This window comes from Microlunatus sp. GCM10028923, from assembly GCF_042666975.1.
Classification (GTDB): Bacteria; Actinomycetota; Actinomycetes; order Propionibacteriales; family Propionibacteriaceae; genus Microlunatus.
Window position 1 is genome coordinate 55374 of record NZ_JBHTFF010000022.1, and the last position, 53439, is coordinate 108812.

63 protein-coding genes, 2 tRNA genes and 1 other RNA gene (2 of these 66 running past the window's edge) are annotated in these 53439 nt (G+C 69.8%); 38 read left to right on the forward strand and 28 right to left on the reverse strand.

Features of this window, described 5'->3' with window-relative positions:
• Window positions 1-169: the end of a DUF402 domain-containing protein gene (locus ACFQU4_RS35375; RefSeq protein WP_377501387.1), read on the forward strand. 530 nt of this gene lie to the left of the window's left edge; only the last 169 of its 699 coding nucleotides appear in the window; its start codon lies beyond the left edge, outside the window; the stop codon is at window positions 167-169.
• A 25-nt stretch (window positions 170-194) separates the two neighbouring features.
• Here ACFQU4_RS35375 and ACFQU4_RS35380 read toward each other — a convergent pair whose 3' ends face one another.
• The 5 genes from ACFQU4_RS35380 to ACFQU4_RS35400 all read right to left on the reverse strand — a co-directional run bounded on the left by ACFQU4_RS35380 (window position 195) and on the right by ACFQU4_RS35400 (window position 2781).
• Complete coding sequence (locus tag ACFQU4_RS35380) at window positions 195-755, reverse strand: YbjQ family protein (RefSeq protein WP_377501389.1); 561 nt, start codon at window positions 753-755, stop codon at window positions 195-197.
• A gap of 18 nt (window positions 756-773) precedes the next feature.
• Complete coding sequence (locus ACFQU4_RS35385; protein ID WP_377501391.1) at window positions 774-1238, reverse strand: hypothetical protein; 465 nt, start codon at window positions 1236-1238, stop codon at window positions 774-776.
• A 78-nt stretch (window positions 1239-1316) separates the two neighbouring features.
• Window positions 1317-1604 (reverse strand): DUF1905 domain-containing protein, encoded by a 288-nt coding sequence (locus ACFQU4_RS35390; protein ID WP_377501393.1) that lies wholly within the window; start codon window positions 1602-1604, stop codon window positions 1317-1319.
• A gap of 74 nt (window positions 1605-1678) precedes the next feature.
• Entirely contained in the window at window positions 1679-2323 is a 645-nt protein-coding gene (locus tag ACFQU4_RS35395; protein ID WP_377501395.1) for a hypothetical protein, read from the reverse strand.
• Between the two features lie 20 nt (window positions 2324-2343).
• Complete coding sequence (locus ACFQU4_RS35400) at window positions 2344-2781, reverse strand: NUDIX hydrolase (protein ID WP_377501397.1); 438 nt, start codon at window positions 2779-2781, stop codon at window positions 2344-2346.
• A gap of 26 nt (window positions 2782-2807) precedes the next feature.
• Here ACFQU4_RS35400 and ACFQU4_RS35405 point away from each other — a divergent pair, with 26 nt between their 5' ends.
• Window positions 2808-3674 (forward strand): GNAT family N-acetyltransferase, encoded by an 867-nt coding sequence (locus tag ACFQU4_RS35405; protein WP_377501399.1) that lies wholly within the window; start codon window positions 2808-2810, stop codon window positions 3672-3674.
• Here ACFQU4_RS35405 and ACFQU4_RS35410 read toward each other — a convergent pair whose 3' ends face one another.
• The 3 genes from ACFQU4_RS35410 to ACFQU4_RS35420 form a co-directional block, all read right to left on the reverse strand.
• Window positions 3675-4415, reverse strand: a complete 741-nt coding sequence (locus ACFQU4_RS35410; protein ID WP_377501401.1) for a hypothetical protein — start codon at window positions 4413-4415, stop codon at window positions 3675-3677. It lies immediately after the preceding gene.
• Window positions 4416-4517: 102 nt separating this feature from the next.
• Window positions 4518-4605: transfer RNA gene (locus ACFQU4_RS35415), tRNA-Ser, on the reverse strand.
• 37 nt (window positions 4606-4642) lie between these two features.
• Window positions 4643-5134 carry a DUF1707 domain-containing protein gene (locus ACFQU4_RS35420; RefSeq protein WP_377501403.1) on the reverse strand — a complete coding sequence of 164 codons (492 nt, stop codon included), beginning with the start codon at window positions 5132-5134 and terminating at the stop codon, window positions 4643-4645.
• Window positions 5135-5196: 62 nt separating this feature from the next.
• Between ACFQU4_RS35420 and ffs the strand changes: the two genes are divergently transcribed.
• The 3 genes from ffs (at window position 5197) to ACFQU4_RS35435 (ending at window position 7292) form a co-directional block, all read left to right on the forward strand.
• Window positions 5197-5293: signal recognition particle sRNA small type (gene ffs / locus ACFQU4_RS35425), an RNA gene on the forward strand.
• A gap of 30 nt (window positions 5294-5323) precedes the next feature.
• A complete protein-coding gene (locus ACFQU4_RS35430; RefSeq protein ID WP_377501405.1) occupies window positions 5324-6514 on the forward strand; it encodes a winged helix DNA-binding domain-containing protein in 1191 nt (396 codons plus the stop codon).
• A 25-nt stretch (window positions 6515-6539) separates the two neighbouring features.
• The gene (locus ACFQU4_RS35435) at window positions 6540-7292 is read left to right on the forward strand and encodes an SDR family NAD(P)-dependent oxidoreductase (protein ID WP_377501407.1); all 753 of its coding nucleotides are present in this window, start codon (window positions 6540-6542) and stop codon (window positions 7290-7292) included.
• Between the two features lie 24 nt (window positions 7293-7316).
• On the opposite strand, the gene ACFQU4_RS35440 is transcribed toward ACFQU4_RS35435, so the two are convergent.
• Window positions 7317-7955 carry an HAD family hydrolase gene (locus tag ACFQU4_RS35440; protein ID WP_377501409.1) on the reverse strand — a complete coding sequence of 213 codons (639 nt, stop codon included), beginning with the start codon at window positions 7953-7955 and terminating at the stop codon, window positions 7317-7319.
• 111 nt (window positions 7956-8066) lie between these two features.
• Between ACFQU4_RS35440 and ACFQU4_RS35445 the strand changes: the two genes are divergently transcribed.
• The 4 genes from ACFQU4_RS35445 to recR all read left to right on the forward strand — a co-directional run bounded on the left by ACFQU4_RS35445 (window position 8067) and on the right by recR (window position 12753).
• Entirely contained in the window at window positions 8067-9392 is a 1326-nt protein-coding gene (locus ACFQU4_RS35445) for an MFS transporter (protein ID WP_377501411.1), read from the forward strand.
• Window positions 9393-9529: 137 nt separating this feature from the next.
• Window positions 9530-11746 (forward strand): DNA polymerase III subunit gamma and tau, encoded by a 2217-nt coding sequence (locus tag ACFQU4_RS35450; protein WP_377501555.1) that lies wholly within the window; start codon window positions 9530-9532, stop codon window positions 11744-11746.
• Window positions 11747-11789: 43 nt separating this feature from the next.
• Window positions 11790-12125: a YbaB/EbfC family nucleoid-associated protein gene (locus ACFQU4_RS35455; protein WP_377501413.1), complete on the forward strand. Its 336-nt coding sequence runs from the start codon at window positions 11790-11792 to the stop codon at window positions 12123-12125.
• A 28-nt stretch (window positions 12126-12153) separates the two neighbouring features.
• Complete coding sequence (recR, locus tag ACFQU4_RS35460) at window positions 12154-12753, forward strand: recombination mediator RecR (RefSeq protein ID WP_377501416.1); 600 nt, start codon at window positions 12154-12156, stop codon at window positions 12751-12753.
• 45 nt (window positions 12754-12798) lie between these two features.
• Here recR and ACFQU4_RS35465 read toward each other — a convergent pair whose 3' ends face one another.
• Window positions 12799-13812 (reverse strand): Gfo/Idh/MocA family protein, encoded by a 1014-nt coding sequence (locus tag ACFQU4_RS35465; RefSeq protein WP_377501418.1) that lies wholly within the window; start codon window positions 13810-13812, stop codon window positions 12799-12801.
• 25 nt (window positions 13813-13837) lie between these two features.
• A complete protein-coding gene (locus tag ACFQU4_RS35470; RefSeq protein WP_377501420.1) occupies window positions 13838-14302 on the reverse strand; it encodes an SRPBCC family protein in 465 nt (154 codons plus the stop codon).
• Between the two features lie 152 nt (window positions 14303-14454).
• On the opposite strand from ACFQU4_RS35470, the gene ACFQU4_RS35475 reads away from it, so the two are divergent.
• Window positions 14455-15420 (forward strand): phosphotransferase family protein, encoded by a 966-nt coding sequence (locus ACFQU4_RS35475; protein ID WP_377501422.1) that lies wholly within the window; start codon window positions 14455-14457, stop codon window positions 15418-15420.
• Here the strand turns inward: ACFQU4_RS35475 and ACFQU4_RS35480 are convergent.
• Window positions 15404-17155, reverse strand: coding sequence for a sialidase family protein (locus tag ACFQU4_RS35480; protein WP_377501424.1), 1752 nt, complete (start codon window positions 17153-17155; stop codon window positions 15404-15406). The genes ACFQU4_RS35475 and ACFQU4_RS35480 overlap by 17 nt on opposite strands.
• Before the next feature lie 210 nt (window positions 17156-17365).
• Here ACFQU4_RS35480 and ACFQU4_RS35485 point away from each other — a divergent pair, with 210 nt between their 5' ends.
• The 3 genes from ACFQU4_RS35485 to ACFQU4_RS35495 are packed head-to-tail and all read left to right on the forward strand — an operon-like array spanning window position 17366 to window position 19469.
• Window positions 17366-18283 carry an NAD(P)H-binding protein gene (locus ACFQU4_RS35485; RefSeq protein WP_377501426.1) on the forward strand — a complete coding sequence of 306 codons (918 nt, stop codon included), beginning with the start codon at window positions 17366-17368 and terminating at the stop codon, window positions 18281-18283.
• A complete protein-coding gene (locus tag ACFQU4_RS35490; RefSeq protein ID WP_377501428.1) occupies window positions 18280-18942 on the forward strand; it encodes a CPBP family intramembrane glutamic endopeptidase in 663 nt (220 codons plus the stop codon). Before ACFQU4_RS35485 ends, ACFQU4_RS35490 begins: the two co-directional genes overlap by 4 nt.
• A gap of 20 nt (window positions 18943-18962) precedes the next feature.
• A complete protein-coding gene (locus tag ACFQU4_RS35495) occupies window positions 18963-19469 on the forward strand; it encodes a GNAT family N-acetyltransferase (protein WP_377501430.1) in 507 nt (168 codons plus the stop codon).
• Here ACFQU4_RS35495 and ACFQU4_RS35500 read toward each other — a convergent pair.
• The gene (locus ACFQU4_RS35500) at window positions 19423-20217 is read right to left on the reverse strand and encodes a helix-turn-helix domain-containing protein (RefSeq protein WP_377501432.1); all 795 of its coding nucleotides are present in this window, start codon (window positions 20215-20217) and stop codon (window positions 19423-19425) included. The two genes, ACFQU4_RS35495 and ACFQU4_RS35500, sit on opposite strands and share 47 nt — an antisense overlap.
• Window positions 20218-20447: 230 nt before the next feature.
• Between ACFQU4_RS35500 and ACFQU4_RS35505 the strand changes: the two genes are divergently transcribed.
• Window positions 20448-21224, forward strand: coding sequence for a phytanoyl-CoA dioxygenase family protein (locus tag ACFQU4_RS35505; RefSeq protein ID WP_377501434.1), 777 nt, complete (start codon window positions 20448-20450; stop codon window positions 21222-21224).
• A 17-nt stretch (window positions 21225-21241) separates the two neighbouring features.
• Window positions 21242-21568, forward strand: coding sequence for a hypothetical protein (locus tag ACFQU4_RS35510; protein WP_377501436.1), 327 nt, complete (start codon window positions 21242-21244; stop codon window positions 21566-21568).
• 61 nt (window positions 21569-21629) lie between these two features.
• Here ACFQU4_RS35510 and ACFQU4_RS35515 read toward each other — a convergent pair whose 3' ends face one another.
• Window positions 21630-23240, reverse strand: coding sequence for a glycoside hydrolase family 3 protein (locus ACFQU4_RS35515; RefSeq protein ID WP_377501438.1), 1611 nt, complete (start codon window positions 23238-23240; stop codon window positions 21630-21632).
• A 108-nt stretch (window positions 23241-23348) separates the two neighbouring features.
• Between ACFQU4_RS35515 and ACFQU4_RS35520 the strand changes: the two genes are divergently transcribed.
• From ACFQU4_RS35520 to ACFQU4_RS35555, 8 genes are all read left to right on the forward strand, one after another.
• Window positions 23349-24062, forward strand: a complete 714-nt coding sequence (locus tag ACFQU4_RS35520; protein WP_377501441.1) for a GntR family transcriptional regulator — start codon at window positions 23349-23351, stop codon at window positions 24060-24062.
• A 55-nt stretch (window positions 24063-24117) separates the two neighbouring features.
• Window positions 24118-25413, forward strand: a complete 1296-nt coding sequence (locus ACFQU4_RS35525) for an extracellular solute-binding protein (RefSeq protein ID WP_377501443.1) — start codon at window positions 24118-24120, stop codon at window positions 25411-25413.
• Between the two features lie 2 nt (window positions 25414-25415).
• Window positions 25416-26306: a carbohydrate ABC transporter permease gene (locus tag ACFQU4_RS35530; protein ID WP_377501445.1), complete on the forward strand. Its 891-nt coding sequence runs from the start codon at window positions 25416-25418 to the stop codon at window positions 26304-26306.
• The gene (locus ACFQU4_RS35535; RefSeq protein ID WP_377501447.1) at window positions 26303-27250 is read left to right on the forward strand and encodes a carbohydrate ABC transporter permease; all 948 of its coding nucleotides are present in this window, start codon (window positions 26303-26305) and stop codon (window positions 27248-27250) included. The genes ACFQU4_RS35530 and ACFQU4_RS35535 overlap by 4 nt, the downstream gene beginning before the upstream one ends.
• Window positions 27247-28350: a sialidase family protein gene (locus tag ACFQU4_RS35540; protein ID WP_377501449.1), complete on the forward strand. Its 1104-nt coding sequence runs from the start codon at window positions 27247-27249 to the stop codon at window positions 28348-28350. Before ACFQU4_RS35535 ends, ACFQU4_RS35540 begins: the two co-directional genes overlap by 4 nt.
• Complete coding sequence (locus tag ACFQU4_RS35545; protein ID WP_377501451.1) at window positions 28347-29213, forward strand: dihydrodipicolinate synthase family protein; 867 nt, start codon at window positions 28347-28349, stop codon at window positions 29211-29213. The genes ACFQU4_RS35540 and ACFQU4_RS35545 overlap by 4 nt, the downstream gene beginning before the upstream one ends.
• Before the next feature lie 122 nt (window positions 29214-29335).
• Window positions 29336-30601 (forward strand): aspartate kinase, encoded by a 1266-nt coding sequence (locus ACFQU4_RS35550; RefSeq protein ID WP_377501453.1) that lies wholly within the window; start codon window positions 29336-29338, stop codon window positions 30599-30601.
• The gene (locus ACFQU4_RS35555) at window positions 30601-31107 is read left to right on the forward strand and encodes a hypothetical protein (RefSeq protein ID WP_377501455.1); all 507 of its coding nucleotides are present in this window, start codon (window positions 30601-30603) and stop codon (window positions 31105-31107) included. Before ACFQU4_RS35550 ends, ACFQU4_RS35555 begins: the two co-directional genes overlap by 1 nt.
• Window positions 31108-31122: 15 nt before the next feature.
• On the opposite strand, the gene ACFQU4_RS35560 is transcribed toward ACFQU4_RS35555, so the two are convergent.
• The 4 genes from ACFQU4_RS35560 to ACFQU4_RS35575 form a co-directional block, all read right to left on the reverse strand.
• Window positions 31123-31863, reverse strand: a complete 741-nt coding sequence (locus ACFQU4_RS35560) for a hypothetical protein (RefSeq protein WP_377501457.1) — start codon at window positions 31861-31863, stop codon at window positions 31123-31125.
• Between the two features lie 345 nt (window positions 31864-32208).
• Window positions 32209-32910: a hypothetical protein gene (locus tag ACFQU4_RS35565; RefSeq protein ID WP_377501459.1), complete on the reverse strand. Its 702-nt coding sequence runs from the start codon at window positions 32908-32910 to the stop codon at window positions 32209-32211.
• 221 nt (window positions 32911-33131) lie between these two features.
• A complete protein-coding gene (locus tag ACFQU4_RS35570; RefSeq protein ID WP_377501461.1) occupies window positions 33132-33809 on the reverse strand; it encodes a hypothetical protein in 678 nt (225 codons plus the stop codon).
• A gap of 233 nt (window positions 33810-34042) precedes the next feature.
• Window positions 34043-34372, reverse strand: coding sequence for a VOC family protein (locus ACFQU4_RS35575; protein WP_377501463.1), 330 nt, complete (start codon window positions 34370-34372; stop codon window positions 34043-34045).
• 100 nt (window positions 34373-34472) lie between these two features.
• Between ACFQU4_RS35575 and ACFQU4_RS35580 the strand changes: the two genes are divergently transcribed.
• From ACFQU4_RS35580 to ACFQU4_RS35595, 4 genes are all read left to right on the forward strand, one after another.
• A complete protein-coding gene (locus ACFQU4_RS35580) occupies window positions 34473-35003 on the forward strand; it encodes a hypothetical protein (RefSeq protein WP_377501465.1) in 531 nt (176 codons plus the stop codon).
• Window positions 35000-35392 carry an MmcQ/YjbR family DNA-binding protein gene (locus ACFQU4_RS35585; protein ID WP_377501467.1) on the forward strand — a complete coding sequence of 131 codons (393 nt, stop codon included), beginning with the start codon at window positions 35000-35002 and terminating at the stop codon, window positions 35390-35392. The genes ACFQU4_RS35580 and ACFQU4_RS35585 overlap by 4 nt, the downstream gene beginning before the upstream one ends.
• A 67-nt stretch (window positions 35393-35459) precedes the next feature.
• Entirely contained in the window at window positions 35460-35951 is a 492-nt protein-coding gene (locus ACFQU4_RS35590) for a GNAT family N-acetyltransferase (RefSeq protein WP_377501469.1), read from the forward strand.
• Window positions 35951-36508, forward strand: a complete 558-nt coding sequence (locus ACFQU4_RS35595; protein WP_377501557.1) for an AAA family ATPase — start codon at window positions 35951-35953, stop codon at window positions 36506-36508. Before ACFQU4_RS35590 ends, ACFQU4_RS35595 begins: the two co-directional genes overlap by 1 nt.
• Before the next feature lie 6 nt (window positions 36509-36514).
• On the opposite strand, the gene ACFQU4_RS35600 is transcribed toward ACFQU4_RS35595, so the two are convergent.
• Window positions 36515-36850, reverse strand: a complete 336-nt coding sequence (locus ACFQU4_RS35600) for a nucleoside triphosphate pyrophosphohydrolase family protein (RefSeq protein ID WP_377501471.1) — start codon at window positions 36848-36850, stop codon at window positions 36515-36517.
• A gap of 4 nt (window positions 36851-36854) precedes the next feature.
• Window positions 36855-39059, reverse strand: a complete 2205-nt coding sequence (locus ACFQU4_RS35605) for a S9 family peptidase (protein ID WP_377501473.1) — start codon at window positions 39057-39059, stop codon at window positions 36855-36857.
• 157 nt (window positions 39060-39216) lie between these two features.
• Between ACFQU4_RS35605 and ACFQU4_RS35610 the strand changes: the two genes are divergently transcribed.
• Genes ACFQU4_RS35610 through ACFQU4_RS35620 form a run of 3 tightly spaced genes read left to right on the forward strand, consistent with a single transcriptional unit; the run spans window position 39217 to window position 40965 of the window.
• Window positions 39217-40041 carry an endonuclease/exonuclease/phosphatase family protein gene (locus tag ACFQU4_RS35610; RefSeq protein ID WP_377501475.1) on the forward strand — a complete coding sequence of 275 codons (825 nt, stop codon included), beginning with the start codon at window positions 39217-39219 and terminating at the stop codon, window positions 40039-40041.
• A gap of 10 nt (window positions 40042-40051) precedes the next feature.
• Complete coding sequence (locus ACFQU4_RS35615; RefSeq protein ID WP_377501477.1) at window positions 40052-40414, forward strand: hypothetical protein; 363 nt, start codon at window positions 40052-40054, stop codon at window positions 40412-40414.
• A 59-nt stretch (window positions 40415-40473) separates the two neighbouring features.
• Entirely contained in the window at window positions 40474-40965 is a 492-nt protein-coding gene (locus tag ACFQU4_RS35620) for an SRPBCC family protein (RefSeq protein ID WP_377501479.1), read from the forward strand.
• 308 nt (window positions 40966-41273) lie between these two features.
• Here ACFQU4_RS35620 and ACFQU4_RS35625 read toward each other — a convergent pair whose 3' ends face one another.
• From ACFQU4_RS35625 to ACFQU4_RS35635, 3 genes are all read right to left on the reverse strand, one after another.
• Window positions 41274-41696 carry an NUDIX domain-containing protein gene (locus ACFQU4_RS35625; protein WP_377501481.1) on the reverse strand — a complete coding sequence of 141 codons (423 nt, stop codon included), beginning with the start codon at window positions 41694-41696 and terminating at the stop codon, window positions 41274-41276.
• Between the two features lie 275 nt (window positions 41697-41971).
• Window positions 41972-42045, reverse strand: a tRNA-Pro gene (locus ACFQU4_RS35630).
• 51 nt (window positions 42046-42096) lie between these two features.
• The gene (locus ACFQU4_RS35635) at window positions 42097-43026 is read right to left on the reverse strand and encodes a metallophosphoesterase (RefSeq protein WP_377501483.1); all 930 of its coding nucleotides are present in this window, start codon (window positions 43024-43026) and stop codon (window positions 42097-42099) included.
• Between the two features lie 63 nt (window positions 43027-43089).
• Between ACFQU4_RS35635 and ACFQU4_RS35640 the strand changes: the two genes are divergently transcribed.
• Window positions 43090-43548 (forward strand): GatB/YqeY domain-containing protein, encoded by a 459-nt coding sequence (locus tag ACFQU4_RS35640; RefSeq protein WP_377501485.1) that lies wholly within the window; start codon window positions 43090-43092, stop codon window positions 43546-43548.
• A 72-nt stretch (window positions 43549-43620) separates the two neighbouring features.
• On the opposite strand, the gene ACFQU4_RS35645 is transcribed toward ACFQU4_RS35640, so the two are convergent.
• Window positions 43621-46188 (reverse strand): transglycosylase domain-containing protein, encoded by a 2568-nt coding sequence (locus tag ACFQU4_RS35645; protein ID WP_377501487.1) that lies wholly within the window; start codon window positions 46186-46188, stop codon window positions 43621-43623.
• Between the two features lie 181 nt (window positions 46189-46369).
• On the opposite strand from ACFQU4_RS35645, the gene ACFQU4_RS35650 reads away from it, so the two are divergent.
• The gene (locus tag ACFQU4_RS35650; RefSeq protein ID WP_377501559.1) at window positions 46370-46651 is read left to right on the forward strand and encodes a WhiB family transcriptional regulator; all 282 of its coding nucleotides are present in this window, start codon (window positions 46370-46372) and stop codon (window positions 46649-46651) included.
• On the opposite strand, the gene ACFQU4_RS35655 is transcribed toward ACFQU4_RS35650, so the two are convergent.
• Both ACFQU4_RS35655 and ACFQU4_RS35660 read right to left on the reverse strand, forming a co-directional pair.
• A complete protein-coding gene (locus ACFQU4_RS35655) occupies window positions 46613-47767 on the reverse strand; it encodes an ArsA family ATPase (RefSeq protein WP_377501489.1) in 1155 nt (384 codons plus the stop codon). The two genes, ACFQU4_RS35650 and ACFQU4_RS35655, sit on opposite strands and share 39 nt — an antisense overlap.
• The gene (locus ACFQU4_RS35660) at window positions 47767-48732 is read right to left on the reverse strand and encodes an ArsA-related P-loop ATPase (RefSeq protein WP_377501491.1); all 966 of its coding nucleotides are present in this window, start codon (window positions 48730-48732) and stop codon (window positions 47767-47769) included. The genes ACFQU4_RS35655 and ACFQU4_RS35660 overlap by 1 nt, the downstream gene beginning before the upstream one ends.
• 44 nt (window positions 48733-48776) lie before the next feature.
• Between ACFQU4_RS35660 and ACFQU4_RS35665 the strand changes: the two genes are divergently transcribed.
• The 5 genes from ACFQU4_RS35665 (at window position 48777) to ACFQU4_RS35685 (ending at window position 51260) form a co-directional block, all read left to right on the forward strand.
• A complete protein-coding gene (locus ACFQU4_RS35665; protein WP_377501493.1) occupies window positions 48777-48944 on the forward strand; it encodes a DUF4177 domain-containing protein in 168 nt (55 codons plus the stop codon).
• An 11-nt stretch (window positions 48945-48955) separates the two neighbouring features.
• Window positions 48956-49447, forward strand: a complete 492-nt coding sequence (locus tag ACFQU4_RS35670; protein WP_377501495.1) for a RidA family protein — start codon at window positions 48956-48958, stop codon at window positions 49445-49447.
• A gap of 17 nt (window positions 49448-49464) precedes the next feature.
• Window positions 49465-50130, forward strand: coding sequence for an NUDIX domain-containing protein (locus tag ACFQU4_RS35675; RefSeq protein WP_377501497.1), 666 nt, complete (start codon window positions 49465-49467; stop codon window positions 50128-50130).
• Window positions 50127-50888 carry an MBL fold metallo-hydrolase gene (locus ACFQU4_RS35680; protein WP_377501499.1) on the forward strand — a complete coding sequence of 254 codons (762 nt, stop codon included), beginning with the start codon at window positions 50127-50129 and terminating at the stop codon, window positions 50886-50888. The genes ACFQU4_RS35675 and ACFQU4_RS35680 overlap by 4 nt, the downstream gene beginning before the upstream one ends.
• Before the next feature lie 174 nt (window positions 50889-51062).
• The gene (locus tag ACFQU4_RS35685; RefSeq protein ID WP_377501501.1) at window positions 51063-51260 is read left to right on the forward strand and encodes a hypothetical protein; all 198 of its coding nucleotides are present in this window, start codon (window positions 51063-51065) and stop codon (window positions 51258-51260) included.
• Between the two features lie 12 nt (window positions 51261-51272).
• On the opposite strand, the gene ACFQU4_RS35690 is transcribed toward ACFQU4_RS35685, so the two are convergent.
• Window positions 51273-52259, reverse strand: coding sequence for an RNA polymerase subunit sigma-70 (locus tag ACFQU4_RS35690; protein ID WP_377501503.1), 987 nt, complete (start codon window positions 52257-52259; stop codon window positions 51273-51275).
• A gap of 128 nt (window positions 52260-52387) precedes the next feature.
• On the opposite strand from ACFQU4_RS35690, the gene ACFQU4_RS35695 reads away from it, so the two are divergent.
• The gene (locus tag ACFQU4_RS35695; RefSeq protein WP_377501505.1) at window positions 52388-52792 is read left to right on the forward strand and encodes a DUF6319 family protein; all 405 of its coding nucleotides are present in this window, start codon (window positions 52388-52390) and stop codon (window positions 52790-52792) included.
• Between the two features lie 24 nt (window positions 52793-52816).
• Here the strand turns inward: ACFQU4_RS35695 and ACFQU4_RS35700 are convergent, their stop codons facing one another.
• Window positions 52817-53439, reverse strand: partial view of a GTP-binding protein gene (locus tag ACFQU4_RS35700; protein WP_377501507.1) — the 3' portion only. Its footprint extends 1336 nt past the window's final position; 623 of the gene's 1959 nt are visible here — the last part of the coding sequence; its start codon lies off the right edge, out of view; its stop codon occupies window positions 52817-52819.

Sequence of the window (53439 nt, forward strand, 5' to 3'; positions counted from 1 at the left end):
GGTCCTCGATGATCATGCGCACCGCCGCGGCGGCTTCGATCCGGCGCTGTTGGATCTGCGGCCGGATCCGGTGGACGCTCCCGTACTGCCGGTCGACTATGCGCCGGAGGGCGAACGCTGGCAGCGAAGCTACCCGGTGCAGTCGATCCCGCCCGGCCCCGGATCATGATCAGTTGATCTTGGTCTGCCGCGGTTCACTGCTGATGGGACGGTGGCAACGGCCAGTCACCGGGCGGTCCGGCAGGCGGCCGGGGTGAAGGCGGCGCCGTGGGCATCGGTGGTGGGGCCTGATGCCCCGTCTGCGGCGGAACCGGCGGGTTCGCCGTCATCCAGGGCGGGGGCTGGGGTGCGGCAGGCGGCGGCTGGCTCGGCGCGCCGGGTGCGCCCTGGGTCTGCACGGCCTGGCGGGCCGACTGCGGGGTGGCGCCGGGCTCGCCCTCGGCTCGCGGCCGCAGGATCACGGCCGTGCCGTACGCACAGGCCTCGACCAGGTGCTCGGCCAGCTGGCTGAGGTCGTACCGCATGCCGACGACGGCGTTGGCGCCTCGCTCAGCGGCCTCGATCCAGAGCCGGTTCATGGCCGCCGCGCGACATTGCAGGACCAGGGTCTCCTTCGTCGCTGCTCCCGAGGACGAGCCGTCGAGGGCGTAGTAGCTGCCCCAGCCGTAGCTGTTGTAGGCCACGGCCCCCATCGTCTCGCCGAGGACCTCGACGATCTCGTAGCCGGCCACCTCGTCCGTTGTCACGATGATCACGAGGGCCATTCCATCAGGTCAGCGTGCCGGGTGCCGCCGAACTGCTCCGATCCAGCTCGCGCCGAGCGCCACGACCTCCAGCACCAGGGCCGGTCCGCCGACGATCGACCACAGGCCGGGCCCGAGCGGACGGATCAGCAGTGCCGGGTCGGTGATCGCGATCCCGACCGTCTGCAGGATCAGCAGCAGGCCGCCGATCCCGACCAGGACGGCGACCGGCCAGCGCGGCCGGTTTGCCGTCGACAGCTTCCAGGCACCGAATGCCAGGGCGAAGGCGATCACCGAGAGGCCGAGGCCGAAGATCAGGTACTCGGCCCACGGCTGCCAGTCGGCCAGGGCGAAGCCGTACGTGTTGACGCCGGTGTGCACGACTCCCAGCGCAGCGACGAAGATCGCGCCGACGCGACCGGTGATCATCGCGAAACGGCCGGGGCTGGCGTGGTCCCGATCAAGGTCACGGGACTGGAGCGGCGAAGTGGTCATGGCTCAAGCCTCGATCACCGTACGGCCGCCATGATCACCCGCGCGGGGGAGCCGCTCCCCGTCGGCAGGGAGATCGGGTCAGCTGAGGCGTTCGGTGAGGTGGACGGTCACCTCGTCGCCGTCGGCCTTGCCCAGCGTCTTGCGAATCTCGGCATTGACCGGCAGCTTGTGGGTGCCGTCGCCGAGAGCCATGAACGCTCCCTTGAACGGCAGCCCGTCGACGGTGCCGGCCACCTTGACCAGCCCGCGGGTGCCGAAGACCGTCGCCGAGTCCGGCAGCTGCACGCAGGTCCAGGTGTCACCGGGCCGGACCTTGCCGAGCACGGCGCTGAAGGTCAGGTCGATCGGACCCTTGGCGTTGGACATGGTTTCCTCCTTGGCTGGACTCTCGATCATGATGACTCGCCCGGCCCGGCAAAGTCATCGGCCGAGGACCGCAGTCAGCCTGTCAGGCGTCCCAGGTGGGTGTCGATCACCGCGGTGGCCGCCGCGTGGACCTCCGCCGGGAAACCCGAGGCGTCGAGCGGGACCACCGGCCAGCCGGCTTCGGCGGCGGCCTCGTTCTCAAGATCCCTGGTCTTCTCGTGGTGCGCTGCCGCCGCCGCGATCCGATCGAGCCGGGAGCCCTGTTCGTATCCGTCGGCGCGGGCCAGGCCGTCGTAGCGGTCCAGCCACGGTTCGCCGCGTTCGGCGGCAGCCCGGCCGGTCGCCAGCCTCGTGGACACCCGCAGGCGGAGCTGCAGCACCCGCCCGGCGGCGAGCTCCCGTACCTTCCGGAGATGGCGTACGTAACCGGAGCGGTCGGCCAGTCCCCAGGGAAGATCGCCGGCCATCCCGGCCGGGGCCCAGTCCATGATCGCGATCGCCTCGTCGGGGAGGCCGCGCAACCAGGAGGCGTACGCCTTCTCGAAGTCGGCCCGGCTCGGCGAGCCTGGCCCACGGAATCCCGCCGCGACCCGGGCGAACTCCGGCCGGGTGAACAGCTCTTCCTCGCCGTATCGGTCGACCGGCCGACCCTGTGCCCGGTAGCCGGCGGCGAGGGCTTCGCCGAGGGTCGACTTCCCGGCCCCGGGGGTCCCGGACATCACGATCCAGAGTGCGGGTGTCATAGGCCGATCGAGCCGCTCGGCGGGACCGGTGCACCGTTGCGGACCAGGTCGATGATCTTGGTCCGGGGAACCTGGTCGAGTTCCTGATCGGACAGCCAGCCGGCCTGATCGGAACTGCCGTCGACCTCGTGCCGGAGTTCGCCGCCGACGATCTCGACCCGATACAGGATGTTGACGCTGTGCAGGTCGTGCCCGGTGTTCGTGGTCCAGCGGTTGGTGTGGATGCCGAGCAGTTCCGTGACCCGGACCAGATAGCCGGTCTCCTCCTCGACCTCCCGGACGACGCCCTGTTCCGGGTGCTCACCATGATCAACTCCGCCGCCCGGCAGGCTCCAGGTCCCGGACCGGTAGCGGGACAGCAGGAGCGAGCCGTCCTCGGCTCGGCAGACGGCGTACGCACCGATGCGTTGGACGCGTTGATCAGAGGTGGACACGACCCAAGACCGTACCCTGACGCCTTGTGGCGACAAGGGTGACCACGGTCGACGTGGAGGGGCTGGACGAGGCCGTTGGTGAGTTGCGCGCCTGGCAGGTCGAGGGCGCGCCGATGCAGCTGCACCCCGGTGACCTCGGATGGTTCCGGCGCTTCGGGGCCTCCACCACGGCGGCGGCGCTGCGGACCTGGCGCCGGGACGGCCGGATTGTCGCCCTCGGTCTGCTCGACGGCGCGGACCTGCTTCGGCTGACGACCGCCCCGGAGCTGCGGCGCGACGAGGAGCTGGCGCGCCGGGTCGCCGAGGACGTCACCGATCCTGCCCGCGGCGTCCTGGGTCCGGGCCGGGTGTCGGTCGAGGCGCCCTCCGGCGCACTGGTCCGCGATGTCCTCGCGGAGGCCGGCTGGTCGTCCGGTGAGCTGTGGACCCCGCTGCGCCGCGACCTCACCGAATCGGTGCCGGAGCCAGGGATCCGGGTCGAGGTGATCGGTCCCGACCGGGCTGCCGAGCGGGCCGCGGTCCAGCGGGCCTCGTTCGACGGATCGTCCTTCACCGAGGACCTCTGGAAGGCGATGGCGGCCGGCCCCCAATACACGGACGCCCGCTGTCTCCTCGGGTACGACAGCGAAGGGTCGGCGGTCGCCGCGGTGACGGTCTGGTCGGCCGGCCCGAGCCGCCCCGGCCTGATCGAACCGATGGGCGTACACCGGGATCACCGCGGCCGCGGCCACGGCCGAGCCATCACCCTCGCCGCAGCCGCCGCCCTCCGCGACCTCGGCTCGTCCAACGCGCTCGTCGGCACCCCGAGCTCCAACCTCGGCGGCGTCGCGACCTACCGGTCGGCCGGATTCCAGCTACGCCCGGAACTGCCCGACCTGACCCGGAACGCCTGATCAACGGTCTTGCGGCGGGATGCTCGGTGGCGTGAGTTTGGCGGCACGTAAGCGTTCGTAGAACGGCGCGTGGTGCGCGCTGATCTCCGCGAGGCGAGGGGTGTTGGCCGCAGTGGCCGCGTACTCGGTGGCCCGATTCGAGAAGTGCGTGGTGCCGGCGATGGACTCGTGCCACTCCTTGGTCAGCCGCCATTCCGTGCGGTGCCCGGCCTTCCAGGTGAGGGACTCTGGCCGGAAGTGAATCCCGACCGCACGGCAGTACAAGATCATCATCTGCTCGGGATCGGCGACGAGGTCAGCAGCATCGATCACGGGCGGAGGTTGAACTGACAGGTCGGAAGCCCGCGTATAGGTGTTCCAGAGATTCTCGACGCCCACTTCCTCACAGTGCAGGTCCGGCTTGATGGCGTGGAAAGAGGCCGCGATCTCGTCGGGGCGCCGGACCAGGAAGCTGTGGGTGATGCGTGCGCTGAACTCGAGGTCGTCCAGGACCGGGCTGTGCGAGCGATCGGTGGTGTCCTTGAAGAACACGTCCTGGCCTTCCGCCAACTCGACGATCAGGTCCTTGAGGTCGTTCACCGTACGAACCGTGCGGCCGAGGACCTCGGTCAAGCCGTGATCCTTGAGATTGCAGAACGGTTCGTGGAGCACCAGTAGGTCGCCGCGCTCCAGCATGGACCGGAAGAACGCCGTCGACCGCGATCGGGGCGTGCTCCACAGGGCGATGATCCGACCGCTCATGGACCTAGACCCTAGACAGCGGATCGCGTCCGGGTGGAATGCGAACGCCGGAGCGACTCAACCGAGCCGATCCGGCGTTCTGCTGCAGGGCTTGGTCCCGCGTGGCGGAGGATAGGGGATTCGAACCCCTGAGGGCTTGCACCCAACCCGCTTTCCAAGCGAGCGCCATAGGCCACTAGGCGAATCCTCCGCGCGGAAGATTACCCGGATGCGGGCCGCCGGGCTAATCAGGATTCGTCGGAGTCGTCGTTGCCGCGCTCCAGGCGACGACGCTCCTCCTTGCGCAGGCGCTTGCGATGCTGGTCGTTCTGCTGCTGGTAGTGGCCCCACAGGCTCGAGATGGCGATCGGTACGAAGATCAGCCACCACCACTGGCCCCAGCCGATCGCGAACAGCAGCAACAGGGTGACCGGCCAGGCGACGGCGGTCAGCACACCCATCGCCTGGACCAGCTTCGGCGACATCGGCAGGCCGGCGAGGGCGGCGGCGGGCGCCTTCGGCGGGTCCGGTACGGCCACCTCCTGACCCGGCCGGGGCGCGGGAAGGTCGGTGAACAACTGGTCGATGTCCGGTTGGGTACGGGCGCTCAGTGCTGCGGTCATCCGTTCGTCGAACTCGATCTGGTCCAGCCGGCCCTGGGCAAGATGCTCGCGGAGGTACTCCGTCGCCTGATCGCGCTCTGCGTCGCCGATGCGAGGGGCGGGAACTGGCTCGGTCACCCGACCAGTATCCCAACCGCCCGGCCAGGCTGGCGTCCGGCGCCGGATCACGTACACTCGTCTCTGGTCCCCCGCGTGGCGATACCTTTCCCAACTCCCCCAGGGCCGGAAGGCAGCAAGGGTAAGAGAGCTCTTTCGGGTACGCGGGGGATCTTCTTCTTTGTCAGGACCGCCCTCTAGCCTCAGTGCGTGCTCACCATCGACACGGCGCAGCGGCGGGCCCGGTTGCAACGCCGGCACGGACTGGTCCCCAGCCACCCGCGGACGGTCGCCGAGGCGGCCGCGGCGATCGTCGTCGTCCACGCCACCGATCCGGCCACGGTCTATCTGTCCCTGCTGGCCCGCTGCCCTGAGGCCACGCTCGACGACATCTCGGCCGCCCTGTACGAGGACCGTTCGCTGGTCAAGCTGATCGGGATGCGGCGGACCATGTTCGTCGTGCCGACCGACTTCGCGCCGGTCGTGCACAGCGCCGCCGGCCGGGCCATCGCCCAGCGCCTGCGCAAACAGCTGCTGCAGCATCTGGGTACGCATCGGGTCGAGCCGCCGATCGACGCCGACCTCGCGGCCTGGCTGACCGACGTCGAGGCCGGGACCGAACGCGCGGTCGACGCCCGGGGCGAGGCACTCGCGAGCCAGCTCAGTCAGGACGAACCGCGGCTGCGGACCACGCTGATCCCGAACGGCGACAAGGCCTACGACGTCCCGATCAAGCTCACCAGCCGGGTGCTCACGCTGATGGGCGCCGACGGCCGGGTCGTCCGTGGCCGCCCGGCCGGGACCTGGCTGTCCCGGCAGCATCGCTGGGCGTCGGTCCGGTCGCTGTGGCCGGACGGGATGCCCGACCTGCCGGAGAGCTCGGCCGAGGAGGAGCTGGTACGGCGCTGGCTCGGCGCGTTCGGGCCGGCCACGGTGGCGGACCTGAAGTGGTGGACCGGCTGGACGCTCGGCACGACCCGCAAGGTGCTGGCCCGGCTCGAGGTCACCGAGGTCGGGCTGGACGACGAGCAGGAGCCGGGCGTGGTGCTGTCCGACGACCTGGAGCCGGAGCCGCCGGTGCCGCCGGCGGCCGTACTGCTGCCGGCACTGGACGCGACGCCGATGGGCTGGCAGCGACGGGGCTGGTACCTCGGCCCGCACCAGCCGGCGCTGTTCGACCGCAACGGCAACATCGGGCCGACCGTGTGGTGGGACGGCCGGATCGTCGGCGGTTGGGCGATCCGGGACGGCGAGGTCGTCTGGCGGCTGCTGGAAGACGTCGGCGCGGAGGCGTCGGCGGCCGTCGCGGAGGTCGCCGGTGCGCTGCAGCCGAAGCTGGCCGGCGCATCGGTCATCCCGAGCTTCCGGACGCCGTTGGAGCGGGAGCTCGTCGAAAGTTGATCATGATCGGAACGGGAGGAGCGGGATGCGGGAGCCGGTCGACGGTGGAGTTGCGCTGATCACGGGAGCCGGCGGCGGGCTGGGCCGGGCGATCGCCCGGCGGCTCGCGGTGGACGGCTGGACGGTCGCGGTGAACGATCTTCGTCCGGAGCCGGCCGAGGAGACGGCGGCCGCGATCCGGACCGCGGGCGGCCGGGCGGCGGCGTTCCCGGCCGACGTCACCGATCCGGCTGCGGTCGACGCGATGGTCGAGGCGATCCGGACCGAGTTCGGACCGGTGCTGGTCAGCGTCGCGAACGCCTCCGGCCCGCAGCCCGTGGTCGGGCTCGACGAGCTGGACTGGGACCAGGTGCTGACCCACCTCGAGTTCTTCGTGAAGAGTCCGCTGTTGCTGGCCAAGGCGGTCGTGCCCGGGATGCGCGCGGCGGGCGGCGGCCGGCTGATCCACCTCGGCTCGGACCTGTTCGACCGGGCCGATCCGGGCTGGTCCGGCTACATGGCGGCGAAGGGAGCCCTGGTCGGGCTGACCCGCGGCTGGGCCACCGAACTGGGCCTGGACAAGATCACGGTCAACCTGGTCGCGCCCGGGTGGATCCCGGTGGAGCGGCACGGCGTGATCGCCGACGAGGTCGCGGACGCCTGGTTCGCCCGCCAGGACGTACCGCGGTGGGGCGTCCCGGACGACATCGCGAACACCGTCGCGTTCCTCGCCTCGGACGAGGCCGGCTTCATCACCGGACAGCGGATCACCGTCAACGGCGGCTTCCACTATCTCTGAGTCGTTGCCACGCATCCCGGACGGTCAGGCGACGCCGGCACCGATCCCGGTCGCCGGCCGGTAGCCGGAGAGGAGCGGCGCCAGGGCGGCGACGCCGGCGTCCCGGGGGAACAGTTCGGCCTGGATGCCGGTGCTCCGGGCGGCGTCGACGTTGATCTTGTTGTCGTCGAGGAAGAGAACCTGCTCGGCCCGGGTGTCGATCCGGCGCAGGATCTCGCCGAAGTACGCCCGGTCGGGCTTCGCCAGGCCCAGCTCGCAGGAGTAGAACTGGTCGTCGAAGCCGTCGTCGTACCAGGGCAGGGCATGCATCACGCCGCGCCGGAAGTTCTGCTGGTTGGTCGCCAGGTAGCAGCGGATCCCGCCCCGGCGCAGCCGCTGGATCGCGGTGATCATCCGCTGGTCGACGATCACGCCGTCCCACACCTTCAGCACCTCGCGGACCGGCCGGTCGACCTGCCAGCGATCGAGGACCTGTTGCAGCGTGGTCGCGAAGTCCCCGCCGGCCAGCACGGTCAGTTCGGCGGCGAACACCTCGGCGATGAAGGTCTCGGCCGCCTCGGCGGCAACGCAGGAACCGAGCTGGGCGCGCCAGCCCGGACGCGCACGCTGCACGACGCCGTCGGCGTCGAACAGGATGGCGCTGATCCCCGCAGCTTGATCCACATGCCTACTTTGCCTCACCGGTCGCGTTCGTGACGAGTCGGAGGGCGTGCGCCGAGACGTCGTCCACGGCATGATCGGGTCCAGGCAGCGTCGCTCACCGCGGGAGGAACAGTGGCTTCACAGACGGCAGCACCCGAACTCGAACGAAGGACGCTGCGCAAGGTGGCCCTGCGGCTCCTGCCGTTCCTCGGGCTGCTCTACTTCATCAACTATCTGGACCGGACCAACATCGGCTTCGCCAAGCTGACCATGAGTGATGATCTTGATCTGACCCAGACGGCCTTCGGCCTCGCGTCCGGGATCTTCTTCATCGGCTACCTGCTGCTCGAGGTGCCGAGCAACCTGGCCTTGCACCGGTTCGGCGCCCGGCGCTGGATCGCCCGGATCATGATCACCTGGGGGATCATCGCGTCGGCGCTCGCTTTCGTACCGAACGAAGGCGTGCTGTACGTGCTGCGGTTCCTGCTCGGCGTCGCGGAGGCCGGCTTCTTCCCGGGCATCATCCTCTATCTGACGTTCTGGTTCCCGCGCCGGGAGCGGGCCAAGGTGGTGGCCTGGTTCATGGTCGCGATCCCGATCTCGACCGTGCTCGGGGCGCCGATCTCGACGGCGATCATGCAGACCTGGCACGGCCTGTTCGGGATGGCCGGGTGGCGGGTGATGTTCCTGATGGAAGGGATCCCGGCGATCATCCTCGCCTTCGTCACCTGGTTCTACCTGACCGACCGGCCGCAGGACGCGAAGTGGCTGGCCGACGACGAACGGGCCTGGCTGGCCGCGGAGATGGACGCCGAGGCGGCCGGCACCGAGCAGCGGTTCCACTTCCCGCTGCGCCGGGCGCTGACCAACGGCCGGGTGATCGGGCTGGCCTTCGTCTACTTCGGCATCGTGTACGGCCTCTACGCGCTGTCCTTCTTCCTGCCGACGATCATCAGCGGCTTCCAGAAGCAGTTCGGGGTGACCTACTCGCTGGTCCAGGTCGGATTGATCACCGCGGTCCCGTACGCCCTCGGCGCGATCGCCATGATCATCTGGGCCCGGCACGGCGACCGGACCAACGAACGGGCCTGGCACGTCGCGATCCCGGCGATCGTCGGCGGCCTGGCCATCCCGGTCGCGCTCTATCTGCAGAGCCCGGCCCTGGTCATGGTCGCGGTGAGCGTCTGCGCGGTCGGTGTCTGTTGCGCGCTGCCGACGTTCTGGGCGCTGCCGACCTCGTTCCTGACCGGGGCCGCGGCGGCCGGCGGCATCGCGCTGGTCAACTCGATCGGCAACCTGGCCGGCTTCGCGGCGCCGTACATCACCGGCTTCCTGGCCGACCTCACGGGCACCCAGAACGCGGGCATGTGGGCGGTCGGGGCGGCGATGGTCGGCGCCGGGGTGCTGACCCTGATCCTGGGCTCGCTGCCGAAGTCGCGCCGGTCCGATGGACCCTGACCAGGGCTAGGTCCGCGGAACGTCGGAGCGCGTACCGGAGTTTGGGGCTTCTGCTTGAGCCGCTGTCGGTGGCAGACACTAAGGTGCAGTCTGTGGACGAGGCAGGCATCGACGACGGACCTGGACAGGACGAGGCTCTGTTCGCTGAACCTGCCGTGGCACGGGTGGAGTCGGTGGCGCAGTTGGCGCTCTACCGGCGCTATCGCCCGGACACGTTCGCGGACGTGATCGGGCAGGACCACGTGACCGCGCCGCTGCAGCGGGCGCTGACCAACAACCGGGTCAACCATGCCTACCTCTTCTCCGGCCCGCGCGGCTGTGGCAAGACGACCTCGGCCCGGATCCTGGCCCGCGCGCTGAACTGCGAGAACGGCCCGATCGCCGAGCCGTGCGGCGAGTGCCAGTCCTGCCGTGACCTGGCCACCGGCGGCCCGGGCAGCATCGACGTGATCGAGATCGACGCGGCCAGCCACGGCGGCGTCGACGACGCCCGCGACCTCCGCGAGCGGGCCTTCTTCTCGCCGGTCAGCAGCCGCTACAAGATCTACATCGTCGACGAGGCGCACATGGTCACCACGGCCGGCTTCAACGCGCTGTTGAAGCTGGTCGAGGAGCCGCCGCCGCACGTCAAGTTCATCTTCGCGACAACCGAGCCGGAGAAGGTGATCGGCACCATCCGGTCCCGGACCCACCACTATCCGTTCCGGCTGGTGCCGCCGAAGACCCTGTCCGGTTACCTGGCGAAACTCTGCGAGGCGGAGGGCATCGCGGTCGAGCCGGCCGTGTTGCCGCTGGTGGTCCGGGCCGGTGCCGGTTCGGTCCGGGACTCGCTGTCGGTTCTTGATCAACTTCTGGGCGGGGCCGATGAGGCCGGAGTGTCGTACGGGCACGCGGCGGCGCTGCTCGGCTACACACCGGATTCGCTGCTGGACGAGTACCTGGACGCGTTCGCCGCGGGCGACGCGGGCGGCGTCTTCTCCTGCGTGGACAAGGTGATCGAGGTCGGCCAGGACCCGCGCCGGTTCGCCGAGGACCTGCTGCGCCGGCTGCGGGACCTGGTGATCGTGGCCGCCGTGCCGGACGCGTTGTCGTCCGGGCTGGTCGACGTCTCCGGCGATCAGGCGGAGCGGCTGTCCTCCCAGGCGGCGGCCCTCGGCCCGGGCGAACTGACCCGCGCCGCCGAGGTGATCGCGGTCGGGCTGACCGACATGAGGGGTACGACCGCGCCGCGGCTGCACCTGGAACTGATGTGCGCGCGGGTGCTGCTGCCGGGCGCCGACGTCGACGACCGCGGCGTGCATGCGCGACTTGATCGGCTGGAACGACGGATCGGGATGGGCGACCCCGGCGCGCCGGCGGCGACCCCGGCACCGGTGCCGCAGGTCCAGCCCGCTGCGGCCCCGGCTCCGGTTCAGGCCGCTCCGACTCAGCCGGCGCCTGCCCCGGCGGCTCCTGCACCCAGCCAGGCGGCGGCTGCTCCCGAGACAGCACCCGGCCAAGCGGCACCTGCCCAGGCTGCGCCCGCTCCGACGGCTCCGGCCGCGGCGTCTGGACAGCCGGCTCCGGCCGAGCCGACACCTCCCGCTCCGGCTGCCGTGCCGCAGTCGCCGGCTCCCGTACCGGCCGCGGCGCCCGAACCGCAGCGACCGGGCGGGCTCGCGGTGGCGGACGTGCGCCGGCTGTGGCCGGAGGTGCTCGAGGAGATCAAGGGCAAGCGGCGGTTCACCTGGATCCTGCTCAGCCAGAACGCCCAGGTGATCGACCTGCGGGACAAGGTGCTGGTGCTGGGGATGACCAACGTCGGTGCCCGGGACAGCTTCACCCGCGGTGGCAACGAGGACATCCTGTCCGACGCGCTGGTCCAGGTGCTCGGGGCCGAGCTCCGGGTCGAGGCGATCGTCGACCCGGGGGCGAATCCGGGCGGCGGCGCGACGTCGAGCCCGCCCGAGACTCCGCCGCCGGCGCCGGCGGGTGCGGCGGCTCCCGTACCGCCGGAAGCTGCCGGCGCCCCCGGACCCGCGGCCGAGGCGCCGAACCCGGGCCCGGCGGCACCGCAGGCGCAGGCTTCGGCCGCACCGGCGGAGGAGTGGCCCACGCCCGCGAACCTGCCCGGTTCGGTCACCGGGATCCCGGTCGACCCGGCCGCTCTGGAGCGGGCCCGGGAGCAGATCCGGCCGACCCGGACCGGCGGACCGGCCCAGCCCGATGCGGAGGATCCGGAGGACGATCGCGATGCGGCCGCCAAACCGGACGACACCGTGCTGATCGAGGACACGCAGTCCCACACCGAACTGCTGCAGCGACACCTCGGCGCCGAGATCATCGCCGAGGAACCGTCGGACGCCGCGCACTAGTCTTGACTGCACGCTCGACCCATACAGAAATGGAGCGATCCTGATGATCCCCGAAGGCGGCGACATGTCCGGCCTGCTGGCGCAGGCCCAGGCGATGCAGCAGCAGCTGATGCAGGCTCAGCAGGAACTGGCCGAGTCCGAGTTCACCGGTTCGGCCGGCGGCGACCTGGTCACCGCGACGCTGACCGGCGCGGGCGAACTGACCGGTCTGACGATCAAGCCGGAGGCGGTCGACCCGGAGGACACCGAGACGCTGTCCGACCTGATCATCGCCGCGGTCCGCGACGCGAACAACAAGATGAAGGCGGGCGCCGCGGCGAAGCTCGGCCCGCTCGCCGGCGGACTCGGCGGGTCCGGTCTGCCGGGCCTGCCGTTCTGAGCAGTACGGACGCAGGGGGAGGCCGACGGTGTACGAGGGACCGGTCCAGGACCTGATCGACGAGCTGGGACAGCTGCCCGGCATCGGTCCGCGCGGCGCGCAACGGATCGCGTTCCACATCCTGGCCGCGGAGTCCGAGGACGTGCTGCGGCTGGCCGACGTGCTGCGCCGGGTCAAGGAGACGGTCAAGTTCTGCGAGGTCTGCTTCAACGTCTCCGAGGGCGAGCGCTGCCGGATCTGCAACGACGTCCGGCGGGACCAGACCACGATCTGCGTGGTTGAGGAATCCAAGGACGTCGTGGCGATCGAGCGCACCCGTGAGTTCCGCGGCCTCTACCACGTGCTCGGCGGCGCGATCAGCCCGATCGACGGCATCGGGCCGAACGAGATCAAGATCAGGGAGCTCTGCCAGCGGCTCGCCGACGGCACCGTGACCGAGGTGATCCTGGCCACCGACCCGAACCTCGAGGGTGAGGCGACGGCGACGTACCTGAGTCGGCTGCTGATCCCGATGGGCGTCAAGGTCAGCCGGCTGGCCAGCGGGCTCCCGGTCGGCGGCGACCTGGAGTACGCCGACGAGGTGACCCTGGGGCGCGCCTTCGAGGGCCGCCGCTACGTCGAAGCCTGAACCGAGGGAGCGAGTCGCCACCGGAGCACCGCAGCGCGGCGTGGCTCAGAGGGCGTGATCATCGTCGTGATGCCGTACGCCGAGCTGGCGGAGGGCCTCCTCCAAGGTCCCCTGGACGGCAAGGGTGTCGTCCAGCGGCATGATCGAACTCTCGGTCCGGCCGGCCCGGATGCCCTCGGTGACCTCGATCAACTCGTGGCAGTAGCCGCCGCCGGTCTGCGGCAGCTCGACCCGCTCGGGCTCCCGGCCGGCGCGGGTGATCACGAACGCGGACGGGTGGTGGAACCGCGGCAGGATGTCGATCCAGCCCTGCGTCCCGGTCAGTCGCGCGGCGCCCGGAGTCTGGTGGCGCAGCGTGGTGATCAAGGACGCGACCCGGCCGTCGTCGTAGCCGAGCAGCAGGGCGGCATCCGCGTCGACGCCGGTCGGCGCCAGTGAGCCGCGGGCGGTGATCACGTCCGGCCGGCCGAGGAAGTAGTGCGCCAGCGACACCACGTATACGCCGAGGTCCAGCGTGGCGCCGCCGCCCTGCGCCGGGTCGTAGAGCCGGTCCGCGGGATCGTACGGCCGGTTGACTCCGAGATCGGCCTGGACCTGCCGCACCTCGCCGATCGCGCCGCTGTCGACCAGCTCCCGTACCGCGACGATGGCGGGCTGGAACCTGGTCCACATGGCTTCCATGGCGAACACGCCGTGCTCGCGGACCGCGGTGATCATCTTCTCGGCGCCGGCCACCGTCGCGGCGAACGACTTCTCCACCAACACGCCCTTCCCGGCTTCCGCGGTGGCGATCACAAGATCACGGTGCTGCGGGTGCGGGGTCGCGATGTAGAGCGCATCGACCTCGTCGCTCATGATCAACTCGCGATAGCTCCCGTACGCCAGCGGCAGGCCGTGCTCCGCGGCGAACGCGTCGGCCCGATCCTGCGACCGGGACGCCACGGCCACCGCCCGTGCATTCGGCACGTACGGGAAGTCCTTGATCACCTTGCCGGCGATGCCGCCCGGCCCGATGATGCCCCAGCGGATCTCGCGGTTCTGTTGCTCTACCGACGCCATGCCGCCGATTATCGCGGACGACGCCTCAGCCCGGCCGCGATCCCTCGGCGACCGCCTTGATCCGCTCGAGTGTGGTCTGCATGCCGGTGCGGTTCGTGCGGCCGCGCCACCGGCCCAGCAGGGCCCAGTAGATCCGGGTGCCGAGCCGGTCGGCGAGTTCGAACGACTCGGTCACGGTGGTGCCGCCGTCGGCCGGCTCGAACCGATAGCGCCAGACGTTCAGGGAGGTGTCGCCGACACCGACGACGAAGGCGAACTCCCGGCCGGGTTCGCACCCGACGATCCGGCAGGTGCTCCAGTAGACCGGACCCTTGCCGTTGCGCCGGACATGGCCACGGAACCGCACGCCGACCGCCGGCCCGGTCGCGCCGTCCAGCCACTCCGCCTCGAACGTCTCCGGACTGAACCGCCCGATCTGCGTGACGTCGCTGACCAACGCCCACACGTCCGGCGCCGGCGCATCGATCCACAGGGAAACGGCATCGCGCATGATCACGACCCTACGACGTGGTCACCCTTGGCCTCTTGCAGGCGACGGAGTGAGAGTGATAACACTGTGAAGGGAGGCCTTCAGGTTGCTCCGAAGGCGCTCTCCCCGATCAGCGGACCCGGATGGCGGGTCCCGTCGAGAGGGAGAGCACCATGGATCGAGCAACGTACGTCAACGAACTGCACGGCCGCTTCGCGCTACCGCCCACCATGATCATCAAGGTGGTCGCGCGCGCCACGCATCGCAAGGTCGCCGGCACCGAGCGGTTGATCAGGGGCGACGAGTACGAGGTGCACCGGGTCCACCTCGACGACGGATCGGTGGTCTACCTGCGCGCCGCCTGGCCCGGGACAACGTCGACGAAGGTCGGTCAGGAGGCCTGGGCGATGGGTCAGGCCCTCGCGGCCGGGGTGCCCGTGCCGGAGGTCCTCGCGGTCGAAACCGTCGAGTCGCCGGACGGCGAACGGACGGCGATGGTGCTGCGCGAGGCACCGGGCCGACAACTCCGGTACGTCCTGCCGACGCTGTCGGCCGCCGACCGGACGGCTGTGCTGACCGATCTCGGCCGCACCCTGCGGACCCTGCACGAGGTCGTCATGCCGGGCACCGGCCGGCCTGATGATCATGGTCGGTGGCTGGATCCGGAGCCGGACCGGCGTCGGTACGTGGCCGCCGTCGCGGACGACACCGAGCACCTGGGCACGGCCGGGCTGTCCGCGGCGGAGGTCGACCGGGTGCTGACGATCGTGCACAGCGACCTGGTCCCGATCGAGAACCCGCCCGTGCTGTGTCACGGCGACCTGTCCCACGAGCACGTGTTCGTCGATCCCGAGCTCCGGGTGGCCGGCCTGATCGACTGGGGCATGTGGAACGCGAGCTCGGCCGAGGCCGACCTCACCCTGATCGGGATCCTCTATCCGGAGCCGGACCTGGCCGCCGTCCTTGCCGGGCACGGGCTCCGTGACGACGCCGGACTCCGGGACCGGCTCCGCTGGCACACGATCACCCAGGCCATCGGGCAGGTGCGCTGGCTGGTCGAAAGTAGGCAGCAGGGCGAACTGGCCAAACCCGTTGCGGTGATCAGGGAGGCGTTGTCCATGATCACCGGCCGATGGTGATCACCCGAGCCCAGACCGCCTTGTGGGCCGGGGTGTTCGGGGTCCACTCGGCGCCCCGGTCGCCGAAGGCGAGCAGTCGGTTCCGGCCGATCGGGAGCTGGGTGCCGTTGCCGGAGTTCAGGTAGTCCACCATCACGGGCGCAGACCAGGTACGGCCGTTGCCGTCGGTCGAGGCGAGCATGGCCTGGCCGGGTCTGCCCACGTAGAGGGCCAGCGTTCCGTTGTCGAGCAAGATCAGATCCGGGAAGACGCTGACCACCGGCAGCCGCTCCGGCCCGGCCGAGATCGGCTCGGGCGTGCTCCAGCTGGCGCCGTCGTCGGTGGACCGGGCCTGGTACAGCGGCTGGTAACTGCCGGTGCGCATCACCGCCAGCAGAGAACCGTCCTTGGTTCGGGTGATCGCCGCCTCGCAGAGGCACTCGTGGTTCTGCCGATCCGGCAGGTCCGCGGCCACGGTGCCGCGGACGGTCCAGTTCTCGCCGCCGTCGGTCGAGGCCAGGATGACCTGCCGGAACTTCTGGTCCTCGGCGTAGAAGCCGTACCCGGACTGGTAGAGCGTGCCGTCGTCGTCCTCGATCACCCGATGCACCAGGACGAACCCGCCGAGCGGGTGGCCGGGCCGGCTGGTCGCGTCGGAGATCGGCTTCATCGATTGCGGCGCGGTCATCCGGCCGGCCCGGTGGGTCCAGGTCCGGCCGCCGTCGCTGGACACGGCGGTCGGCACCTCGGCCCGCGTCTTGGCCGGTTCGTCGATCATGAACGTGTGGTACGAGACGGCGAGCAGATCGCCGTTGCGCAACCGGCTCAGGTAGAAGGATTGCTCGTCGGGGAAGGGATTCCGGTCGTCGGCGTTGGTCCAGGTCCGGCCCTGGTCCAGTGACGAGGCGAGGGCGGTCCCGGTGTCGTGCGCGGTGTCGCCGTGCACCGGGTACGAGACCAGCACCTCCTCCGTGCCGTCCGGCCGAGGCACGCTGACGGCCGTGTTCGGCATCTGCATCAGGCCCTCGTCGGTCTCGTCGATGATCACCGGCCGATCGACCAAGATCGGCGGATTCGGCGGCGCCGGCACGGCTCCGGCACCGTCGGCGACGGCCACGTCGTCGACGAAGATCACGTCACCGGCCGGCTTCGTCCCCGCGCTGGCGAACTGATGGCCGGTCACGCTCGCCACCGGGCTGACGCCGACCGGGCCTGCAACCCCGACGAAGGTCCGGGGCTCGGCGCGCTCGCCGACGAAGATCCGTGCCTCCGGATGGCCCGGCGGGACCTCGATGATCATGGTGCCCCAGGCTCCGCTGGGTACGGTGCCGGCGGCGCCGAACTGGGTCCAGCCGAGGCCGTCGTACCAGGACAGCCCGCCGTCCGGTCGCACCATCACCTGGAACACCGGCACCCCGGTGGCCGGCTTGCCGGCGAACGTGCCGAGCAGCGAGACCAGGAAGCCGTTGGGCAGCGACTCCGGACGGACGGCGAACCGAAGCCGCTGGCCGTCTCCTTCGGCCCCGGGACAGACGATCACCGTCTGGGCGTCGGCCGACGTATCGGTGAGTGCCAGGGCGTGCCGGCCGCCGTGCGCCTCGACGTCCGTCACGGCTGCCGGGGTCCGGCCGGCCGGGGTCGTACAGTCGGCCGGGATCGAACCGACGGCGTCGGACTCGAAGTCGCGCACCGCCGGACCCGCCTGTGACGGCAACGCGGTGAGCAGGCTCGCGGCCAGGCTCAGGCCGATGATCATCAGGGGAAGGTGGAGACGGGCCGGACGGTTCATCTGAGCTCCTCGGTCGTCCTGGGCAGCGAACCCGCGGTGGTTCTCCAGGCCTGCCCTTCGTCAGCCCATCCGGAAGGCCATTCCATGTCAAGGTCGGGAACGGTTGCCGGTGGACCAGTGCGGCCCGGCCGCTCGGGGCCGCGATCTTCGAAGGCCGCCGCCGGGTAGGTTCACGCCATGGGCGAAGCGTCGGGAACCCGGGTGCTGGTGACCGGTGCGTCCGGGTTCGTCGGCTCACAGTTGTGCCGAGCCCTGGTCGAGCAGGGGTCTGCGGTCCGGGCGATGACCCGGCGCCCCGAGGTCTACTCCGGGGTGGGCGAGCCGGTGGCCGGCGATGTCTTCGACCAGGACAGCCTCGGACCTGCGCTGGCCGGGGTGTCCGCGGCCTACTACCTGGTGCACTCGCTGGAATCGGCCGACTTCGTGGCCAAGGACGCGGAGGCCGCGATCGCCTTCGGTGCGGCCGCGGCGGAGGCCGGCGTCCGGCAGTTGATCTATCTCGGCGGACTCGGCGCCGACGGCGACGAACTGTCCGACCACCTGCGCTCCCGGCGTGAGGTGGAGCAGCGGCTCGGCACCGCGGGAGTCCCGGTGACGACGTTGCGGGCGGCGATCGTGATCGGCCACGAGAGCATCTCCTGGGAACTGACCCGGCAACTCGCGCAGCGGCTGCCGGCGATGATCACGCCGGCCTGGGTCGCGACCCTGACCCAGCCGATCGCGGAGGCGGACCTGATCCGCTACCTGGTCGGCGTGCTGGACCTGCCCGAGGCGTACGGCCAGACCTTCGAGGTCGGCGGACCGGAGGTGCTCAGCTACGGCGACATGCTGCGCCGGGTGGCGCGGATCCTGGATGGCCGGCCGCTGCCGATGCTGCCGGTGCCGCTGCTCACCCCGCGGCTGTCCTCGGCCTGGCTGCGGCTGGTCACCGACGTCGATCCGGTCACGGCGGGCAACCTGATCGACTCGATGGCCAACGAGGTCGTCGTCCGGGACGACCGGATCCGGGAGTTGATCACCGGCGAGCCGCTCGGCTACGACGACGCGGTCCGGGCCGCCCTGGCCGACTGCCGGCGAGCCGGAGAGTGCTGGTGACCGAACGTCCCGGACCCGCCGCTCGGCCGCTGTTCCTCCGACGCCCGGCGCTGGCCCAACTCGCGGTGCTGGTCGTGCTGGCCGGCGGGGTCGGGCTGCTGCACCTGTCGTTCGCGAGCCCGCCGGGCAGCACCCGCTTCTACGGACTGAGCCTGGCCCTGGCCGCGGTCTGGCTGATCGGCGGCCTGCTGGTCCCGGTCGACCTGTGGCCGGTACCGCGTCGCAGCAGGGCGCGGACGTTCGTCGCCCCGGTGATGGCCGGCCTGCTGCTGGCCGTGATCTTCGTCATCGGTGCGATCCTGGTGGACCGGCTGCCGGTGCTCGGCGACGGGCTGTCCGGGGTCTTCGGCTACGCCGCCCGCGGCCTGCTGCCGCTGGTCCTGCTGATCACCGTGATCAACGCGGTCGCGGAGGAGTTGTTCTTCCGCGGCGCGCTGTGGCGGCTGACCCGGCCCGGCCACCGGTACGCCGTGACGACGCTGCTCTACGTCCTGGCGACGATCGCCACCGGCCATCCGTTGCTGGTCTTCGCCGCGGCCGTCCTGGGCCTGGTGACGGGCCGGCTCCGCCAGGTCACCGGCGGCGTGCTGGCCCCGATCCTGGCGCACTCCACCTGGTCGGTGATCATGTTGCTCGCCGTACCGCCGCTCACCACCTGATCAGCGCTACGGTGTCTCCTGTGTTCCGAGCAGCGGCGGGTGGTGATCTCGGGGCGATCCTGCGGCTGTACCGGCAGCTGAACCCGGGCGACCCGGTGCTCGAGGACGGCAGCGATCGCGACGTCTTCGAGCAGATCCTCGCGGACCCTGGACTGCAGCTGTCCGTCCTCGAACAGGACGGCCGGGTCGTGGCGACCACCTACCTCAACGTCATCCCGAACCTGAGCCGGGCCGCGTCACCGTACGCGATCATCGAGAACGTCGTCGTCGACGAAGAGCTCCGCGGCCGCGGCCTGGGCAAGCTGATCATGGACCACACGCTCCGTGAGGCCTGGCGGCGCGGCTGCTACAAGGTGATGCTGCTGACCGGGTCGAAGCAGGCCTCCACGCACGCTTTCTACCGGTCCTGCGGTTTCACGCCGGACGTGAAGACCGGGTACGTCGCTCGCCGGCTGCTGCCGCACGAGCGCACCGGCCCGGTCAGTCCGCCGGACCCTGACGCAGCCGCCGCGGCGACTGACCGGTGACGGCGCGGCAGGCCTTGTTGAAGGCCTGCAGGTCCGGGAAGCCGACCGCCGACGCGATCGCGGTGATCGACATCGTGCTGCTGGCCAGCAGCCGGCGCGCGTGATCGATCCGGCGGCGCCGGATGTAGCCGACCACGGACTGGTCCACCTCGGCCGAGAACAGCCGGGTCAGGTGGTTCGCCGAGATGCCGACCGCCGCGGCGACCTGCGGCACGGTCAGCGTCTCGGTCAGCCGGGACTCGATGTAGGCCATTGCGGTCACGACGTGATCATGGGCGGGCGTGGTGGCGCGGCGCGGAGCCGGCCGGTCGGCCAGCCGGAGCAGTACGCCCCAGATGTCGGCCCGGGTCCGTTCCGGACGGAACGCGGCCGCGGCGACCGCGGACTCCATCAGGTCGGTGATCACCGGCAGCTCGGCGCCGGGCGACATGATCAACTGCAGCCGACCGCGGGCGGGGGTCCCGGAGGCGGCCTTGAGGTGGGCGTACAGGTGGGTGGACGTCCCCCGGTAGCGGTAGCGGATCGCCGCGGCCGGCGGGACCAGGGACACGGTCCCGGGCGCCACCTGGTGCGTGACGCCGTCGACCTCGAGGTCGGCGTGGTAGCCGTACAGGTGCAGTGACCACAGCCGGGGCAACTGGAACCGATCCTCCAGGCTGCGCACCCCGTGCGTGCTGCGGCCCTGCGCCCAGACCTCGGGCGGTTCGGAGAGATCCAGCTCCACGGCCGGAACTGTGGTCTTGACCATGCAGGAATTCAACCAGTAAACGCCGCATCAGCACCACGACAGCCCGGCCCGGCGCGCCTAGCGTTGGTGGTGCGACTCGCCATCTGTCGTACCAAAATCACGACCCCCGCCCTAGGAAGGACTGTGCCGTGAGTGCACTGGTCGATCGAAAACACCTACTCTCCTCGGTGGAAATGGCCCACTTCGTGTCTCACGGAGCCGTAGCTCTGGAAGCCGTGGTCCCGGAAGCCATGAACACGTGCGCGATCGAGGTCCTGGACGCCGGCATCCCCGGCTACCCGTACGGAACGCCGCTCGACGTGGCCTTCCCGGTCGGCACGTTCGTCCGGGAACTGCTCGACCTGCCCGCCGTCGCCGGCGCGGTGCAGAGCCTGGTCGGGCCCGGCCCGAACATCGACCACCACGCCGTGCACGTCCGTCCGCCGCGCGGCGGTGAGGCGCAGAACATGCACGGTGACGCGATCCTGGACACCCGGACCGACGCGTTCGACGTCCAGCTCATGTACTACCCGAAGGACGTCACGCTGGAGCAGGGCGGCACGCTCAGCGTCCCCGGCACCCACCTGCGCAAGATCAACCAGACCGGCATCGGCCGCTACCAGAACCTGGCCGGCCAGACCCGGCTGACCTGCCCGGCCGGCACGGTCGTCTTCCTGCACCACGGCATCTGGCACGGCGGCCGGCGCAACGACTCCGACGTGCCGCGCTACATGTTCAAGATCAGGTTCAATCCGACGGTACGTCAGCTCCGGCTCTGGAACACCGACGACATCGACGACCCGGCGGTGCTCAAGGAACTGACCACCAGCTTCGGCTGGAGCTCGGCCAACGAGGGACGGTTGGAGCTGGTCAACCGGGCCAAGCTGTGGCGGGTGCTGACCGGTGATCACGAGTTCGACATCGACTACTACCTGACCCGGGAGCAGCTGCGGCCGCAGTTCGTCGCCCCCGGCGCCAGTGACGTCCGGCTCGGTTCGAACAAGTCCGCCGACGGCTGGCACTTCTGATCAAGGAACGAGGAACCATGACCACGACCACCATCGAAGAAGCGTTCGCGGCCAAACCGGCCCAGCCCAACCTGCGGCAGCAGGTGCTGATCCTTTACCTCGGCACCTCGGCGCTGGACTCCAACGTGATCGGCTGGACCCGCTACGACGGCACCGGCCGGTCCAAGCCGACCATGGGCGACAGCGACGAGCCGCCCTACAAGACCGGCCTGGACGCCCTGATCGACGGCTGGCGGCTGCTCCAGCTCTCCCAGCTGCAGGCGCACCCGACGGGCCACGAGTACGACGTGGCCTACCTGCCGTACGAGTTCGTGTTCGAGCGGATCGTCGACCTCACGGCCTGACCAAGCACAACGGGGAGGATCTCACCGGGAGTACCCGGCGGGATCCTCCCCGTTGTCGTTGTCAGAGGTCGACCGGGAGGTGGCCGGGGGCGGACCGGTGGCCCGCCAGGACCGCGGCGACGGCAGCCAGGGTCGCCGGGATCGCCGAATAGCCGGTGACCAACGCGACATCGGACGGCAGCACCGGCAGGTCGTACGGATCGCGGGCGGACACCACGACCAGCCGCGGGTTGGCCGCCGCGACGGCCGCGGCCAGGGCCTGCTGCCGCTCGTCCCGCCAGGCTGAGGACGTGATCAGCACGACCCGGTCCACGGCGGTCGCACGGCCGACCGCTTCCTTGATCAGTGCGTCGTCCGGCTCGGCCCCGGTGATCAACTCCTGAACCGGTCCGGTCCGGCCCTCCCGGAGCGCGCCGGCCAACCCCGGCACCGCCGTCTCGCCGAACCCGGTGACCAGCAGGCTGCCCTCGGCCAGCGGGATCAGGACGGAGTCGTCGCGGACGATCGTGATCGCCGAGCACGCGATCCGGTCGGCGGTGCCTCGATGATCTTCGGATCCGATCACCGTCACCTCCGGCCGGTCCGGGTCCGGGCCGAGGGCGTACCCCCGGCGCAGTTTGAGAGCCAGGATCCGCCGCACGCTCTCGGCGATCCGCTGCTCGCTGAGCCGACCCTCGCGGACGGCCTGCACCAGCGCGTCCCGGGCCACCACCGGCTGCGGCGGATCGAGCAACTGGTCGATCCCCGCCTCGATCGCCCGGACCGCGATCTCGCCGTCCGGATAACGGGTCCGGACGCCCTGCATGTCCAGCGCATCGGTCGTGATCACCCCGCCGAAGCCCAGCTCCTCCCGGATCAGTCCGGTGATCACCGGGCGGCTCAGGGTCGCCGGGTCGCCGCTCGGGTCGAACACCGGGCAGGACAGGTGGGCCGACATGATCAGGTCGACCCCGGCGGCGATCGCGGCCCGGAACGGCGGCGCGTCGACGCGCCGCCAGGTCTCATGATCATGAGTGATCACCGGCAGGTCGTGGTGCGAGTCGACGGCGGTGTCGCCGTGACCGGGGAAGTGCTTCACCGACGCGGAGATGCCGGCATCGTCCTGGAGCCCGCGGATCGAGGCGACCACATGATCGGCGACCCGGGCCGGATCGGACCCGAACGAGCGGACGCCGATCACCGGATTGGCCGGGTTGATGTTGACGTCGCCGTCCGGCGCGTAGTCGGCGTTGATCCCGACCGCCCGCAACTCCCGCCCGGTGACCCGATAGCTGGCCCGGCTCAGTTCCGGATCGCCGGTCGCGCCGAGCGCCATCGCCCCGGGGAACTGGGTCACCGGTTCGCGCAGCCGGACCACGATCCCGTTCTCCTGATCGGTGGCGATCATCAGCCCGAGGCCCGGACCATGATCATCGAGGGACGCCTGCTGCAAGCCGGCGCTGAGCGCGGCGGTTCGTTCCGGGTGATCAACATTGTGTGACCAGGCGAAATAGATCACCCCGCCCGGCTGCAGCGACCTGATCACCTCGGCCGGGGTGTCCACGCCGAACCGCTCCCGGTTCTCCGGTGCCGCGGTGTCGACCGACGCCCCCGTCACGTACGGCACCAGCAACTGGCCGACCTGCTGCTCCAGGGTCAATCGCCCCAACTGCTCGTCCACCCAATCGGTCACCGCTCGACCCTATTCCCCGCCGCCGGGCGGCCCGCTCCGTGGCCACCGCCTTGACAGGCACGGTCAACCGTTATTCGATTACGGTTAACCGTCGACAAAGGAGGATCCGTGCAGCTGGACCTGCAGATCGCACCTCCGGTGGCGCTGGGTGTTCACGTCACCGACCGGCTGCGGCGCGAGATCGTCTCCGGCCAGATCCCGGCGGGCACGCATCTGGTGGAGGGCCGGCTGTCGGAGCTGTTCGGGGTGAGTCGCGGTCCGGTACGGGACTCGCTGCGCCAACTCGAGGCGGAGGGGCTGGTCGAGGCCCGACGGCGCGGGGTCTACGTCCGGGGGATGTCGCTGGAGGACATCGACGAGCTGTACTCGCTCCGGACGATGCTGGAACGCGAGGCGCTGCAGCTCGCGATGGGCCGCGAGACCACCGACTGGTCGGAGGCGCGGCGGTCGCTCGAGGAGATGACCGAAGCGGCCGAGCGGGGCGATGTCGAAGCCTTCGCGCATGCCGACCTCGAGTTCCACACGGCCTTCTACCGGTCGGCCGGGCATCGCCGGCTCGGCAATGTCTGGGCGCAGTACAAGCCGACCTTCGCCGCCATGCTGTCGGTGACCAACGCCCAGGACGCCCGGGACCTGAGGCCAACCCTCTCCGATCACGTCCAGCTGCTCGACGCCCTGGCCGCGAAGGACCACACCACGGTGCTGGACCTGCTCGCCGACCACATCGAGGGCTCCCGGCAGCGGATGCGGCACGCCCACGGCCGGGCCATCGCCCGGCCCGCTGAGCAGCCAGGCGCGTTCGGGCGGTCGCCGGCTCGCTAGCGGTTCCACCTGCGGGACAGGACAGGTCCAGTGCAACAGCGAGGAGGCTGTGATCATGGCTGGTCGGATCACCGACCGCAGGTTGTCCCGAAGATCCGTCGTCACCGCGGCGGCATCACTCGGCATCGCCGGGCTCGGCGGAGGGATGCTCTCCGGCTGTGCCGGCGGTGGCAGCCGGTCCGGGGAGGTGGAGTTCTGGTCCCAGTTGGCCGGGAGCAAGCGCAAGGCCGGGGTGGCGCTGGGGGAGCAGTTCGCCTCCGGTCACCCGGAGATCAGTGTCCGGGAATCCTTGTACGGAAGCCCCAATCAGCTGAACCAGAAGCTGTTGACCGGGATCGTCGGCGGTACGTTGCCGGACCTGTTTATCCAGCACTGGGACTACTCGCTGATCTACGCGTCGGGCGGCCGGCTGGCCGACCTCGAGCAGCTCGTACCCAACACGGCTCGGCTCACCGAGCGCTTCGCCAACTACTCCAGGCTCGGCGGAACGTTGATCTCCGCCCCGCTGTACGGGACCGCGCGGGCGCTGACGTTCAACGCCGACCTGATCGGCGAAGCGGGGCTCGATCTTGATCATCCGCCGGCGAACTGGGCGGACCTTCGGGGCTGGGCCCGGGAGCTGACCCGGTGGGACGGCGACAAGCTGGTCCGGGCCGGGTTTCACTTCTACAGCAACGATCTCGAGCTCTACGAGGCGTTCACGCTGTTCCTGCAAGGGGCGGGCGGCAGCCTGCTGAACGAGGACGGGTCCGACGTCGCGTTCGACTCCGACGCCGGGGTCGCCGCGGTCGAGTTCATGGCCCGGCTGGTGGTCGAGGACCGGGTGACGGTGCCGGGCTTCGGCATCGGGGACAGTTCGTCGGCGCCGTTCCCGTCCGGCCGGGCCGCCTTCTCGATCAACGGCAACTACGGCCTGACCTCGGCGGAGAAGGGCAAGATCAACGTCGCCGTCCGGTCCATGCCGGGACAGGACGGCGGGTACACCTCGTTGATCGACCCGTTCGCGTTCGCGATTCCCGAGCAGGCTGCGGCCAAGGAGGCGGCGGCCCGCTACGTGGAGTTCGCCCTGGACGTGGAGCGCCAGATCGCCTTCGCCGCGACCAGCCGCAACATTCCGGCGATCCCCGCGGCGGCCGAGTCCGAGGTGATCAAGAAGGATCCCTTGCTGGCGGCGTTCGTCGAGGCTGCCGGGCACGCGCCGGAGCGGGCGCCGGTCACGCCGGCGGCGACCCGGATGATCCCGGTGATCGCCCGCTCGGTCTCCAGCGTCTTCTACGGCCGGTCGTCGCCGGCCGAGGCGGTCCGCTCGGCCGCGGCGAAGATCCGCCCGTTCGTCCAGGTCGGGAGTTGATCATGACAGCACTGCAGACCGTACTCGCCCGGAAGACCCGCGGGGACTGGATCGCGTACGCCTTCATCGCACCGGCCATCGTCGTGCTCGCCCTGGTGGTGGGCATCCCGGCCCTGACCACCCTCGGGTTCAGCTTCACCGATGTCACGTTCCTCCGGCCGACCGAGTTCGTCGGGCTGCGGAACTACCTGACCCTGATCGGCGACCCGGTCTTCGGCCAGGCCCTGTGGAACACGCTCTACTACACGGTCGGCGTCACGGTGCCGTCGATGGCGCTCGGCCTGGGCACCGCCATGCTGCTCAACGTCCGCTACCCCGGCCGCAACGTCTTCCGGGCGATCCTCTATCTCCCGGTGCTGGTCTCGATCGCGGCCGCGGCCATGGTGTGGATCTATCTGTACGATCCTGATCTTGGTCCGATCAATGGTCTGCTGCAGACGGTCGGGCTGCCGGTCCCGCGGTGGCTGCAGAGCCCGTCGACGGCGATGCCGGCGTTGATCGTGATGGGGATCTGGCGTGACTACGGGACCTCGATGCTGCTCTACCTGGCCGGGCTGCAGAACGTCCCGGAGGAGGTGCGCGAGGCGGCCCGGATCGACGGGGCCGGGCCGGTCCGCACCTTCTGGTCCGTGATCTTGCCGCTGCTCCGGCCGGTCACCTTCTACCTGGTGGTGCTGACCGTCACCGGCAGCTTCCAGGTGTTCGGGTCGATCTACATCATGACCCAGGGCGGGCCGATCGGCTCCACCTCCACCGTCGTCTACCAGATCTTCGAGAACGCCTTCTCCTATTCCGATTTCGGCTACTCCTCGGCGATGTCGGTGGTGCTGTTCGTGTTGATCTTGGTGTTCTCCATCGCCGGGGCCCGGATCGTCAACGGGAGGGAACGATGACCATCTCCGTGGTACGGCCGAGCACGGCGACCCGCACCGAGGACCGGCCGGCGGCCACTGGCGCGCCCCGGTCGCGCTGGACCAGCCGCCGGATCCGCAACGTCGCCGTCTGGTACGCCGTGGTCGCGGCGATCAGCATCGTCGCGATCTATCCGTTCCTGATGATGATCTCGACCAGCCTGAAGAGCGACGCCGAGACGGCGGAGTTCCCGCCCTCACTGATCCCGGAAAGCTGGCAGTGGTCCAACTTCCTCACCGCGCTGTCGGCCACCGATTTCGTACGGCAGCTCGGCAACTCATTGATCTATGCGGTGGGTTCCATGATCGCCAACGTGGTGCTCTGTGCGCTGGCCGGCTATGCGTTCGCGAAGATGCGGTTCCCGGGCCGTACGGTGATCTTCGCCGGAGTCATCGCCCTGCTGATGGTGCCGGCGCAGAGCCAGATCGTCCCGGTCTTCATCGTGCTGCAACACATTCCGTTGGCCGGCGGCAACGACCTCCTCGGGATGGGTGGCAGCGGGCTGCTGAACACGTACGCCGGATTGATCATGCCCTCGGTCGCCACTCCGCTGGGCATCTTCCTGATGCGTCAGTTCTTCGCCGGGGTCCCGGACGAGTACCTGGAGGCGGCCCGGCTGGACGGCGCCTCCCAGCTCCGGATCTTCGCCAGCATCATGGTGCCGCTGAGCACCCCGGCGGTCGCGACCCTGGGCATCCTGTCCTTCCAGAGTGCGTGGAACGACTTCGTCTGGCCGTTGATCTTGACCACCGACACCGACCTCGCGACGTTGCAGCTCGGGCTACAGCTCTATTCCTCCGGTCAGGAGTCCGAGACGAACATCCTGATGGCGGCCAGCACGCTGACCGTCATCCCGATGATCATCTTGTTCCTGGCCGCGCAGCGCTACTTCGTCGGCGGACTGGCCGCCGGACTGAAAGGATGAGTTCTTTGCCGATCGAGTCGACACGCAGCATCGTCTACCGCGAGAGCGGGCGGTTCGCGGGATGGCCGGCCAACTACGGGATGTGGGGCTGGGGCGAGGAGGTGGTGTCGATCTTCGTGGCCGGCTGGCTCGGGCCGGACACCGGGCTGCACCCGCGGGACAAGTCGCGCCCGTTCGCCCCGGTGGTCGCGCGGAGTCTCGACGGCGGCCGGAGCTGGAGCCACGAGCCGTTCACCGGCGTGGTTCCGGGCGGTGTGCAGACGCTGTCCGGCGACGAGCATGTCGACGAGTCCCTGCAGATCGGGCCGCGGCTCGACGAGGCAGCGTTCGTCGAGCCGGAGCCGGTCGCCTTCACCGATCCGGAGACGGTCGTGCTGGTCGCGCGGACCGGGATCGTGGACCGGGCCCGGTCCTGGTTCTACGTCAGCCGGGATCGCGCCCGGACCTGGTCCGGGCCGCACCCCCTCGGAACGTTCGGCGAGCGGGCGGTGGCCGCCCGTACCGACGTGGTGCCGCTCGGTGATCATGAGGCGCTGTTCCAGCTGACCACCGGCAAGGAAGACGGCAGCGAGGGGCGGATCCGCTCGGTCTGGACCGGCGACGGCGGTCGGACCTTCGAGCCGCGGGGCTGGGTCGGCGACGAGCCGGAGGGTTGGGCGATCATGCCGTCCTCGCTGCGGCTGGACGACGGCACGATCCTCTGCGCGCGGCGGTGCGCGGGCGTGGGCGACCGGACGACGAAGCCGCACTGGATCGACCTGTACGCCAGCGACGATCAGGGCCAGAGCTGGCGCCTGGTCGGCAAACCGGTCCCGGACGCCGGCGCCGGGGGCAACCCGCCGGCGCTGGTCGGGCTGGCCGACGGCCGTCTGGTCCTGGTGTACGGGAGCCGCGCCGAACCGTACGGGCTGCGGGCGGTGATCAGCACCGACCGGGGCTCGACCTGGGCCGCGACCGTGATCACCGACGACACCGCGGTCCGCGACCTCGGCTATCCCCGCGCCATCGCGATGGACGACGGCAGCGTGCTGGCCGTCTTCTACTCCAACGACGCCGACCGGTCGGAGCGCTTCATCGAGGCCGTACGGTGGGTGCCGTGACGCGTTCCGCCCGGCCCGTACCCTTGATCATCTCCGCCGTACCGACGCCGTTCGACGACCGGCTCCAGCTCGACCGGGACGCCTTCGTCGAGCTGTTGGAACGGCTGCCGGATGATCATGCCGACGTGCTGGTCGCCGGCACGACCGGCGAGTTCCCGGCGCTCGACCGGGCCGAACGCGATCAGCTGGTCGACCTGGCCGTCGCCGTGCTCGGTCCCGACCGGGTGGTCGCCCACGTCGGCGCCGGGTCCCTGTTCGAGTCGCTCCGGCTGGCCGAGCACGCGGCCGCGGCGGGCGTTCGGCGGGTCGCGCTGCTGACTCCGTACTATCTGCCGGCCGATGATCGTCAGGTCATCGATCACGCCCACTCCTTCGCGGCGGCGCATCCCGAGCTCGCCGTCTTCCCGTACCTGTTCCCGGACCGGACCGGCGTCGAGGTGGGCGCGGCGACGTTCCGGGCCCTGATGGAACCGGTGAACGTCGCCGGGGCCAAGCTGTCCGGACGCGCCAACGACGACTTCGCGGCCTTCGTCGCGGTGCTCCGGCCCGATCAGGCGCTCTACACGGGCGACGACTCCCGGCTGCCGGGGATCAGGGCCGACGGCGGCGCGGGTGTGGTGTCCGGCTGCTTCGCGGTCGTCCCCGACCTGATGCTGCACCATCGCGACGATCCGGACCGGATCCGGCACCTCGTCGAACTGCTGGGACCGTCGATCGCCCGGCAGAAGTTCGCCCTGCAGACGTTGACCGGCCGGCCGTGGCGGTCGAGGATGTCGATGCCCGAGCTCCCGGCCGGGGTCGCCGCCGAGATCGTGGAGTTGGTCGAGCAGTCGCGGCGGCTTGCACCGGTCGCCGGCAGCTGAACTGTTCGCAGAGTGACCGGAGCGGCGGGAAGACGCCGGATCCCGATTAGAGTGTGGGCTGGTCCGACCTGGATTGGACCGTCGTGTCGGGGGATTTTCGCGAGCGGAGATGGGGAGTCGGCGTGGGCCGCGTAGTGCAGAAGTACGGCGGATCGTCGGTGGCCGATGCCGAAAGCATCAAGCGGGTCGCCAAGCGCGTCGTCGCGACGAAGCAGCAGGGCCATGACGTCGTGGTCGTCATCTCGGCCATGGGGGACACCACCGACGAGTTGATGGACCTCGCGCTCCAGGTCTCGCCGCTGCCGCCGCCGCGGGAACTCGACATGCTGCTCACCGCGGGCGAGCGGATGAGCGCGGCGCTGCTGGCGATGGCGATCGCCGACCTCGGCCTGCACGCACGGTCGCTGACCGGCTCCCAGGCCGGCATCATCACGACCGGGACCCACGGCAACGCCCGGATCATCGACATCACGCCGGGCCGGATCGTGTCCGCCGTGGACGCCGGTGACATCGTCATCGTGGCCGGGTTCCAGGGCGTCGCCCAGGACACGAAGGACATCACGACGCTCGGCCGGGGTGCCTCCGACACCACGGCGGTCGCACTGGCCGCCGCGCTGAACGCCGACCACTGCGAGATCTACACCGACGTCGACGGCATCTTCACCGCCGACCCGCGGATCGTGCCGAGCGCCCGGCGGATTCCCAAGATCAGTTACGAGGAGATGCTGGAGATGGCGGCCTGCGGCGCCAAGATCCTGCACCTGCGCTGTGTCGAATACGCCCGACGGGAGAACGTGGCCGTGCATGTACGATCGTCGTTTTCGGACAAGGACGGCACCTGGGTCACCGAGGCAGAGAAGGGAAGTGCCATGGAACAGGCGATCATCTCCGGCGTCGCGCATGATCGCGGCGAGGCCAAGATCACCGTGGTCGGCGTCCCGGATCGTGTCGGCGAGGCGGCCCGGATCTTCGAGGCGGTGGCCGCCACGGAGATCAACATCGACATGATCGTGCAGAACGTGTCCGCGGTGGACACCGGTCGCACCGACATCTCCTTCACCCTGCCGAAGACCGACGGTACGGCCGCGAAGGCCGCCCTCGAGGCGCTCCGGGAGACCGTGGGCTTCGAGCAGATCCTGTACGACGACCAGATCGGCAAGGTGTCCGTGGTCGGGGTCGGGATGCGCTCCCACCCCGGCGTGACGGCGAAGTTCTTCGCGGCCCTCGCGGACGCCGGCGTGAACATCGAGATGATCTCCACCTCGGAGATCCGGATCTCGGTGGTCGTCGACCAGGACGACGTCGACCGGGCCGTGGTGGCCGCGCACACGGCGTTCGATCTGGACTCGGAGAACGAGGCAGTCGTCTACGCCGGTACCGGCCGCTGATGCTTCAGATGCTCCCGTACCTCGCGGGGCAGTTGCTGTTCGCCGTACCGATGCTGCTCGGGCTCGTCCTCATTGCGGTACGGGCTCGCGGGACCGCCCGGGTGCTCGGCATGATCGGTTGCCTGATCATGTTGCTCGGGCACATCCTCGGCTCGGTCTGGTCCATGGCCCTGCCCTGGGCGGCGAACCAGTTCGACCTTCCGACCAGCGCCCTCGGGATCCCGTCGGCGATCATCGGCCTGGTGTCCGCGGTCGGGTTGGTGCTGGTGATCTGCGCCGTCGTCGCCGGCCGGTCAACCTCCACGGCACCCGCCGGCGGGCCGCGCCCGCCGGTCCCGTCCGCGCCCGGTCCGTACGGTCAGCCGGCCCCACAGTCGGGTCAGCCGGCTCCGTACCCGCAATCCGGGCCGTATCCGCCGGCCGATCAGTACGGTCAGCCCGGCCAGTCGCCGAACCAGGGCGGCCAGCCGCCGAACTACGGGCAGCCGCCGGTTCCGCCCGCCTGAGACGACCTCGGCGGGTCAGGCCGGGCAGCTCTTGGTCTTGGCCAGCGCGTCCATCGCGGCGGCGTACTTCTCCAGGTTCGGCGGAGCCGCCCGCCAGGTGTCGAGCCAGACCTCCTGGGCGTTGTGCACGTGGCCGCCCGCCGACTTCCTCATGTCGGCGAGGTGGTCCGCCCAGTCGCCCATCGCGAGATCAGCCCCGCCCAGCGCGAGCCGTACCTTGTCCAACCGGGCCCGGCACTGCTTCAACTGCTCGGCCTGATCGGTCTCGGCTCCCTTCACCGGTTTGCAGGCGCCATCGACCGCCTTGTGGCCGGATCGTGCGGTCTGGTACTTGGCCACGTCGGACGGGCCGGGCAGCTTGGTCCGCTTCCAGATCGCCTTCGTCTCGGCCTCGGTGTTGCGGCCCAGCGTCAGATCGGTCTGCGCCTGGACGTGCTGGCGCCAATGGTCGACCCCGGGCCCCGCGGCCTGGAGTACGGACTCGGTCAGGGCCACCTCCCGGCGGCAGTCCGAAACCGCCTTGGCGACCGCCTCCTGCTCGCCGGTCGATCCGCTGGCGTTCTCCGACGGCGCGCTCTTCGGGGCCGGATCGGCCGGCGGCGCGCTGGACACCGAGGGCGGCACGGCAGAGCCGGTCCCGGCCGAGTTCGGCGGCAGGGCGGCGGGGTTCTGCTGGGCGGACCAGACCAGGACGCCGGCCGCCGTCGCGGCGATGACGACGACCGGAACCGTGCACAAGATGGCGATGCGCCGCATCAGCGGCGATGGCGGTGGTGACTCTGCTGCTCTTCGCGGCCGAACCATGGGACGGTCCCCTCCCGAGTTTTGCCACTGCGAAGAGGACGACGACGATCATGGTTCGTTGCGCACCAGGGTGCGCCGGTCCGACGAATCGGTCCGCGGGATGATGCTGCGACGCTCCCCCGAACGACCACGATAGGCATCGTGTTACGCAGCGATGTTCATGATCATGTTAAAGAGCATGACTCAGGGATTCCGCAACAGAACCTCAACTCGGACAACGAAGCCTCAGGACTGCGTCAAGATCCAACCTTCGAGACCGCGTCCGCTTGACCCCTCACCTCGCGCTGTGGAATCGGGTCAGCGCGGGCAGCTCTTGGTCTTGGCCAGGGTGTCCATCGCTGAGGAGTACCGGTCCAGGTTCTTCGGAGCCTTGCGCCAGGTGTCCAGCCAGGAGTCCTCGTAGTCGTGCAGGTTGTCCTCGTCCGCGTCCTTCAGCTCCTCCAGTTGACGCTGCCAGTCCTTCATCGCGAGATCGGCGTTGGTCAGGGCCGACGTCACCTTGGACAGCCGCGCCTGGCACATCTTGAGTTGCTCGACCTGGTCGTCCTCGGCGTCGGCGACCGGGCGGCAGGCGTTGCCGTCGGCCTTCCGCCCCGACTTGGCCGTCTGATACTTGGCGACGTCGGAGGCGCCGGCCTGCCGGGTCCGCTTCCAGATCTTCTCGGCCTCGTCCTCTTCCGTACGGCCGAGCGAGAGATCGGTCTGGGCCTGGACGTGCTCCCGCCAGTGCCCGACGCCGTCACCGGCGGCGGCCAGAACGGACTCGGCCAGGGCCACCTCCCGGCGGCAGGTGGTGATCGCCTCGCCAACCGACTGCTTGCCGGTCGCGCCGCTGCCGTCCTCCGGGGTCTTGTCGGGTGAGCCGGCCTGCTTGGCCAGCGGTATCGCCGGGGTGCCGGGCCCGCCGCCCTGGTTCAGCGTCGTCCAGACCACGACCCCCGCCGCGCCCATGACCAGCAGTAGAACCGGAACGGTGAACCAGATGACGAGGCGTCGCAAGCGTGACCTCGGCGGAGTGTCCAGTGCTCTCCGCGGCTGAACCATGCGGTGGTCCCCTCCCGAGTTGCCAGCGGCCGCAGCGATTTCGGCCCATCGTAAGGAGGGCATCTCAACAGCGCCTCAGCGCACGGTCAGGCCGAGCGGGCAGGGCTCAAGAGTTGATCAAGACTGACGAAACGGGCCAAGTCGTGCTTGACCGTCTGCGGGACCTCGTCCGGGCTTCAGCGCGGGCAGCTCTTGGTCTTGGCCAGGGTGTCCATCGCGTCCGAATACTTGTTCAGGTTGGTCGGGGCCTTCCGCCACGAGTCGCGCCAGACCCCGTCCGGGTCCATGCTCGGCCTGACACTGGCCGGCGTGGAACCGAGGTGGATCTCCCAGTCCTTCAGGGTGAGATCGGCTGCGGACAGCGCGGGGCCGACCTTGCCGACCCGGGCGCGGCAGGTCTTCAGCTGCTCCGTCTCGGCGTCGGTGGCACCCTTGACCGGGGAGCAGGCGCCGTTGTCGGCGCGGTAGGCGGACTTCGCCGTCTGGTACTTGGCGATGTCGGAGGGGCCCGCATTCCCGGTCCGGTTCCAGATGTCCTTGGCTTCCTTCTCGGAGATCCGGCCGAGCGACAGGTCCGTCTGAGCCTGGACGCGCTCCCGCCAGTTCCGTACCCCGTCGTCGGCGGCGCTCAGCACCGACTCGGCCAGCGCGACCTCGCGCCGGCAGTCCGAGATGGCCTGCTTGACCTTCGCCGTGTCGCTGGAACTGCTGGACGCCGGTCCGGCCGGGTTGACCGTCCGGGTGGCGGCCTGCTGCTGGTACAGATACAGACCGGCGAACACCGCAGCGATCGTCACCGCCGGTACGGTGATCAAGATGACCAGCCGTCGCGCCCACGGCGACGACGGCTGCATGTCAGTTAGGGCTCTGCGCGGCCGAACCATGTGGTCCCCTCCCGAGTTGCCGCCTGATGGCATGCATTCAGTTGTGAATGCCCGAGCTCCGGGAGCGATCGTGATCGTCACCCGCAGTGGGCTCGACCATCCTGGTTTCAGTGCGCCGGAGGGCTCCGGCTCCCGATACCTCGGGTGATATTACCGTACGCATTCCACCTCGTCCGCAACGTTTTGCGGACGTGGACGGGAGCTCAGTCGTGGTCGAGGATGCAGAACAGATTGCCGACCGGATCGCGCATCACGACGAAGTCCGCGCCCTTCGGATAGGGCCAGTCCGCGACCCGCTCCGCGCCGATCGACTCCAGCCGGGCGATCTCGGCCTGCTGTTCCTCGGGGCCGCTGGTCGACAGGTCGAGGTGGGTCGCGTCCCCGTACACGGCGAGCAGCGGGCCATCCCCGTCCGGCGGGACCAGCACGTCCTCGGCCTCGGGATGCGGCGCGTAGCCGAGTGCCTCGGCCCAGAACCGGGCACCGCGACGCCAGTCCTCCCCGTGCAGGCAGACGGCGGCGATCTTCACCATGGGCAACTCCTTCGCTCGGCCTGTCCCGACCGTAGCGGGAGGCGCCGACAACCGGCCGGGATGCTGGCGCGTTCAGGTTCTGAGCCCTACGGTCGTGGACATGGCGCCGTCCGAACGAGCCGAGCTGCTCGGGCAGGAAGCCGTCCGGCTGCTCGCGCGGCTCGACCTTCGTACCGCCTTCGCCTGGGCGCCGGTGGTGGTGGGTAGCGTCCGGTCCGGCCTGCTGGTCCTGCGCGATCTTGACGTCATGTTCGATGCGCCGGACGCGACCGCACCGATGATCCTGGCGGGCCTGGCGACGCTGGCCGAGCGCGTCGACGTGATCGAGGTTGACTTCCGGGACGAGCGCGGCGATCGCCGGCCTACGTCCAAAGTCACGGACGAGCGGTTCTACGTCGTGCTCGGACTCGGGGACGGCTGGAAGGTGGACCTGACGTTCTGGCTGCACGTCGTGGATCGGCCGCACGTCGCCGAGGCGCTTCGGCTCCGCGACCTTGCCGACCCGCAACGGGACCTGATCCTTCGCTTGAAGACGGAGTGTTCGGACTACCCCGAGCGGATCAGTGGGACCGAGATCTATCGGGCCGTGCTGGACCGCGGTGCCCGGACCATCGAGGACCTGAGGGGATGATCATGGACCGATTGCAGAGCTGGGACGACGTGCAGGGCTTCCTGGCCCGGTTGCCTGGTGCGGAGTTCCAGCCGGCCGGCGGCCACTTTCCGCGCGGCGTGGTCAGGGTGCGGGGGAAGGTGGTTGCCTATCCCGCCGGCGGCGCCCGCGGATCGCCGCCGGACGCGGTGGCCGGCGAGGAGTTCGTGTTCGTGAAGGCCGGGCCGGACGAGAAGGCGGCGCTGTTGGACCAGGACCCGGTGACCTTCTTCGTCACTCCGCACTACGCCGGTTCGCCCGGCGTGATCGTACGGCTGCGGACCGCGGACCAGGCGCAACTCCGGGAACTGCTGACCGAGGCCTGGCGCCAGGTCGCGCCGGCGGCCCTGGTCCGCGAGTACGAGGCCTGAGCGCGCCGAGCCCTCGCTCCCGAATATCCCGTGTTGTCGCGGAACCGAGCGTTGTAGCGTCACGAGCATGCTGATCCGACCGTGCCGTCCGGGTGATCTTGAAGCGCTCGAGCGGGCGGAGCCGACCGGCCGGAACCAGTTCCACCGGCTCAAGTTGGAGAACCAGGACCGCGGCGTGTGCACGTACCTGACTGCCTGGGACGGCGACCTGCCGTTGGGGCACGGGGAGGTGCGCTGGACCGGCTGTTCGGCCGAGGAGGTTCGCGCGGCGTACCCCGAGTGTCCGGAGATCAACGGGCTGCTCGTGTATCGGCTGCGCGGTCAGGGCATCGGTACGGCGTTGATCACTGCCGCCGAGGATCTCGCCCGGAGCCGCGGCTATGCCGTGATCGGACTCGGCGTCGGCGACGACAATCCGCGGGCCTGGTCGCTGTACGAACGGTTGGGTTACCAGCCCGGCGTGGAGTACGTCGACGTGTGGCCGTACGTGGACGACGCCGGCGAGACCCAGGTGATCAAGGACCCGTGCACCTTCCTGGTGAAGGGACTGAAAGCGTGATGTCGCGGCTCGGCTCGGAGGGCGCGGAGTGCCTGATCGTCACGGGGATGCCCGCCGCGGGGAAGTCCACCGTCACCCGGCTGATTGCTGCGGGGTTGGACCGCTCCGCCCGGCTCGACGGTGATGATCTTGTCCGCATGATCATCAACGGAGGCGTGTGGGCGCTCGGTGAGCCCGCGGACGAGGCCGCCCGGCAGGTCGAGTTGTGCAACCGGAACCTGTGCACGCTGGCGCGGAACTTCGTCGGGGCCGGCTTCACCACCGTGATCGACTGGGTGATCCCGGACCGTCGGCAGCTCGACCTGTTCCGCGAGCTGCTCGACCCGGTGCTGACCTCCTTCGTCGTTCTGGCGCCGGGCGGCGACGCGTGCCGGGAACGGAATCGGCACCGCGACCCTCAGCAACGCTGGGAATTCACCGGCTATGACGAGCTGGGTGCGTCGATGCGGGTGGAGCTCGGTGATCACGGCTGGTGGCTCGACTCCGCCGAGCTGACCGCGGCGGACACCGCGAGCATGATCATCAACGAGGCGCCGAGCCGGGCTCGGCTGGGCTAGCCGGGCTCAGCGAAGATCACCGTCGCCCTTGATCACGCCGCGCGCGGCACGGTCGGCGAGCTTGGCGACGTTGCGCGAGGCGACGTCCTCCAGTCGGAGGTCGAGCCTGGTGCAGAGTTCGGAGACGTACCAGAGGACATCGCCGAGCTCGAGCGTCAACGCATCCCGGTCCGCATCCGTGATCATGCCCTGGCGATCCCGGAAGATCTTCTTCACCTTCCCCGCCACCTCGCCCGCCTCGTTGACCAGGCCCAAGGTGGGGTACACGATCGGATGGTCCGTCGCGATCGGGGCGCCGGTCCGAGCCGCGGCCTGCTGATAGCTGTTGAAGTCGAAGGTCACGGCCTCAGTCTGCCTGCTGGCCACCGGTGGGCGGGTGGGCCAGCCAGTCCAGGCAGCGGGTGGCGAAGTCGCGATAGGCGGGAACGGTCCAGCCGCCCGGTGAATGATCTTCGTTGTCGTACTTCCGAAGCTCGGCCGGCCGGCCGAGTCGCCGCAGCCCGGTGAACACCTGGTCGGCCTGCGCCTGCTCGCCCGGGATCCCGCCGCTGCCCACGCCGATCAGTACGGGCGTGGTGACCCGGTCCAGTCGAAGGTACGGGGTGTTGTCGACCCAGGTCTGCGGGTCCTCCCAGGGCGGCGTGCGGAGCCGGCCCTGACCGTCCTCCCAGTAGCTGAGGAACGCGGCCCCGATCGGGCTGAGCGAACCGTACGAGGCGAGCGGATTGATCACCGGCGCGGTGAACGCGGCGGCGGCGAAGGTGCCGGGCGGCGTCGTGACGAGCAGGCTGAGCACCGTGTAGCTTCCGTAGCTGTTGCCGATCGCGGAGATCCGGTCACTGTTGATCGGCAGTTCGGCGCGGACCCGGTCGATCGCCGGGAGGACCGATTCGGCGAACTGCTCCATCGGGGTCCGGGCGTCCTCGACCGGGAGGTCCGGAAACAGCACCGCGAAGCCGCGGGAGGTGAGCAGGCTGGTGTGCAGGATGCCGTTCATGGGGTCCGGATCGCTCGCGAACTGGGACAGCAGCGCACCCCCGTACACGCTGATCACGAGCGGGTAGCCGGTCGCCGGCGGCGGAGTCTTCGGTACGAACAGCGCACCCTCGCGGGACTCCGTCGCCACCTGCCAGTCGATCAGCCGCGCCGCGTGCGGCCAGTCCAGGTCCGGGTTGAGCGATGCCAGCCTTCCGATTCCATGATCATCGGCCAGCCAGAGTTCGGCGCTGCCCGAATCACCCTGGAGGAGTAGCGCGGAGCGGCCGGCGCGGTCACTGTGCCCCACCTGCATCCGCGACAGGGACACCGGGCAGGGGCCGGTGCCGAGCACCGACCGGACGCCGGTACGAAGATCAACATCGTGCACCTCGCAGCCGCCGTCGGCGGTGATCACGACCGACCGGACCCGGCCGTCCAGGCCCGCGGACGCGGCGTCGAAGTCGGCCAGCCAGACCTCGCCCTGGTAGCCGGCGCCTCGTGGGGCGACGACGTCCGGTTCGCCGGTGATCGAACTGCGGACGAATCCGGTCCTGGCTCGATGCCAGAGCACGGTCGTGTCATCGATCCACCGGGGCACCTCGTGGGCGCCGTCCTCGTTGTAGTACGGGCTGCGCTCGCGCCAGAGCCCGTCGCCGTCGGACACCAGGGCCGGCGGGGTGCCGGCCCCGGGCTCGATGGTCCACAGCTCGTCGCGCCGCCCGGCCTCCCGCTGCAGGTAGGCGATCCTGCTGCCGTCTGGCGACCAGGACCAGTCGGTCCCGTAGACCTGCCAGATCCTGCGGGCCGGCACCTCGATCGAGCCGTCATCAAGATCAACAACGGCGACCTCGTACGTCAGGCCGGACTGATCGTCGGCGTCCGCGTCGACGCGCAGGCAGGCGACCTTCCGACCGTCGGGCGAGACCCGCCAGGCCCGCGCGATCCAGCCGCGAGCGAGGATCCGGAGGCTGCCGTCCAGTCCGACCAGGCCGACGTCGGTGACGTCCAGCCCCGCGAAGTCGGGCCGCGGCAGGTCGGCGTCGGCGGTGGACAGTACGGTCACCGAGAACGCGTCGTCGGAGCCCGGGAGGTTCTGATCATGGTCGGGAGCCCCGGCGGGAGCCGGCGGCCGAAGCTCGGTGATCAACGCCGTCCCGTCGGTGGTCCACTGCGGACGTTCGAACGAGAACCAGGTCCCGACTTCACCCGGCAGGACCTGCACCGTGTCCGAGCCGCGATGCCACACCGCAAGCCGCGGCGCCCCGACCGGGTTGTGCACGTACGCCGCCAACCGGGTCCCGTCCGGCGACCACTGTCCGGCCCAGCTCGTCGACCAGCCCGGGAACGGCTCGAGGCTGGTCCCGTCCTCGACCCGCCAGACCCGGAGGTGCAGTCCCCGCGCCGCCTCGACCGGCAGTCCGTTGATCGCGATCCGCGAGTGCGGCAGTTGGGCCGGTCGGGCATCCACCGGCACGGTGACCGTCATGGCCACCAGTTCGCCGTCCGGCGAGATCGCCGGCAGCGCGCCTCGGTTGGGTACCGCGACGCTCAGGCTGTCTTCGACTGACCACATTGGACCAAGATCATCACAGCCCGGCAGGCAGGGCAGCCGACTTCTCCAGGGACAGCGGGTCTGCCCTGAGCAGAGAAGCTTCCGCCCGGCATCCGGGGTCTGGGACCGTGGGGCCGACAGCCTGTCGGATGATCATCAACGGACGAGAGCCGAAGCCGTGCACCTGACCGTGGGAACCTTCAACCTCTGGCGCAGCGGTGAGCCGTGGCGCTATGCCGCCGAGCGGAACCTCGTCCGCGGCGCCGTGCCGGGAAGCGCCGCCGTCACGATGCGCCCCGAGACCGGCGTGTGGCGCCGAAGACTTCCCTTGATCGCGGCAACGTTGCGGCAGCCGGCCCTCGACCTGGTCGGCCTGCAGGAAGTCCTGGCTGAGGACGGAGACGGAGCCCCGGCCGTCGAGGCGCTGGCCGAGCAGCTCGACCTGAACCACGCCGGCGCCGGGCAGCTGGCCGTACTGACGCCGCATCCCATCAGGTCCTCGGCGGCCGTCCCGCTGGCTGCGGCCGAGGCCAGGGAAGAGGCTGACGGCGGTTACGGGTCGGGCTGTCTCCTGCATGCCGTGGTGGCGACTCCCGGCGGCGACACGGACTTCGTGGTGACGCACTGGTCACCCCGGTCGTCGGCGGCCCGTACCGGCGCGGCAGCGGCTCTGACCGACTACGTCGCGGACCTGCCGAACCGGCGGCTGATCGTCGTCGGTGACCTGAACACCGTCGCTCCCGAGACACCGGAGTTGATCATCCTCGGACAGGGCGTCCGTCCGCTGGTCGACGCCTGGGCGGAGATTCATCCGGATCAGCCCGGCTACACGATGCCCAGCCATGACCCGGTCGTCCGGCTGGACTACGTGTTCGTGAGCCCGGACCTGACGCCCGTGTCCGTACGACGAATCGGAGACCTCCCCGACCCCGACGGGTTCTATCCATCGGACCATCTGGGTGTCGTCGCAACCGTCGTGGCGGAGCCAGTGAGACCGGTGTAGAACGTTGGCCATGGCCGATCGTCGTGCACTGCTCCAAGATCAATGGGCCGACTCGTGTGCTCGTCTCGGCCGACTCCTCACGGCACTGACCGATGCAGAGTTCTTCTGGGAACCCTGCGGAGGCTGTTGGACCGTCCATCGACGCACGGAGACCCGGGCCGCCAACGCGGACGGATCCGGCACCTGGGTGATCGACTACGAGGACCTCGACGGCGAGAGCCGGACCAACTGGGGTGAGACCTGGCCGACGGCGCGGATCTTCACGACGCTGATCAAGGAACAAACGCACCATGGAGCGGAGATCGGTGTCTTGCGTGACCTGTATCGGAATCGCGACAACCCTGGGTCAGGTGCGACCTCACGCCTTATATAAGACTGGGCTAATATGATGGGGTCCGTGCAACTCCCACCGACACCTGGAGCTCTCCGCCGATGAAGTACACCCTGTCGATCGAAATCGCCCTGCCGCGGGAGCGGGTGGTCCAGCTGCTCTCCGACCCCGCCCAGATGCCGAAGTGGCTGCGCGGCGTGCTGGTGCACGAGCCGCTGAACGGGAAGCACGGGGAGGTGGGTACCGAGTCGCGCGTCGTGATGCAGTCGGGTGAGCAGACGATGGAGGCCACCGAAACGATCACCCGCCGGGAACCGGAGAACCTGCACGGGATCCCGAGCGACAGCGTCGTTCACTACGACCGCGAGATCGTCGCCAAGGGCATGTGGAACGCCGCCCGCGAGCGGTTCACCGAAGCCGGTCCGGAGTCGACGCTCTGGACGAGCGAGAACGAATTCCGGTTCGACTCCCTGCCGATGCGGTTGATCATGCCGTTCCTGCGCGGCGCCTTCCGCAGGCAGTCGCTCCAGCACATGCAGGACTTCAAGGCGTTCGCTGAGCAGGGGACCGACGTCCGCGACGCGAAGGACTGACCCGTGCGACGAACCTTTCTTGATCAAGAAGTCGATCGATCGCCGCAGGGCTCGATCCGACCAGGATGGCCCGGCCTCGCCGAGTCCTCGATCCGTTCAGCCAGTCCTCGACGTGATCACGCAACGCATGCATGCCTCGCGGTCGGCGTAGCGGCAGCGGCGAGATGTCGGGGTGGGCGAGAGATCGCATCATCCGGGAAGCGATCGGCGTGACAGGATTGAACCGACGACTCCTTCGTTCCGAAGCACCTTGGTTGCACAAGATCATCTGACTAGCCGAGCGGACAGGCACCTCTAGATACGACGGGTCACCGTCGTAGTTCAGGGAAGCAACGGAGCGCTTCAAGGACTAGAGGTGAGAACTGCTTCGCATGCTCGGCTGTAGCCAGAACGACTCCAGCAACGTCCTCATCGTTGATCGATCGGGCCGATCCTGCCACCTCTACGTGCGAGATGACACCAACGTGCAGGAAGTCAATTGGCTGACCTGTGGAGTCGCGATCGACTCGAATCTCAAAGTGTGCGCTCGAAATGGTGCGGGCGAGCTCGACGCCGCATTCCTCTTGGAGCTCACGGCTCAGCGTGGCCAGCTCCGACTCGTCCCGCTCAGGAGATCCGCCAGGCAGGTCTAGGAGGCCCTTGTACGGGCCTCTGGTCTTTCGTACCAGGACGATCCGCCCGGACTGCTGCCAGATCCCATAGACGCCGAAGTGGTGACGATCTCCTGCCATGTGACCTAGTTGATCATGCGATCTCCTGCGTCCCAAGCTCTCAGCCCGTGAGCGGCCGGGTGGCCGGTCAGAGTGGGTCGCCGGGCACCGAGCCGGACTACCGTCACCAGGCACGGCCGGTGATCCAGACCCGGAGCCCGCGTCGTCGACCAGGTGGTCCGAGCCGGTGGTGCGTGAAACGGATGTCGGACGGTTTGTCGGACACCCTGTAAATGCACCGTCCTGAAACACCAAACCGGCCTCTGTCCTTACTGGTCAGAGGCCGGTTCTGTCTGTCGGGGTGACAGGATTTGAACCTGCGACTTCTTCGTCCCGAACGAAGCGCGCTACCAAGCTGCGCCACACCCCGGTGGAGCCTCGGAGAGTCTAGCCCATCCGGGGCGGAAGTCTCACATCGGTTTCACTCTGCGTCTCGCGGGACCAGGGTGAGCAGGGTTGCCTCGGGCGGACAGGCGAACCGGATCGGCGCGTACGGGGACGTACCGAGGCCTGCGGAGACGTGCAGGAAGGCGCTCCGGTCGCCGACGCGATGCGTGGAAAGGCCCTTCACCCGGGCGGCGTCGATGTCGCAGTTCGTCACCAGGGCCCCGTAGAACGGCACGCAGACCTGGCCGCCGTGGGTGTGGCCGGCGATGATCAGGTCGTGCCCGTCGGCGGTCATGGCGTCCAGCAGCCGGAGGTACGGGGCGTGGGTGACGGCGATCGCGACGTCGACCTCGTTCCGGTCGATCGGGCCGGCTACCTCGGCGTAGCGGTCGGCGCCCAGGTGGGCGTCGTCGGTCCCGCGGAAGCCGATCCGTACCCCGTGCACCTCGATCGTGGCCCGGGTGTGGGTGAGGTCCAGCCAGCCGGACTGCTTGAAGGCCCGGCCCAGGTCCTGCCAGGGCAGCGTGTTGTCGCTGGGCTTGGCGGTCCGCCTCGGCTGGGTCAGGTAGCGCAGCGGGTTCTTGAAGGTCGGGCCGAAGTAGTCGTTGGAGCCCCAGACGTACACGCCGGGCCGGTCCAGCAGCCGGCCGAGTGCGCGGACGGTCGGCTCGACCGCGTCCACGTGGGCCAGGTTGTCGCCGGTGTCGATCACCAGGTCGGGTTCGAGACCGGCCAGCCGGTTCACCCACTCCTGCTTCTTGCGCTGGCCCGGCGTCAGGTGCAGGTCGGACAGGTGCAGGATCCGGATCGGTACGGCGTCCGGCGGCAGCACCGGGACCTGGAGCCGGCGCAACCGGAAGGAACGCACCTCGTACCCGGCCGCGTAGGCCAGGCAGCCGGCGCCGACAGCACCGACTCCGAGAACCGTGCCGGCGGCGATCTTGGCAACCCGTCCTGCAGACATGGCGCAAGGCTACAAGGACGATTCCCTTCGACACGCTCACGCCGCGTGGGCAAGGATGGAGCCATGGCTGAACTGAAGGAACGACTGCACGCTGACATGGTGGCCTCGCTCAAGGCCCGCGACAGCGTACGCACCTCGACGCTGCGGATGGTGCTCACGGCGATCACGGAGGCCGAGGTGTCCGGCAAGGCCGCCAAGGAGCTCACGGCCGAGCAGGAACTCGATGTCGTGATCAAGGAAGCCAAGAAGCGGCGCGAGTCCGAGGAGGCGTACGCCGACGCGGGCCGGACCGACCTGGCCGACAAGGAGCGGGCCGAGGCCGAGGTGTTGGCCGACTACCTGCCGCAGCAGCTGGGCGAGGCGGAGATCGCCGAGCTGGTCCGGGAGGCCATCGCCGAGACCGGTGCCGCCGAGCTGGGCCCGCGCGGCATCGGCAAGGTGATGGGCGTCCTGACCCCGCGGACCAAGGGCAAGGCCGACGGCGGCGCGGTCGCCGCCGAGGTGAAGCGGCAGCTCACCTGAGCCAGCAGCCCTGGAACGACGAAGTGCCCCGCGATCGGATCGCGGGGCACTTCGGTTTCAGGCTCGAGGTCGTCAGCGAGTGCCGTCCGTCGGCTGCTGCTCCTGCTCGGTCGGCTTCTTGTTGTCGCCGGGCTTCTTCTGGTCCTCTTCCTGCTTCTGCTCTTCTTCCTGCTGTTGCTGCTCTTCCTGCTCCTGCCGCTTCTTGCGCTCCTCTTCGCGCCGGCGGCGTTCCTCTTCCTCCTGCTTGGCCTTCTCCTCCGCCTCACGTTCGGCGCGGACCTTCGCCGGATCGCGGCCGGCCGAGAAGAGGAGGTAGATCGTCGAGAACTCGCGGACCTTGCCGCCGTACTGGCTGAAGCCGATGAAGTCGCCCTCCGGCACCGTGTCGCTGTAGACGCGGTCCCGGATCACCGTGAAGCCCGCATCCTCCAGCTTCGAGGTCGCCTCGCCGATGGTCAGCCCGGCCAGCCCCGGCATCGGGACCATCTTGCCGGTCTCGATCTCCTTGGACGGCTTCTTGAACTTCGTCTTCGGCTGGTCCTTCAGGTAGCGCTCCATCGTCGGCTTCCAGATCAGCCGACCGGCGTCACCACTGCCGGAACCCTCGAGGTTCATCCCGTTCTCGAGCTCGAAGCCCTTCACGCCACGGGACCGGTAGTTCTTCTTGCCCCGGATGAACGGCTTCTGCCGCTTGTCGATCGCGATCATCGCGACGCCGGTCGCCTCGGGGGTGTAGCCCGCGAACCAGACCGCCTCGTTGTCGTCGATCGTTCCGGTCTTGCCGGCCTGCGGCCGACCGTCGTCGACAAGGGCCCGGCGGCCGGTGCCCTTGGTCATCACGCCGGACAGCATCTTGTTGACGCCGTCGGCGACGTCCTTGTCGATCACCCGCTTGCAGTTGCCGCTCGGGGACTGGATCTCCTTGCCGTCCGGCTTGGTGATCTTCTTGACCACGATCGGGTCGCAGTGGATGCCGCGCGAGGCGAACGTCGCGTACGCCTCCGCCATCGAGAGCGGCGCGATCTCGACCGAACCGAGGGTGAACGCCGGGATGTACTGGTAGTAGTCGACCAGGTCACGGGTCTCGCCCTCGTGGCCCTCGCGCTCGTCCTTACCGGTGCTCTCGATGCCGAGCTTCTCGGCCATCTCGGTGACCCGGCACATGCCCACCTGCAGCGTCAGCTGCGCGAAGTAGGTGTTCACCGACCACTCGAGGGCGGTGCCCATATTCATCGGGCCGTTCTTGCCGGTCGAGTTGGCCGGTCGCCACTTGCCGAGCTTCTCCCGACCCTCACAGGTCTGGAAGCTGCGTCCGGTCAGGTCGACCCGCTTCTTCGCGTCGTACTTCTTGGAGGTCGGGATGCCCTTCTCCAACGCCGCCGCAGCCGTGAACGCCTTGAACGTGGAGCCTGCCTGATAGCCCTCAGCGCCGCCGAGGGTCGGGGAGGCCGAGTAGTTGTAGTAGGTCTCGCCCTTCTTGGCGTTGTCGCCCATCACCGGCCGGCTCTGCGCCATGGCCAAGATCAAACCGGTGCCCGGCTGGATCATGTTCATCGTCGAGATGATCGGATCCGTCGGCGAGACGACCTTGCTGAGCCGCTTCTGCGCCATGTCCTGCACGTCCGGGTCGATCGCGGTCTCGATCGTCAGGCCGCCCCGCTTCAGGGCGTCCTTGCGCTCCTCGGGCGTCTTGCCGAGGCTCGGTGACTGCTCGAGCGTCCGCCGTACGTAGTCGCAGATGAACGGGTACCGGGAGCCGACGCAGCCGTTCCGGGTCTTCTGGACGTTCCGCTCGTCGAACTTGTCGGCCTTCGCCGCCTTGACCTGGGCCGGCGTGATCATGCCGTACTCGGCCATCTTGTTGATCACCACGTCGCGGCGATCCTGGGCCGCGCCGGGGTTGGTCACCGGGTTGACCTGGTTCGGGTTCTGCACCAGGCCGGCCAGCATCGCCGCCTGCGGCAGGGTCAGCTTCTCCGCCGTGGTGTTGAAGTAGTGCCGGGCCGCGGCCTCGACGCCGTACGCGCCCTGGCCGTAGTAGGCGATGTTGAGGTAGCGCTCGAGGATCTCGTCCTTGCTGAGCTTCTCCTCCAGCGCCAGCGCGTACCGCAGTTCCTTGATCTTGCGCTGGTAGCCCTCGATGCCGCTGGCCTGGATCATCCGCGAGATGCAGGCTTGATCAAGTTCGCAGGACTCGACCAGCACCATCTTCACGTACTGCTGGCTGAGGGTCGAACCGCCCTGGGTGTCGCCGCTCGACGTCCGGACGAACGCGCGCAGGGTGCCGATCAGGTCCATCGCGCCGTGCTCGTAGAACCGGTGGTCCTCGATCGCCAGCTGGGCCTGGATCATCACCGGCGCGATCTTGGCCATCGGCACGTAGATCCGGTTCTCGTCATAGAAGTACGTCAGCACCTCGCCATTGCCGAGCAGCACCTTCGACCGCTCCGCCTGGGGCGGGGTCTCCAGCTCGGCCGGAAGGTTCTCCAGCTCTCCGGCGGCGGCCTGTCCGGTGACGCCCGCCAGACCGGCGAACGGGACGAACAGGCCTGCGACCAGGACACCCGCCAAAACGCTCACCACAAGGAACATGGCGAGCGAGGACAAGACCTTGGCCGGACGTTTGAGGCTCACAGGCATGGCTCTTAGGGTACGGGAGCCGACGGCCCATGCCGAATCTTTCGCAGTCGCGCTTCACGTTGTGCAAAAAATCCGTGTGGACCCCTAGTCAGACCGTACTTCCGTTCGTAGCATGCATATGCCGCGCTCGTTGTTGGGAGGCTTCGAGTGCGGTCGGAAGGAAGGGAAAGGGGGCCGCATGATGCGGACTGCTGCGTGGAACGACTGGACCGTCAGGGCCAAATGTCGAGGAATGAATGACGCTCTGTTTCCGGACGCTGTTGACCAGAAACGAGCGAAGGTTGTGTGTGCCGGGTGTCCGGTGCGGTCAGAGTGCCTCGCCGAGGCACTGGACAACCGAATCGAATGGGGCGTCTGGGGCGGGATGACCGAACGGGAGCGCCGCTTGTTGCTGCGCCAACGTCCGGATGTCCGGTCCTGGCGCTCAGTCCTGGGTGGCGAGAAGGTGGCCAACCAGGCGTAACGAGTCCAGATCGGACACGTCTGTCTGTAGCGCCTGCACCCGGGTTGTCAGGATCCGGGTGCGGGCGGCTGCAAAGCGATCGAGCAGGATCCGTTCGCGTTCGATGACCTGCATCAGCGCCGCATGCTGGTGCAGGGCGACGGAGGCGACCGGCTGCCGCTCCGGGTCGAGTTCCTCGGCCAACGCTTGGGCGCGCCCTGCGGACAGTTGAAGTTCGGTCCGGTGGACCCGATTGACCACCAGGCCGGACAGCGGCATCGACTCCTCGTCGAGCCGGTCGACGAAGTAGGCGGCCTCGCGGAGCGCGTCGGCTTCGGCCGTGGCGACCACGACGAACGTGGTGTGCTCGGACGCGAGCAGGTTGAACGTCTGCTGCGCGCGCTGCCGGAAACCGCCGAACAGCGTCTCGAACGCCGTCGCGAACGTCTGGACGTCGGTGATGATCTGCCCGCCGAGGATCTTGTTCATCGCCGACGAGACCAGGTTGAAGCCGACACTCATCAGCCGCAGCGGCCCGCGGGCCGGCGCCAGCAGGAGGCGCAGGAACCGGCCTTCGAGCAGCGAGCTGAGGTGCTCCGGCGCGTCCAGGAAGTCCAGCGCGGAGCGGGCCGGCGGGGTGTCGACGATGATCAGGTCCCAGCGGCCGTCGGCCTTGGACTGCTGGTGCAGCTGGCCGAGCTTCTCCATCGCCATGTATTCCTGGGTGCCCGCGAACGACGACGACAGGGCGACGTAGAAGGGGTTCCGCAGGATCTGCGCGGCCTTCTCCGGGGTGGTGTGGGCGAGGACGACCTCATCGAAGGTCCGCTTCATGTCCAGCATCGCGGCGTCCAGGCTGCCGCCGGTCGACGTGTCGATGCCGCTGACCGGGCGGGGCGTGTTGTCCAGTTCGCCGAGGCCGAGGGACTGGGCCAGCCGGCGGGCCGGGTCGATGGTGAGGACGACGGCCTTGCGGCCGGCCTCGGCGGCACGCAGCGCCAGTGCGGCCGAAGTGGTGGTCTTGCCGACGCCGCCGGCGCCGCAGCAGACGATGATCTCGATCGAGCGGTCGGCCAGGATCGCGTCCACATCCAGTTCGCCGTGCGCTCCCTGGGCGGCGTGGGCCGGTGCCGGCATCAGGCCACCTCGGCCGGGAGCTGTTCGGCGAGCTGGGCGGCGATGCCCCAGACCGCGCCGGTGTCGATGCCGGTGGAGTCGAGCCGGATGTCGACGACCGGGAGGCCGGTGCCGAGCAGGTGGTCGCGGCGGCCCCGTTCGGCGAGCATCCGGTCCGCCTCGCCGGCGAACTCCTCGGTCAGCAGTTTGCGCTGGGCCGGGTCGAGACCGGGTACGTCGAGCACCGGTTCGCCGGTGGCCGCCTGCCGCAGCTGATCGTCGGTGAGCGGAGTGGCCCGGACCATGTTGGCGATGATCACGCCGAGCCGGATCTGGGTCGGCCGGAGCTGCTGGATCGCCTCCTCGGTCTCGGTCACCGGCATGTCCTCCAGCAGGGTGACCAGGTGCACCGCGGTGGTCACGGAACGCAGCACCCGCATGATCGAGTCGGCCTGGCTGCGGATCGGGCCCATCCGGGCCAGCCCGGCGACCGCCTCGTGCACGTTGAGGAACTGGGCGATCCGGCCGGTCGGCGGCGCGTCCAGAACGACCGCGTGGTACGCGTTCGGACGGCCCTTGATCTGCCGCCGGACCGCCTCGTACACCTTGCCGGTGAGCAGCACGTCGCGCAGCCCGGGCGCGATGGAGGTGGCGAAGTCGATCGCCCCGAACCGGTCCAGCGCCCGGCCGGCGATGCCCAGGTGGTAGAAGGTCTCCAGGTATTCCAGCAGCGCGTCCTCGGCATCGATGGACAGGCCGAACACCTCGCCGCCGGCCGGGGTCCGGCACAGCCGGCGCTCCTCCGAGCCGTTCAGCGGCGCCGAGTCGAACAGCTGGGGCAGCCCGTCGCGGCCCTCCACCTCGCAGACCAGGACCCGCCGCCCGGCCGTGGCGAGCGCGCAGGCCAGTGCCCCGGCAACGGTGGTCTTGCCGGTCCCTCCCTTGCCGGACACGATGTGCAGCGTGTGCAGCGGGGGCGACGACATGCGGCCGATGGTAGTCCGGCCGGCGACCTCACTACGCTGACGCCATGACCAAGTGGGAGTACGTGACCGTTCCGGTGCTGGTGCACGCGACCAAGCAGATCCTGGACAACTGGGGTGCCGACGGCTGGGAACTGGTGCAGATCGTGCCCGGCCTCAACCCGGAGAACCTGGTGGCCTACCTGAAGCGGCCGATCGCCGAGTCCGCCGAGTGACGACCCCTCCGATGGGAGAGGGGGCAGCCGACCGGCTGGCCGAGCTGGGGTTGACCCTGCCGCCGGTGCCGGCGGCCCTGGCGGCCTATCTGCCGGCGGTCCGGACCGGTGAGTTGATCTTCACCGCGGGCCAGCTGCCCCTGGTCGACGGCGCGCTCAGCGTCGTGGGCCGGGTCGGCGCCGAGGTCACCGAGGAGCAGGCGTACGACGGCGCCCGGCAGGCCGCCCTGAACGGGATCGCGGCCGCGGCCGAGGCGGCCGGCGGGCTGGACCGGATCGCCGCGGTGATCAAGGTCGTGGTGTACGTCGCCGGGGTGCCCGAGTTCACCGGCCAGCCGAAGGTGGCCAACGGGGCCAGCGAGCTGATCGGTGCCGTGTTCGGCGACGCCGGCCGGCACGCCCGGTCCGCGGTCGGCGTGGCCTCGTTGCCATTGAACGCGCCGGTCGAGGTCGAGCTGGTGGTCCGGGTCGTGCCCGACCCGCCGCGGATCGTGCCCGCCTGAGCTTTGGGTTGTTGATCATGGCCAGTCACTCGCTCGACGTGCTCGGCCGGATCACCGTGCCGGTGCCGGACCCGGTGGTCGAGCGGGTGCTGCGGTTCACCGGAGCTCCGGTGCCGGCGCGGCTCAGCGCGAGCGTGATCTTGATCCGGGAGCGCGACCGGACCCTTGAGGTCTATCTGATGCACCGGCACGCCCGGATGGCGTTCGCGGCCTCGATGGTGGCGTTCCCCGGCGGCGGTGTCGATCCCGCCGATCATGATCAACCCGGTGATCCGATCCTGGCCTGTGCGGTACGGGAGCTGGCCGAGGAGACCGGCGTCCGGCTGGGCCCGGCCGCGCTGGCGCCGTGGGCGCACTGGGTGACTCCGGAGGTGGAGCCGCGGCGCTACGACACCCGGTTCTTCGTTGCTGTCGTACCTGATGATCAAGAGCCGGCCGACGTGTCCGGCGAGGCCTCGGCGGCAGGCTGGGCGACACCGTCCGCGACGCTGGCCGGGCACCGGGCCGGCGAGCTGGGCCTGATGCCGCCGACCCAGTCGATCCTGGTCGAGCTGGCCGGGCTGGGCTCGGTGGCGGCGGTGCTGGAGGCCGCCGCGGACCGGGTCGTGCAGCGGGTGCTGCCGGTGCCGGAACGGGTCGGCGACCGGTGGCTGTTTCGTTATCCGCACAGGGAGATCTCGTGACCGTGACGATCCTCCGGGCCGACAATCCCGGGCCGATGACCTTGGACGGCACCAACACGATCATGGTCGGCGATCCGGGCCGCGGGCCGGTCGCGGTGATCGATCCCGGGCCGGACGACGAGCGCCATCTGCGGCGGGTGCTGGACGCGGCCGGCACGATCGCGATGATCATCGTCACGCACCGGCATCTCGATCACTGTGCCGGTGCGCCGACGCTGGCCCGGTGGGCCGGCTGCGATGTGCTGGCCGCGGATCCCGCGGTCCGGGTGGGGGAGCGCGGCCTGGTCGACGGCGGGCGGATCTCGGTGCCGGGGGCGGAGCTGCGGCTGGTGGCGACGCCGGGTCACACGAGCGATTCGTACTCGATCATGATCAGCGGGGCGGACGGGGTGAACCGGCTGGCCACCGGCGACATGGTGCTCGGTCGCGGGACGACCGTGATCATGCACCCGGACGGCGACGTCGGCTCCTACCTGGCCTCGCTGGAGACCATGATCACCTTGGTCCATGATCATGCGGTGGCCGAGATCCTGCCGGGTCACGGGCCAGTGGTGACGGACCCGGCCGGCGTGCTGGCGTACTACCGGGAGCACCGGCTGGAGCGGCTGGACCAGGTTCGGGCCGCGGTGGCCGCCGGCGCTCGTACCCCGGCGGAGGTGGTCCGGGCCGTGTACACCGAGATCGACGACGCGGTACGGCCGGCGGCCGAGCTGTCGGTGGCGGCGCAACTGGCGTATCTCGAACCTCGGGACGATTGAACCCGTTCCGGCCGCAACGCCGCGATCTTGGGGAATCCGTAACCTGCACGACACCTACCCCCGATAGTGGTGGGGATGCGTTGACTTCGAATCGGCGGTGACGGTTTGGACCGTGGTAGGGAACCCGACCTCTCGGGCTGGTCGCTGGCGGAGCTGGAACTCGAGCTTCGTCAAGTGAGTCGCGCCATCCAGCTCGCCGGTTCCCCGCGCGGCGTCGCCACCGTCGAGACCGAGGCGGCGGCCCTGCGTGAGGTGGCCGCGCTGTCGGCCCGCCGCCGGGCGCTGCTGGCCGAGATCAAGCACCGGGAGGCGGCCCTCACCACCTGGCGCTCCGATCAAGATCAACTGGACGCGTTCATCCGCGGCGACTAGCGGCGGCGCCGATCAGCGGTGGCCGAACTCGGCCGGGGCGATGCGCTGCGGCAGCGGGAAGCTGGCCAGCAGGTCGGGCCCGATGAACGAGGCCATCCAGGTCACCCGTTCGCCGTCCAGGCTCAAGATCAGCACCGCGGCCAGCTCCAGGGTGCCGTCGTCCGCCGGCTGGTAGCAGGCGAGCGACGGCTGGTCGTTGAACCGGGCCGGCCGGGCCCGCCAGTCGAGCGCGAAGACGCGGCCGGTCAGGAACGCGACCACGTCGGCCCGGCCGTCGAACCAGGCCGGCAGCGGCGGCATGGTGAACCGCACCTGCTCGGCCAGCAGGTCGACGATGCCGGAGACGTCGCCGGAGTCGAAGGCCGCGACGAACGCGTCGACGATGCCCCGCTCCGTGCCCTGCGGGGTCGGGACGTGTTCCAGCGCCGGCGCGCCGTCGGCCAGCGTCGCGCGGGCCCGCTGGAGCGCACTGTTCACCGAGGCGGCGGTGGTTTCCAGCAGCCCGGCGACCTCGGCGGCCGGGTAGCCGAGCACCTCCCGCAGGATGAGCACGGCCCGCTGGTTCGGCGGCAGCCGCTGCAGCGCCGCGACGTAGGCGAGCCCGATGTGCTCGCGCCGCTCCCGTACCCGCTCCGGGTCGTCGGTCGCGGTCAGCAGCGGCTCGACCCATCGGCCGCCGTCGACCGGATCGCCCAGATCGTCGTCCGGCCGGCGGGCGGGCCCGTGATCCCAGGACAGCAGCCGGGTCGACGTGGACCTGGTCAGCCGGAGCGCGCAGTGGGTCGCGATCCGGTGCAGCCAGGTGCGCAGCGAACTGCGCCCCTCGAATCCGGACAGCCCGCGCCAGGCCGCCAGCAAAGCCTCCTGGACGGCGTCCTCGGCGTCCTGGGTCGAGCCGAGGATCCGGTAGCAGTGCGCCGTGAGCTCCCGGCGGTACGGCAGCACGAGAGCCCCGAACGCGTCCTCGTCGCCGGCCCGCGCGGCCGCCAGCAGATCCATGGCCGGAGTCTTGCAGGCGCCCGGTGCGGCGTGTCGAGTTGAGCCGGAACTCGAACATGCATTCTAATGATGGCTTCCCCGGTCGGCCCGCTCCCGGTGGCCGACACTCAGAAGGAGAGCGCCGCACGATGACTGTAGACACCCTGGCACCCGAAGCGCCGGCCGCCACCGACGTCGAACTCCCCGCCGTCGATGCCCCGGCCCCCGCCGCTGCCGAGGTGAAGCCGCGGAAGACCCCGGGCCGCAAGCCCGGCGCGAAGCGGACCAAGACGCTGGAGCTGACCCTCACCGTCACCGGCACGGCCGACGGCGAGTGGCACGCCGACCTGAAGCACGGCTCCACCTACCTGGCCCGTGATCTGGCCGTCGCCGCGGCGGCGGTCTCGCGGGCCGCCAAGGAACTCCACGAGGACCTCTCCGGCCCGATCGACGAGGTCATCGACGCCGCCCGGGAACAGCAGGCTGCCAAGGTGGCCGCGCTGGAGGCCGAGCTGGAGGCCGCCCGGAAGGCCCTGGCCGACCTGGCCGACTGACGCCGCCCGGCCGGTCCGTCGGGTTCAGTCCGACGGACCCGGCCGGGGACGCCGCGGGGTGTAGTGGTCGAGGCGGGTCTCCAGCAGGCCCTCCCCGTGCGTCGCGTTGTGCAGATTGCGCCGGATCGGGTCCAGCTCCGCGGTGGGTACGGTGCCGGTGATCACGGCCACCGCGCCGTTGATCATCGGCGTGTCCGGTACTCCGCGATGGCGGCCGAGCAGGGCGAGGGTGCCGGAGATCGCGTCCAGCGGAGTCTCCAGGGAGAACCGGTCCACCGGCTCGCAGACGATCGTGCCGGCCTGCCGGACCGCCTCGGCGACGACCTGTTCCACGGTGTGCTTGACGTGGGTCGTCGACGGCCCGGGCGGGTTGAAGTCGCTCTCGGTGACGATGAGTCTGAGGTCGGTGACCCGCCAGCCCTGCGGCCCGGACGCCAGCGGCAGCTCGACGTAGCGGCCCAGCGCCTCCCGGAACGCGTCGACCGTCGAGTACACGTGCATCGGCACCTCGGACCGGGGCACGTCCAAGATCAACTCCAGCCCGGCGCCGGGCCGGTGCGGCTCGACGGTGACGCCGAACGTGTAGCCGAACAGATGATCGGGGTCGCCCATCCGGAGCACGGCCCGGCCGATCCCGGCCGGCCGCT

Excerpts from the sequence above, each read along its gene's own strand:
- ACFQU4_RS35385 (WP_377501391.1), bottom strand. The coding sequence starts at position 1,238 with ATGACCACTTCGCCGCTCCAGTCCCGTGACCTTGATCGGGACCACGCC.
- ACFQU4_RS35390 (WP_377501393.1), bottom strand. The coding sequence starts at position 1,604 with ATGTCCAACGCCAAGGGTCCGATCGACCTGACCTTCAGCGCCGTGCTC.
- ACFQU4_RS35395 (WP_377501395.1), bottom strand. The coding sequence starts at position 2,323 with ATGTCCGGGACCCCCGGGGCCGGGAAGTCGACCCTCGGCGAAGCCCTC.
- ACFQU4_RS35410 (WP_377501401.1), bottom strand. The coding sequence starts at position 4,415 with ATGAGCGGTCGGATCATCGCCCTGTGGAGCACGCCCCGATCGCGGTCG.
- ACFQU4_RS35435 (WP_377501407.1), top strand. The coding sequence starts at position 6,540 with ATGCGGGAGCCGGTCGACGGTGGAGTTGCGCTGATCACGGGAGCCGGC.
- ACFQU4_RS35455 (WP_377501413.1), top strand. The coding sequence starts at position 11,790 with ATGATCCCCGAAGGCGGCGACATGTCCGGCCTGCTGGCGCAGGCCCAG.
- ACFQU4_RS35465 (WP_377501418.1), bottom strand. The coding sequence starts at position 13,812 with ATGGCGTCGGTAGAGCAACAGAACCGCGAGATCCGCTGGGGCATCATC.
- ACFQU4_RS35470 (WP_377501420.1), bottom strand. The coding sequence starts at position 14,302 with ATGCGCGATGCCGTTTCCCTGTGGATCGATGCGCCGGCGCCGGACGTG.
- ACFQU4_RS35475 (WP_377501422.1), top strand. The coding sequence starts at position 14,455 with ATGGATCGAGCAACGTACGTCAACGAACTGCACGGCCGCTTCGCGCTA.
- ACFQU4_RS35480 (WP_377501424.1), bottom strand. The coding sequence starts at position 17,155 with ATGATCATCGGCCTGAGCCTGGCCGCGAGCCTGCTCACCGCGTTGCCG.
- ACFQU4_RS35485 (WP_377501426.1), top strand. The coding sequence starts at position 17,366 with ATGGGCGAAGCGTCGGGAACCCGGGTGCTGGTGACCGGTGCGTCCGGG.
- ACFQU4_RS35500 (WP_377501432.1), bottom strand. The coding sequence starts at position 20,217 with ATGGTCAAGACCACAGTTCCGGCCGTGGAGCTGGATCTCTCCGAACCG.
- ACFQU4_RS35505 (WP_377501434.1), top strand. The coding sequence starts at position 20,448 with ATGAACACGTGCGCGATCGAGGTCCTGGACGCCGGCATCCCCGGCTAC.
- ACFQU4_RS35510 (WP_377501436.1), top strand. The coding sequence starts at position 21,242 with ATGACCACGACCACCATCGAAGAAGCGTTCGCGGCCAAACCGGCCCAG.
- ACFQU4_RS35525 (WP_377501443.1), top strand. The coding sequence starts at position 24,118 with ATGGCTGGTCGGATCACCGACCGCAGGTTGTCCCGAAGATCCGTCGTC.
- ACFQU4_RS35530 (WP_377501445.1), top strand. The coding sequence starts at position 25,416 with ATGACAGCACTGCAGACCGTACTCGCCCGGAAGACCCGCGGGGACTGG.
- ACFQU4_RS35535 (WP_377501447.1), top strand. The coding sequence starts at position 26,303 with ATGACCATCTCCGTGGTACGGCCGAGCACGGCGACCCGCACCGAGGAC.
- ACFQU4_RS35540 (WP_377501449.1), top strand. The coding sequence starts at position 27,247 with ATGAGTTCTTTGCCGATCGAGTCGACACGCAGCATCGTCTACCGCGAG.
- ACFQU4_RS35555 (WP_377501455.1), top strand. The coding sequence starts at position 30,601 with ATGCTTCAGATGCTCCCGTACCTCGCGGGGCAGTTGCTGTTCGCCGTA.
- ACFQU4_RS35560 (WP_377501457.1), bottom strand. The coding sequence starts at position 31,863 with ATGCGGCGCATCGCCATCTTGTGCACGGTTCCGGTCGTCGTCATCGCC.
- ACFQU4_RS35570 (WP_377501461.1), bottom strand. The coding sequence starts at position 33,809 with ATGCAGCCGTCGTCGCCGTGGGCGCGACGGCTGGTCATCTTGATCACC.
- ACFQU4_RS35575 (WP_377501463.1), bottom strand. The coding sequence starts at position 34,372 with ATGGTGAAGATCGCCGCCGTCTGCCTGCACGGGGAGGACTGGCGTCGC.
- ACFQU4_RS35580 (WP_377501465.1), top strand. The coding sequence starts at position 34,473 with ATGGCGCCGTCCGAACGAGCCGAGCTGCTCGGGCAGGAAGCCGTCCGG.
- ACFQU4_RS35585 (WP_377501467.1), top strand. The coding sequence starts at position 35,000 with ATGATCATGGACCGATTGCAGAGCTGGGACGACGTGCAGGGCTTCCTG.
- ACFQU4_RS35590 (WP_377501469.1), top strand. The coding sequence starts at position 35,460 with ATGCTGATCCGACCGTGCCGTCCGGGTGATCTTGAAGCGCTCGAGCGG.
- ACFQU4_RS35595 (WP_377501557.1), top strand. The coding sequence starts at position 35,951 with ATGTCGCGGCTCGGCTCGGAGGGCGCGGAGTGCCTGATCGTCACGGGG.
- ACFQU4_RS35605 (WP_377501473.1), bottom strand. The coding sequence starts at position 39,059 with ATGTGGTCAGTCGAAGACAGCCTGAGCGTCGCGGTACCCAACCGAGGC.
- ACFQU4_RS35615 (WP_377501477.1), top strand. The coding sequence starts at position 40,052 with ATGGCCGATCGTCGTGCACTGCTCCAAGATCAATGGGCCGACTCGTGT.
- ACFQU4_RS35620 (WP_377501479.1), top strand. The coding sequence starts at position 40,474 with ATGAAGTACACCCTGTCGATCGAAATCGCCCTGCCGCGGGAGCGGGTG.
- ACFQU4_RS35625 (WP_377501481.1), bottom strand. The coding sequence starts at position 41,696 with ATGGCAGGAGATCGTCACCACTTCGGCGTCTATGGGATCTGGCAGCAG.
- ACFQU4_RS35635 (WP_377501483.1), bottom strand. The coding sequence starts at position 43,026 with ATGTCTGCAGGACGGGTTGCCAAGATCGCCGCCGGCACGGTTCTCGGA.
- ACFQU4_RS35640 (WP_377501485.1), top strand. The coding sequence starts at position 43,090 with ATGGCTGAACTGAAGGAACGACTGCACGCTGACATGGTGGCCTCGCTC.
- ACFQU4_RS35645 (WP_377501487.1), bottom strand. The coding sequence starts at position 46,188 with ATGCCTGTGAGCCTCAAACGTCCGGCCAAGGTCTTGTCCTCGCTCGCC.
- ACFQU4_RS35650 (WP_377501559.1), top strand. The coding sequence starts at position 46,370 with ATGCGGACTGCTGCGTGGAACGACTGGACCGTCAGGGCCAAATGTCGA.
- ACFQU4_RS35655 (WP_377501489.1), bottom strand. The coding sequence starts at position 47,767 with ATGCCGGCACCGGCCCACGCCGCCCAGGGAGCGCACGGCGAACTGGAT.
- ACFQU4_RS35660 (WP_377501491.1), bottom strand. The coding sequence starts at position 48,732 with ATGTCGTCGCCCCCGCTGCACACGCTGCACATCGTGTCCGGCAAGGGA.
- ACFQU4_RS35665 (WP_377501493.1), top strand. The coding sequence starts at position 48,777 with ATGACCAAGTGGGAGTACGTGACCGTTCCGGTGCTGGTGCACGCGACC.
- ACFQU4_RS35670 (WP_377501495.1), top strand. The coding sequence starts at position 48,956 with ATGGGAGAGGGGGCAGCCGACCGGCTGGCCGAGCTGGGGTTGACCCTG.
- ACFQU4_RS35675 (WP_377501497.1), top strand. The coding sequence starts at position 49,465 with ATGGCCAGTCACTCGCTCGACGTGCTCGGCCGGATCACCGTGCCGGTG.
- ACFQU4_RS35690 (WP_377501503.1), bottom strand. The coding sequence starts at position 52,259 with ATGGATCTGCTGGCGGCCGCGCGGGCCGGCGACGAGGACGCGTTCGGG.
- ACFQU4_RS35695 (WP_377501505.1), top strand. The coding sequence starts at position 52,388 with ATGACTGTAGACACCCTGGCACCCGAAGCGCCGGCCGCCACCGACGTC.